A 57671-nucleotide genomic window follows, 5' to 3' on the forward strand; every position below is an offset into this window, starting at 1 on the left:
CCGACCGGATGCAGAAGAAGATCAGGAACCAGCAGAAGCAGAAGGTTCCTTTCATGATCATCGCGGGTGACGAAGACATGGCCAACGGCGCCGTCTCCTTCCGCTACCGCGACGGTTCGCAGGAGAACGGCATCCCGGTCGACGATGCCATCGCCAAGATCGCGCGGGCCGTGGAGGACCGGGTCCAGGTCTGATCCGCAGCACAGGGCAGCGGCCTCCGGAGAGCTACCCGCTCCCCGGAGGCCGCTTCTCGTCCTCCCGGGCGAAGGTCTGGAGCAGCCAGGAGGAGAAGGATCCGGTGACCGCACCCAGCAGGGCGATCCCGCATCCCATCAACCCCACCGCGATCAGCCGCCCGAGGCCGGTCACCGGCGAAACGTCCCCGTATCCGACCGTGGAAAGAGTCGCGGCGGCCCACCACACGGAGTCGCCGAAGGTGCGGATACTGGCGCCGGGCGCGGAGCGTTCGCTGCTGTAGACGGCCAGCGACCCGGCGAAACCGAGCAGCACCGCGGAGAGACTCGCATAGGCCATCACCCGGGCGTGCAGACTCAGCCGTGGCTGAGCTCGCCGGCGCTGTACGGCGGTGTACACCCGCACCATGCGCAGCGGTCGCAGCAACGGCAGGGCCAGCACCAGCGTGTCCAGCCCGTGCGACCGCGGGAAGCGCAGGCCCTGACCGCTCAGGACCAGCCGCACCGCATAGTCCGCGGCGAAGACCAGCCAGGCAGCCAGCAACCCGGCCAGGGCGGCGTTCCGCAGCAGCGGATCGGTGTCCCGGGCCAGTACGCGGACCGCGTAGCAGGCGAGGAAGAGCAGCGAGAGCGCGAACAGCGGCATCTCGGTGCGTGCCTCCCAGCGGGACAGCCGCTCACCGGCCTCCTTGGCATCCATCGGCACAGCATCCCCGCAGTGGGCCCGGGCAGCGCCCCGGCGACGCGCTCCGAATGGGGGAAGCCATATGCTGCACAGCATGACGAGTGAGCCGGAACAGCAGATCGGAGTGGGCACTCAGGACGCGTTCAAGCGTCTGTGGACGCCCCACCGGATGGCGTACATCCGTGGCGAGAACAAGCCGACCGGGCCGGGGTCGGACGACGCGTGTCCGTTCTGCTCGATTCCGTCGAAGTCCGACGAGGACGGCCTGGTCGTCGCACGGGGACTGCACGTGTACGCGGTGCTGAACCTCTACCCGTACAACGGCGGCCATCTGATGGTCGTGCCGTTCCGCCATGTCGCGGACTACACGGAACTGGACACGCCCGAGACCGCCGAACTGGCCGCCTTCACCAAACGGGCGATGACCGCGCTGCGTACGGCGTCCGGGGCGCACGGCTTCAACATCGGCATGAACCAGGGTGCGGCCGCCGGGGCGGGTATCGCCGCGCATCTGCACCAGCACGTGGTCCCGCGCTGGGGCGGCGACACCAATTTCATGCCGGTGGTCGGGCACACCCGAGTGCTTCCGCAACTCCTGGCCGACACCCGCAAGATGCTCGCCGACGCCTGGCCGGTGTGACAGCCGCTCCCCGCCGTCGACAGGCGCCGGTGTCGGGAGCGGCTGTGTCTCAGGCCTCGTAGACGTCGGCCTGGCGGGGTGTCGGGTCCTGGATCAGACCGCTCACGATCAGTGAACGCGTGGTGAAGCGCTCGGTGTCCACGCCGTGCTCGTCGAGCACCCGCATGGCCGCCGCGTGCACCGCCCGCAGCACCGGCGTGGCCGCGCGCATCGCGTCGTCGGCCATGAACCGGTGCCGCCACGGCTTGTCGGCCCAGGCGTGCCGCATACCGAAGGGCTCGGGGAGGATGATCCGGCCACCGGCCCAGTCGAGCAGGCCGGGGAACCAGGTGAGCGGCGCCCGCGCGGTCAGCCGCACCACCTCGTCGGTCTCCACCAGCGGCAGATGCCGTTCGGTGGTCTCCCAGAACTTGACAGCCTTGTTGACCTCTACGGTCTTCGGCTTCGGCTTGGTGGTGAAGAGCGCGTGCACCGGACCCAGCGCGTGCCCCGTCACTTCGATCCGCAGTGTCTCGTGCAGCACGGTGACGGTGATCAACATGGTGATCACCAGCTGGCCGTCCCAGAGTGTGAACTGAACGCCCAGATAGTGACGGTTGCCGCTGCCGAACTGCTGCTCGTTGCAGATCCGCTGTATCTCATGACCCTTGATCTGGAAGGCGTCCACGTCCTCGCCGTCGGGCCTGCTCACCTCGTCGGCGTTCTCCCCGATCGGGGAGACGATCCAGTGCTTGACGGAGGGAGTCGGGAAGCCGCCGGTGTGCAGGGGGCCGCGCTCCAGCATCCGCAGCCGGTCGTGAATCGCCCGGATGACGTCCCAGCTGCGGAAACCATGGATCTCGGTGCCCTCCTTGAGGGGGACCAGCTCCTCGGCGAGCTGCCAGCTGCCCCAGCGGGTACCCATGCCCAATATCCCCTTGGGACCCGCGTAGAAGACCGCGTTGGACTGCTGCTCGGCGGTCAGCTTGGCCAGTGACTGGCGCAGCCGCTCGGCCGCGGTCTCGGTGGGGTTGCGCGGCACCGCCTCGGGGATCTTGGCGCCGACGGCGCTGCCGGACAGCAGCTCGTCCCAGCGCGCACGCATATCTCTGGCGGTGGTCTCGCAGATCCGCTTGGCCCACACCCAACCGATGACGGGCGCGACGATCATCGCCCGCAGGTAGAGCGCCGGCAACCCGCCGAACGGCAGTTTGACCAGGAAGAGCACCGCCAGCCCGCCCATGCCGACCAGCAGGATCGTGCCGAGCACCCCCGCGCCGCGGTTCTTCGCCCCGCCGATGGTGCGGCGCAGCTGGAAAACGGCCAGCCAGAGCAGCAGCCCGGGCAGGAAGACCAGGCCGAAAACAGCCATCACGGCGGTGAGCTTGGCGTCGCGTTCCTTGCGGATGCGGGTCGCCGCCAGGCAGTGCTCCACCACCGTCTGGGGCTCGGTCCCGAAGGACTGGATGAGCGCCTTGCGGGTGCCACCGAGCAGCCGTACCTGAACGGCGCGGGAGAAGGACTCGCCCAGATTGGGCTCGAAGAGCGAGAACTTGCCCTTTTTCACCTGGGTCTTGTGCCACTCGCTGTTCGCCTTGAGTATCTCCACGACCGGGCTGTCCCGGTACGCGGCCGACGCCAGGGCATGCGTGGCAGCGGTCTGACCCGCTGATCCCTGGAGCGGGATCTGAGCCCCAGGAATGAAGTCGAAACCGTCGTTCGCCACCGCTGCCCCCATCGCCGCACCCAACCGCTGCTGCGGCTATTCCCCAACTACCGTGCTCCGCACACCTCCGCTGAGCTGGGACCACAGCGTATCCGTCGCCCGACGGCGTCAACTACAGGCCGTTCTCGGCCTGTTCCCGTACCCGGTCGGCCACCTGGGGCGGCATCGGCTCATGGCGGACGTACGAGCGGCTGAACCTCCCGGTGCCATGCGACACGGACCGGAGGTCGACGGCGTACCTGCCGATCTCGATCTCCGGGACCTCGGCCCGTACCAGGGTGCTCTCCGAGCCCACCTGTTCGGTGCCCACGACCCGACCGCGCCGCCCGGAGATGTCGCTCATCACCGGGCCCACGAAATCGTCGGGCACCAGCACCTGCAGCTCCGCCACCGGCTCCAGCAGGTGGATCGGGGTGTCCCGGGCGGCCTCCCGCAGCGCCAGCGCTCCGGCCGTCTGGAATGCCGCGTCGGAGGAGTCCACGGAATGCGCCTTGCCGTCCAGGAGGGTGACCCGGACATCGACCAGCGGGTGGCCGGAGGCGACGCCCCGGGCGGCCTGGGCGCGTATCCCCTTCTCCACGGACGGGATGAACTGCCGTGGCACCGAACCGCCCACTACCTTGTCGACGAACTCGATCCCCGCCCCCGGCGGCAGCGGCTCCACCTCGATCTCGCAGATCGCGAACTGGCCGTGGCCGCCGGACTGTTTGACGTGTCTGCCGCGCCCCACCGACCTCGCTCCGAACGTCTCGCGCAGCGGCACCCGGTACGGCACCGCGTCCACCTGGACCCCGTAACGGCTGCGCAACCGGTCCAGCGCGACATCCAGATGCGCCTCGCCCAGACACCACAGCACCAGCTGACGGGTGTCCGGATTCTGCTCGAGGCGCATGGTCGGGTCCTCGGCGACCAGCCGGGCGAGCCCCTGGGAGAGTTTGTCCTCGTCCGCCTTGCTGTGGGCCGCGATGGCGAGCGGCAGCAACGGGTCCGGCATCACCCAGGGCTCCATCAGCAGCGGGTCGTCCTTCGCCGACAGGGTGTCCCCGGTCTCGGCCCGGTTCAGCCTGGCGACACAGGCGATGTCGCCGGCCACGCACTGGTTCAGGGTGCGCTGCTGTTTGCCGAAGGGGACGGAGAGCGCACCGATGCGCTCGTCGACGTCATGGTCGGCGTGGCCGCGCTCCGTCATGCCGTGACCCGACACGTGGACGGTCTCGTCGGGGCGCAGGGTGCCGGAGAAGACCCGCACCAGACTGAGCCGGCCCACATAGGGATCGGACGCCGTCTTGATCACCTCGGCGACCAGCGGCCCGGTGGGATCACAGGTCGCCGCGGGGCGGGCGCCGCCGTCCGGGGTGGTGACCGGCGGGGCCGCCCGCTCCGGCGGCGTCGGGAACCCGCGGGTGATCAGCTCGAGGAGTTCGACCGTGCCCAGGCCCTGCGCCCCGCCGTCGGCGGCCGGCGCGGCCGCGAGCACCGGGTGGAAGACGCCCCGGGCGACGGCCCGCTCCAGGTCCCCGATGAGGGTTTTGACGTCGATCTCGTCGCCGCCCAGATAGCGGTCCATGAGGGTCTCGTCCTCGCTCTCCGCGATGATCCCCTCGATCAGCCGGTTGCGCGCCTCGGCGATCAGTTGCTGCTGGTCCTCACCGGGCGAGGTCTCCTCGCGCCGGCCCGAGGTGTAGTCGAAGAGCCGCTGGGTGAGCAATCCGGTCAGCCCGGTCACCGGGGCGTGCCCGTCGGCCCGCTGGGCGCCGTACAGCGGCAGGTACAGGGGGAGCACCGCGTCCGGGTCGTCGCCGCCGAAAATGCGGCCGCACACCTCGGTCAGCTCGTCGTAGCCGGTACGCGCCGTGTCCAGGTGGGTGACCACGATGGCCCGTGGCATCCCCACGGCGGCGCATTCCTCCCACACCGCACGCGTCGTGCCGGCGATGCCGGCGGCGTCCTGGGCGGCCGACACGACGAAAAGGGCCGCGTCCGCCGCTCGCAGACCGGCCCTGAGTTCACCGACGAAGTCGGCGTATCCAGGTGTGTCCAGCAGGTTGATCTTGATCCCGTCCCAGCTGAGGGGGACGAGCGAGAGCTGCACCGACCGCTGCTGGCGGTGCTCGATCTCGTCGTAGTCGGAGACGGTCTGGCCGTCCTCCACCCGGCCGGCCCGATTGACCGCTCCGGCGGTCAGTGCGAGGGCCTCGACCAGGGTGGTTTTGCCCGATCCACTGTGGCCGACCAGGACCACGTTCCTTACGGAATCCGGCCGGTCGGCCGTAGCCGCCCTGCCGGCGGCCCCGGTGGGTGCGTTCGCCTTGTCGCCCATGATGGTGCCTCCCGTGCACGGTGAGGTGTCGGAAGCTGTTGTCCGACTCCCGCTGGGCTCGGAACGCCCGGAGCTGATCCAGCGGGAGTCGGACGACAGCTTCTCAGGGCGCGGACAGCAGGAGGAGCCGCAGTGCGTGGCGGCACCGGTGACGCCCGCGGTGCTTCGAGCTTTCCACTCACTTCACGATGCGTCCATACGTCGCGCCCGGCGACGCGGGAGAGAGGGCCCGGCAGTGGACGCCCCGGGTCCTGGCTACGATGGGCCAGCCGGTGGCCAATGGGGCCGCGCGGCCCACCGACCCCTCGGGAAGGCCATGCTGAACAAGTACGCGCGTGCATTCTTCACGCGTGTCCTCACACCGTTCGCCTCGTTCCTGCTCCGCATCGGGGTCAGCCCCGACGCGGTGACTCTCGTCGGTACGGCCGGGGTGATGGCGGGTGCGCTGGTCTTCTTCCCCAGGGGAGAGTTCTTCTGGGGCACGATCGTCATCACGCTCTTCGTCTTCTCCGACCTCGTCGACGGGAACATGGCGCGCCAGGCCGGCGTCTCGAGCCGCTGGGGCGCCTTCCTCGACTCGACCCTGGACCGGGTCGCCGACGGCGCGATCTTCGGCGGATTCGCGCTCTGGTACGCGGGCACCGGCGACAACAACATGTTGTGCGCGGTCGCGATCTTCTGTCTCGCCAGCGGCCAGGTGGTCTCGTACACCAAGGCCCGCGGTGAATCCATCGGACTGCCGGTGGCGGTCAACGGACTCATCGAGCGGGCCGAGCGGCTCGTCATCTCGCTCGTTGCCGCCGGCCTGGCCGGGTTCCATGCCTTCGGAGTGCCCGGCATCCAGATCCTGCTGCCGATCGCGCTCTGGATCGTGGCGGTGGGCAGTCTGATCACCCTGGTGCAGCGCGTCGTGACCGTACGCCGGGAATCCGCCGAGGCCGACGCCGCGGCCGCCGCCACCCAGGACAGCGGGGCGGTATGAGGGAGCGGCTGACGGACGCGCTGTACGGGCTGGGCTGGAGCGCGGTCAAGAAGCTGCCGGAACCGGCGGCCGTGCGTCTCGGCCGCACCCTCGCGGACGCGGTGTGGAAGCGCCGCGGTAAGAGCGTGCTGCGGCTCGAGTCGAATCTGGCCCGGGTGGTGCCGGACGCCACCCCGGCCCGGCTGGCGGATCTCTCGCAGGCCGGGATGCGTTCCTACATGCGGTACTGGATGGAGTCCTTCCGGCTGCCCGCCTGGAGCCCGGAACGCGTGCGGAACGGCTTCGACGTCAAGGACGTCCACTATCTGACCGACGGCCTCGCCGCGGGCAAGGGCGTCGTCCTGGCCCTCCCGCACATGGGCAACTACGACCTGGCGGGGGCGTGGGTGACCACCGAACTGGGGGTTCCGTTCACCACGGTCGCCGAACGCCTGAAGCCGGAGACGCTGTACGACAGGTTCGTCGCCTACCGTGAGGGCCTGGGCATGGAGGTCCTTCCGCACACCGGCGGCGCGGCCTTCGGCACCTTGGCGCGACGGCTGCGGGCCGGCGGCCTGGTCTGCCTGGTCGCCGACCGGGACCTGTCCGCGTCCGGCGTCGAGGTGAAGTTCTTCGGCGAAACCACCAGGATCCCCGCCGGACCGGCCCTGCTGGCCCAGCAGACGGGCGCGCTGTTGCTGCCCGTCACCCTCTGGTACGACGATTCGCCGGTGATGCGGGGCCGGGTCCATCCGCCGGTGGAGGTGCCCGGGACAGGTAGCAGGTCCGAAAAGACGTCTGAGATGGCGCAGGCGGTGGCCGATGCCTTCGCCACCGGAATCGCCGAGCACCCGGAGGACTGGCACATGCTGCAGCGACTATGGCTTGCCGACCTGGGTCCTGCTCCGGAGCCCCGCCAGGAGCCCTCGTGAAGATCGGCATCGTGTGCCCGTACTCCTGGGACGTGCCCGGTGGGGTGCAGTTCCACATCAGGGACCTGGCCGAGCACCTGATCCGGCTCGGCCACCAGGTGTCGGTGCTCGCCCCCGCCGACGACGAGACCCCACTGCCGCCGTACGTCGTCTCGGCCGGGCGCGCCGTGCCCGTGCCGTACAACGGCTCGGTCGCCCGGCTCAACTTCGGCTTCCTCTCCGCGGCGCGGGTACGGCGCTGGCTGCACGACGGCACCTTCGACGTCATTCACATCCATGAGCCGACCTCGCCCTCGCTGGGCCTGCTCACCTGCTGGGCCGCGCAGGGCCCGATCGTGGCGACCTTCCACACCTCCAACCCGCGCTCGCGGGCGATGATCGCCGCCTACCCGATCCTGCAGCCCGCGCTGGAGAAGATCAGCGCACGGATCGCGGTGAGCGAGTACGCGCGGCGGACCCTGGTCGAGCACCTGGGCGGCGACGCGGTGGTCATCCCCAACGGCGTGGACGTCGGGTTCTTCGACCGGGCCGAGCCCCGGCCCGAGTGGCAGTCAGGAGGGGTGCGCAGCTCGGTTGAGGGTGGTGGCGGAAGACGGGCGGGAGCAACCATCGGCTTCATCGGACGGATCGACGAACCCCGCAAGGGCCTGCCGGTGCTGATGCGGGCGCTGCCGAAGATCCTCGCCGAATCTCCGGACACCCGGCTGCTGGTGGCCGGCCGCGGTGACGAGGAAGAGGCCGTGGCATCACTGCCGAAGGAGATGCGCCGGAGCGTCGAATTCCTCGGCATGGTGAGCGATGAGGACAAGGCACGGCTGCTGCGCAGTGTCGATGTGTACGTCGCGCCGAACACCGGCGGCGAGAGCTTCGGGATCATCCTCGTCGAGGCGATGTCCGCGGGGGCTCCGGTGCTCGCCAGCGACCTCGACGCCTTCGCGCAGGTGCTCGACCAGGGGGCGGCGGGTGAGCTCTTCGCCAACGAGGACGCCGACGCGCTCGCCCGGGCCGCGGTGCGGTTGCTCGGTGACGAAAACCGCCGCGCGGAGCTGCGCAAGCGGGGCAGCGCACATGTGCGCCGCTTCGACTGGTCGACGGTCGGCGCGGACATCCTGGCGGTGTACGAGACGGTCACGGACGGCGCGGCCTCGGTCGACACCGATGAACGGGTGAGCCTGCGGGCGCGGTTCGGACTGGCCCGGGACTGACGGGCCGACCCCGGCGTCACGGTCCGGCCCCGGCGCACGGTCCGACTCGGGGCCGTGCGCCGGCCCGGTAGCCTTGCCGCCCGTGACCGTAACCCTGATCATCTGGATCGCCGTCGCCCTCCTCGCGGTCGGCATGTATCTGAGCTGGACGGCCGGTCGGCTGGACCGACTGCATGCCCGGATCGACGCGGCCCGGGCCGCCCTCGATGCCCAGCTGCTGCGCCGCGCGTCGGTCGCCCAGGAGCTGGCCACCTCCGGCGTACTCGATCCGGCCGCCTCGATCGTGCTCTACCAGGCGGCGCACGCGGCCCGGCAGGCCGAGGAGGAACACCGCGAGGTGACCGAGAGCGAGCTGAGCCAGGCGCTCCGGGCCGTCTTCGGCGAGACGGCGCAGGTCGAGGCGGTACGTGCGGCACCGGGCGGTGAGGACGCCGCGGACGAACTCGCCGCAGCGGTACGGCGGGTGCCGATGGCCAGACGCTTCCACAACGACGCCGTACGGGCCGCGCGCGCCCTGCGGACCCATCGCACGGTCCGCTGGTTCCGGCTGGCCGGACACGCGCCGTTCCCGCTGGCCTTCGAGATGGACGACGAGCCGCCGGTCGCGCTGGCCGACCGCCCCGGGAGCTGAACCGGCACGGGGCCGTACCGTGGAAGCGCAAGCCGGAACGCCGAAAATGATCCACCGGCTGTCCATTGGCCCTTGCTGTGGCCTGGTCCCTGGGCGTTCCATCGGAACCGCAAGAACTCTCTTCCCCGAGCGAGGTACCCGTGTCGAGCACGCTTCCCACCCCCACCCAGTCCGCCGAGACCCCGGCCACCGGAACCGCGCGCGTCAAGCGCGGTATGGCCGAGCAGCTCAAGGGCGGCGTGATCATGGATGTGGTCAACGCCGAGCAGGCGAAGATCGCCGAGGATGCGGGCGCCGTCGCCGTCATGGCGCTGGAGCGGGTCCCCGCCGACATCCGCAAGGACGGCGGCGTGGCCCGGATGTCCGACCCGAACATGATCGAGGAGATCATCGAGGCCGTCTCGATCCCGGTCATGGCCAAGTCCCGCATCGGGCACTTCGTCGAGGCCCAGGTGCTGCAGTCGCTCGGCGTCGACTACATCGACGAGTCCGAGGTGCTGACCCCGGCCGACGAGGTCAACCACAGCGACAAGTTCGCCTTCACCACGCCGTTCGTCTGCGGCGCCACCAACCTGGGTGAGGCGCTGCGCAGGATCACCGAGGGCGCCGCCATGATCCGCTCCAAGGGCGAGGCCGGCACCGGGAACGTCGTCGAGGCCGTCCGCCACCTGCGTCAGATCAAGAACGAGATCGCCCGGCTGCGCGGCTACGACAACAACGAGCTGTACGCCGCGGCCAAGGAGCTGCGCGCCTCCTACGAGCTGGTCAAGGAGGTCGCCGAGCTCGGCAAGCTGCCGGTGGTCCTCTTCTCCGCGGGCGGTGTCGCCACCCCGGCCGATGCCGCGCTGATGCGCCAGCTCGGCGCCGAGGGCGTCTTCGTCGGCTCCGGAATCTTCAAGTCCGGCGACCCGGCCAAGCGCGCCGCCGCCATCGTGAAGGCCACCACCTTCTACGACGACCCGAAGATCATCGCGGACGCCTCCCGCGACCTGGGCGAGGCCATGGTCGGGATCAACTGCGACACCCTCCCGGAGAACGAGCGCTACGCGAACCGGGGCTGGTGATGACCACCCTTCCCCTGCCTTCGGCGGGGGAACCCCCAGTCATCGGAGTCCTGGCACTCCAGGGCGACGTGCGGGAACACCTGATCGCCCTGGCCACGGCGGACGCCCTGGCCAGGCCGATCAGGCGGCCCGAGGAGCTCGCCGAGGTCGACGGCCTCGTCCTGCCGGGCGGCGAGTCCACCACGATGTCCAAACTGGCCACCCTCTTCGGCCTGCTGGAGCCGCTGCGTGCCCGCATCGCCGCGGGCATGCCGGTGTACGGCACCTGTGCGGGCATGATCATGCTGGCGGACAAGATCCTCGACCCGAGGTCCGACCAGGAGACCTTCGGCGGCATCGACATGATCGTCCGACGCAACGCCTTCGGACGTCAGAACGAGTCCTTCGAGGCGGCCGTCGCGATCGAGGAGATCGACGGCGGACCGGTGGAGGGCGTCTTCATCCGCGCCCCCTGGGTGGAGTCGGTCGGCGCCGAGGTCCGGGTGCTCGCCCGGCACGGCGGCCACATCGTCGCGGTACGCCAGGGCAACGCCGTGGCCACCTCCTTCCACCCCGAGCTCACCGGCGACCACCGGTTGCACCGGTACTTCGCGGACATGGTGCGCGACGCCCGGTGACCGGCGCCCGGTAGGATCTCTGGCGTTCGTCCAGGAAATGGTTACGCGAAGGAGACAGGCAGATGTCCGGCCACTCTAAATGGGCTACGACGAAGCACAAGAAGGCCGTGGTCGACGCCAAGCGCGGCAAGCTCTTCGCGAAGCTGATCAAGAACATCGAGGTTGCCGCCAGGACCGGTGGCGTCGACCCCGAGGGCAACCCGACGCTCGTCGACGCCATTCAGAAGGCGAAGAAGAGTTCCGTACCGAACAAGAACATCGACTCGGCGGTCAAGCGCGGCGGTGGTCTCGAAGCGGGCGGCGTCGACTACCAGACGATCATGTATGAGGGGTACGGGCCCAACGGTGTCGCGGTGCTCATCGAGTGCCTCACCGACAACCGCAACCGTGCCGCCTCGGACGTGCGGGTCGCGATGACCCGCAACGGCGGCTCGATGGCCGACCCGGGCTCGGTGTCCTACCTGTTCAACCGCAAGGGCGTCGTGCTGGTGCCCAAGGGCGAGCTGGGCGAGGACGACGTACTCGGCGCGGTCCTGGAGGCCGGCGCCGAAGAGGTCAACGACCTGGGCGAGTCCTACGAGGTCGTCAGCGAAGCCACCGACATGGTCGCGGTCCGCACCGCGCTCCAGGAGGCCGGCATCGACTACGACTCCGCCGAGGCCAACTTCATGCCGACCATGCAGGTCGAGCTGGACGAAGAGGGCGCGCGGAAGATCTTCAAGCTGATCGACGCGCTGGAGGACAGCGACGACGTGCAGAACGTCTTCGCCAACTTCGACGTCTCGGACGACGTCATGGAGAAGATCGACGCCTGACGGGCATTCAGTACCGCGCAGATGAACGGGCCGACAGGGACACGCCCCTGTCGGCCCGTCCGCGTTGTCAGTGCCACCGGCTAACCTGCAACAACGCAGGAACACATGGTCGAAAGAACGCGAAGGCGCCACGACACGAGGGAGGGGAACCGTGCGTGTACTGGGCGTGGACCCGGGGTTGACCCGGTGCGGCGTCGGCGTGGTCGACGGGGTCGCAGGCCGCTCCCTGAAGATGCTCGGCGTCGGCGTGATCCGCACCCCTGCGGACGCCGAGCTCGGCGTCCGGCTGGTGGCTGTCGAGCGCGGAATGGAAGAGTGGCTCGACCAGTACCGGCCGGAAGTCGTCGCCGTGGAGCGGGTGTTCAGCCAGCACAACGTCAGCACGGTGATGGGCACCGCGCAGGCGAGCGCGGTCGCGATGCTCTGCGCCGCCCGGCGCGGCATCCCGGTCGCCCTGCACACCCCCAGCGAGGTCAAGGCAGCCGTCTCCGGCAGCGGCCGAGCCGACAAGGCACAGGTCGGCGCGATGGTGACCCGGCTGCTGCGACTCGACGCACCGCCTCGACCGGCCGACGCGGCCGACGCCCTCGCGCTCGCCATCTGTCACATCTGGCGGGCCCCCGCGCAGAACCGGCTCCAGCAGGCCGTCGCCGCCCACCGCACGCTGAAAGGCCGTACCGCATGATCGCCTTCGTATCGGGTCCGGTGGCCGCCCTGGCCCCGACCACCGCCGTCGTGGAGGTCGGCGGGATCGGCATGGCCGTCCAGTGCACCCCGAACACGCTCTCCACCCTGCGCATCGGCCAGCAGGCCAAACTGGCCACCTCGCTGGTCGTCCGGGAGGATTCGCTCACCCTCTACGGCTTCCTGGACGACGACGAACGCCAGGTGTTCGAGCTGCTCCAGACCGCCAGCGGGGTCGGTCCCCGCCTCGCCCAGGCGATGCTCGCCGTGCACACACCGGACGCCCTGCGGATGGCGGTCTCCACCGGCGACGAGAAAGCGCTGACCGCGGTGCCCGGCATCGGCAAGAAGGGCGCCCAGAAGCTGCTTCTGGAGCTCAAGGACCGCCTCGGCGCACCGCAGGGCACCGGCGCCCGACTGACCGCACAGCGGTCCGCCCCCGGCCCCGCCCCCTGGAGCGAGCAGCTGCACACGGCGCTCGTCGGCCTCGGATACGCCCCACGGGAGGCCGAAGACGCGGTGACCGCCGTCACCCCGCAGGCCGAGGCCGCCGCCGACCCCAACGTGGGTGCGCTGCTCAAGGCCGCCCTGCAGACCCTCAACCGCGCCCGCTGATCGAGAGACCCGCCATGCTGCCTCCTCAGAACAAGCGGGACGATCCCGCCCCCGGCACCGAAGAGCGCCTGGTGGGATCCGACGCCGACGGCGAGGACCAGGCGGTCGAGGCCGCGCTGCGCCCCAAGGACCTGGACGAGTTCGTCGGCCAGGAAAAGGTCCGGCAACAGCTGGACCTGGTCCTCAGGGCGGCCAGACAGCGCGGCGCCACCGCCGACCACGTACTGCTCTCCGGAGCACCGGGGCTCGGCAAGACCACTCTTTCGATGATCATCGCTGCCGAGATGGGCGCCCCGATCCGCATCACCTCGGGACCGGCGATCCAGCACGCCGGCGATCTCGCCGCGATCCTCTCCTCGCTGCAGGAGGGCGAGGTCCTCTTCCTCGACGAGATCCACCGGATGTCCAGGCCCGCCGAGGAAATGCTCTACATGGCCATGGAGGACTTCCGGGTCGACGTCATCGTCGGCAAGGGCCCCGGCGCCACCGCCATCCCGCTCGAGCTGCCGCCCTTCACCCTGGTCGGTGCCACCACCCGGGCCGGACTGCTGCCGCCCCCGCTGCGTGACCGCTTCGGCTTCACCGGGCACATGGAGTTCTACGAACCGGCCGAGCTGGAGCGGGTCATCCACCGCTCGGCCCGTCTGCTGGACGTGGAGATCGGCGAGGAGGGCGCCGCCGAGATCGCCGGCCGCTCCCGCGGCACCCCCCGGATCGCCAACCGGCTGCTGCGCCGGGTCCGGGACTACGCCCAGGTCGAGGCCGACGGCGTCATCACCCGGGACGTGGCAGGCACGGCGCTCGCGGTGTACGAGGTTGACGCTCGCGGACTCGATCGGCTGGACCGTTCGGTGCTCCAGGCGCTGCTGAAACTGTTCGGCGGCGGCCCCGTGGGCCTGTCCACCCTTGCGGTGGCCGTGGGGGAGGAGCGGGAAACGGTCGAGGAGGTCGCCGAGCCCTTCCTGGTACGGGAAGGCCTGCTGGCGCGTACCCCGCGCGGCCGGGTGGCCACCCCCGCCGCCTGGGCCCATCTGGGACTCGTACCCCCGCAGGGCGGCGGTGGAGGGGCTCCGGGAATAGGACAAGGAGGCCTGTTCGGGGCGTGATGGCGCGCAAGGGTGCACGCGGAGGAACCCCGGTGCCATGCTGGGCGTTGTTCCATAGAGGCGGACTCGCTTAGACTCCGCCGATGCCGCCCTTCCAAGTCGGCATGCCCCGCCCCCGAAGATCAGGCCGTGATCAGCACGGTCGTGCGAAGGAAGTTCCCTCCCGTGAGTCTCGTGACCCTCCTCCCCTTCATCGTGCTCATCGGGGCCATGTTCCTGATGACCCGCTCTGCCAAGCGCAAGCAGCAGGCGGCCGCATCGATGCGCAATGAGATGCAGCCCGGCAGCGGCGTCCGCACGATCGGGGGCATGTACGCCACCGTCAAGGAGGTCAGCGAAGACTCGGTCCTCCTGGAGATCGCGCCCGGCGTGCACGCCGTCTACGGCAAGAACGCGATCGGCGCCGTGCTCGACGACGCGGAGTACAACCGCATCGTGCACGGCGAGACCGCCGTCGTTCCCGATGACGCCTCCTCGCTGACCGAGCTCGACGAGCCGGCGGACGACGCCAAGATCGACCTGGGCAAGCACGACGTCCCGGACGACGCAGAGCCCGAGGACGCCACGGCCGCCGACGCCGACACCGAGGCGAAGACCGACGACCAGGCCGAGACCAAGGCCGACAAGACCGACAAGGCCGACGGCGAGGGCGACGCGAAGTAACACCCACGGGGACCGCCGGCGCCCGACGGCGCGCCGGTGGTCCCCGAGACCGTGCCCCGCCGTGGCGGGGCAGGTCCTCCACATCACTTCGTGGCCGCCCACAGCGCATACCCGGCGCACGGCGGTAGGACAGGGAGAATCGACAAGGTGGCAGCACCGAACAAGGGGCGAAGGCAGACGGGAGCCCAGAGCAAGCCCGGGCGTGCCCTGGCCCTGATCCTGATCGTCATGGTTGCGCTCGTCGGCGGGATGTTCTTGTCGAAGCAAGCCACGCCGCGTCTCGGCATCGACCTCGCCGGTGGTACGAGCATCACGCTCGCGGCCAAGAACCAGCCCGGCAAGCCCAATGCGATCAACAAGAAGAACATGGACACCGCGGTCAGCATCATCAACCGTCGTGTCAACGGTCTCGGTGTGAGCGAAGCCGAGGTGCAGACCCAGGGCAAAGACCACATCATCGTCAACATCCCCAAGGGGACGAACGAGAAGCAGGCCAAGGAGCAGGTCGGTACCACCGCTCAGCTGTACTTCCGGCCGGTGCTGACCGCCGCCGCAGGGAAGCCGACGACCACGCCCTCCGCCACCCCGTCGCCGAGCGCCTCGTCGACCGCCAAGGGCAAGGCGTCGTCGAAGGCCACCCCGTCGCCGAGCTCCTCCACGCAGGGCCGTGCGGTCACCGACGCCCTGAAGGCCGACCCGACCCCGTCCGCTTCGGGCAAGCCCACGTCCCCCGCCACCCCGACGCCCGCCCAGAGCGCCCAGGCGGCCAAGCTGCAGAAGGACTTCGCCGCGGCGGACTGCTCGACCGAGAAGGGGCGTTCCAAGGTCGGCGCCGTCGCTGCCGCTGCCAAGCCCACCGACCCCGTCGTTGCCTGTGACCAAAAGGGTGCCGAGAAGTACGTCCTGGACGCGGCCGCCGTCGCCGGCACCGACGTGGACAGTGCGAAGGCAGTCATCGACCAGCAGCGCGGTGAGTGGATCGTGCAGATGGACTTCACGAGCAAGGGCTCGAAGAAGTTCCAGACGGTCACCAAGAAGCTCTCGCAGCAGCAGGACCCGCAGAACCGGTTCGCGATCGCCCTGGACGGCGCGGTCGTGTCGGCCCCCAGCGTCAGCGAGACGCTCAGTGGCAGCGCCGAGATCTCCGGCAGCTTCACCCAGCAGTCCGCCGAGGACCTCGCCAACGTCCTGTCCTACGGCGCACTCCCGCTCTCCTTCCACGAGGAGACCGTGACCTCGGTGACCGCGGCCCTCGGCGGCGAACAGCTGCAGGCGGGTCTGATCGCCGGTGCGATCGGGCTCGCGCTGGTCATCATCTACCTGGTCGCGTACTACCGGGGCCTCGCGGCCATCGCGATCCTCAGCCTGACGGTCTCCGCCATCCTCACGTACGCGATCATGACGCTGCTGGGCAAGGGCATCGGTTTCGCACTGAACCTGCCCGCGGTGTGTGGTGCGATCGTTGCGATCGGTATCACCGCGGACTCGTTCATCGTGTACTTCGAACGCATCCGTGACGAGATCCGTGAGGGCCGTACCCTCCGCCCCGCCGTCGAGCGGGCCTGGCCGCGTGCCCGGCGCACCATCCTGGTCTCGGACTTCGTGTCCTTCCTCGCCGCGGCCGTGCTGTACATCGTGACCGTCGGCAAGGTGCAGGGCTTCGCCTTCACGCTCGGCCTCACCACCCTGCTCGACGTCGTGGTGGTGTTCCTGTTCACCAAGCCGGTGGTGACGCTGCTGGCCCGCAGGAAGTTCTTCGCGAGCGGTCATCCCTGGTCCGGACTCGACCCGAAGCGTCTGGGCGCCAAACCACCGCTACGGCGCACCCGCCGCCCCTCCGCCTCTACCGACCCGAAGGAGGCGTGACATGTCGCGACTCGGCACCATGGGCGCCCGGCTGTACCGAGGTGAGGTCGGTTACGACTTCGTCGCCAAGCGGAAGATCTGGTACGGCATCTCGATCCTGATCACCATCACGGCCATCGTCGGCCTGGCGGTGCGTGGTCTGAACCTGGGTATCGAGTTCCAGGGCGGTGCGGTCTTCACCACGTCCAAGGACACCCACATCTCCGTGGTCGACGCTGAGCGGACCGCACAGGAGGTCTCCGGTCACCCGGCGACCGTGCAGAAACTCGGCGGCGGCGGACTGCGGATCCAGGTGGCCGGTATCAGCACCGGTACCGCCGACGAACTGCACGACCGCATCGCCAAGGACCTGCACGTATCGCCCAACCAGGTCGCGGCCGACGTGGTCGGCCCGAGCTGGGGCCAGTCGATCGCCAACAAGGCCTGGCAAGGTCTGGCGATCTTCATGGTCCTGGTGGTGATCTATCTGGCCATCGCCTTCGAGTGGCGGATGGCCGTCGCCGCGCTGGTCGCCCTGATCCACGACCTGACCATCACGGTCGGGGTGTACGCCCTCGTCGGATTCGAAGTCACCCAGGGCACCGTGATCGGTCTGCTGACCATCCTGGGTTACTCGCTCTACGACACCGTCGTCGTGTTCGACGGTCTCAAGGAGGCTTCGAAGGACCTCAAGAAGCAGACCCGCTTCACCTACAGCGAGATCGCCAACCGCAGCCTCAACGGCACCCTGGTGCGTTCCATCAACACCACGGTCGTCGCGCTCCTCCCGGTGGCCGGGCTGCTCTTCATCGGCGGTGGCTTCCTGGGCGCGGGGATGCTGAACGACATCTCGCTCGCGCTGTTCGTCGGTCTCGCGGCCGGCGCCTACTCGTCGATCTTCATCGCCACTCCGCTGGTCGCCGACCTCAAGGAGCGCGAGCCGGCGATGAAGGCGCTCAGGAAGCGGGTGCTCGCCAAGCGGGCTTCGGCCGCGGCCCGGGGCGAGTCCGCCACGGACACCGCCGACGCGGGCGACGAGCCGCGGGACGCCGACCCCGAGGGCACCGCAGTGGCGGGCTCGGTGGCCGGCCCCCGGCCGCCCGCCCCGCGCGGCGGCAGGGGCCGTACCCAGGGCAAGCGCCGATGACCGGCACCCAGGAGTTGCTGCTCAGCCGCATCCGCGATGTGCCGGACTATCCGAAGCCGGGCGTGGTGTTCAAGGACATCACCCCGCTGCTCGCGGACCCGGAAGCCTTCACCGCGCTGACCGACGCGCTCGCGGAACTGTGCCTGCGGCACGGCGCCACGAAGATCGTCGGCCTGGAGGCGCGCGGGTTCATCCTGGCCGCGCCGGTGGCCGTCCGCGCGGGTATGGGCTTCATCCCCGTCCGCAAGGCCGGCAAGCTCCCCGGGGCCACGCTCGCGCAGACCTACGAGCTGGAGTACGGCAGCGCCGAGATCGAGGTGCACGCCGAGGACCTGGACGCGGACGACCGTGTCATGGTCATCGACGACGTACTCGCCACCGGCGGCACGGCCGAGGCCTCCCTCGAGCTGATCCGGCGGGCCGGTGCGCAGGTGGTGGGAGTGGCCGTGCTGATGGAACTCGGCTTCCTGAACGGGCGAGCCCGTCTGGAGCCCGCACTGAGGGGCGCTCCGCTCGACGCCCTGATCACGGTCTGAACGGCACGGTCCGTCCCGTACGAGGCGACGCGGAGGCGGGCATCCGGAACCATCCGGGTGCCCGCCTCCGCTTCCGCATTCCGCCCCCGGCGAACCGGCCCGGGGCGAGCGGAGCCCCCAGGATCGTTACCATGGGCTTTCCGGACCTGACCGGGGGACCCGGACCCGCACGAGGAGTGCCCTTGCCAGACGAGGCCCAGTCCGCAGCCGCCGCACAGCCCCACGAGCAGAACCAGAAGGCCGCGGCGGACTCAGCGATGCCCCAGAAGCTGCCTGCGGAGCAGCCTCCCGCGGCGCCCGCCGCCCCGGTGGTGCGCCCGGACGGCAGCGCGCCGCTCTCGACGCCCAAGCCCGCTCCGCGGGGCACCGCCGAGCCGGCCTCGCAGGGCGCCCCGGCCAGGCCGGCCGCCCCCGCCCCGGCCACCCGCTCCAGCGGCTCGTCGAACCGCGTGCGGGCCCGGCTCGCCCGGCTCGGCGTGCAGCGCTCCTCCCCGTACAACCCGGTTCTCGAACCGCTGCTGCGGGCGGTGCGCGGAAACGATCCCAAGATCGAGACCGCCACGCTGCGGCAGATCGAGCGGGCCTACCAGGTGGCCGAGCGCTGGCACCGCGGGCAGAAGCGCAAGAGCGGCGACCCGTACATCACGCACCCGCTGGCCGTCACGACGATCCTCGCCGAGCTCGGCATGGACCCGGCCACTCTGATGGCCGGTCTGCTGCATGACACCGTCGAGGACACCGAGTACGGCCTGGACACGCTGCGCCGCGACTTCGGCGACCAGGTGGCCCTCCTCGTCGACGGCGTCACCAAGCTCGACAAGGTCAAGTTCGGCGAGGCCGCGCAGGCCGAGACCGTCCGCAAGATGGTCGTCGCGATGGCCAAGGACCCGCGGGTCCTGGTCATCAAGCTCGCCGACCGGCTGCACAACATGCGCACGATGCGCTATCTCAAGCGGGAGAAGCAGGAGAAGAAGGCCCGCGAGACCCTGGAGATCTACGCTCCGCTGGCCCACCGCCTGGGCATGAACACCATCAAGTGGGAACTGGAGGATCTGGCGTTCGCGATCCTCTACCCGAAGATGTATGACGAGATCGTGCGGCTGGTCGCCGAACGCGCCCCCAAGCGGGACGAATACCTCGCGATAGTGACCGACGAGGTCCAGGCCGACCTGCGTGCCGCCCGTATCAAGGCGACGGTCACCGGCCGGCCCAAGCACTACTACAGCGTCTACCAGAAGATGATCGTGCGGGGCCGGGACTTCGCCGAGATCTACGACCTGGTGGGCATCCGCATCCTTGTCGACACCGTCCGCGACTGCTATGCGGCGCTCGGTACCGTCCACGCCCGGTGGAATCCGGTGCCCGGTCGGTTCAAGGACTACATCGCGATGCCCAAGTTCAACATGTACCAGTCGCTGCACACCACGGTGATCGGCCCCAGCGGCAAGCCCGTCGAGCTGCAGATCCGTACGTTCGACATGCACCGCAGGGCCGAGTACGGCATCGCCGCGCACTGGAAGTACAAGCAGGAGGCCGTGGCCGGCGCCTCCAAGGTGCGTACCGACGTGCCCAAGCACACCGGCAAGGGCGCGGGCCAGGACACCGTCAACGACATGGCCTGGCTGCGGCAGCTGCTCGACTGGCAGAAGGAGACCGAGGACCCCAGCGAGTTCCTGGAGTCCCTGCGCTTCGACCTCTCGCGCAACGAGGTCTTCGTCTTCACGCCCAAGGGCGACGTCATCGCGCTGCCGGCGGGTGCCACACCGGTCGACTTCGCGTACGCGGTACACACCGAGGTCGGCGACCGGACGATAGGCGCCCGGGTCAACGGGCGCCTGGTGCCCCTCGAATCGACCCTGGACAACGGCGACCTGGTGGAGGTCTTCACCTCCAAGGCCGCGGGCGCCGGGCCGTCCCGCGACTGGCTGGGCTTCGTCAAATCGCCCCGGGCCCGCAACAAGATCCGCGCCTGGTTCTCCAAGGAGCGCCGCGACGAGGCGATCGAGCAGGGCAAGGACTCCATCGCGCGCGCCATGCGCAAGCAGAACCTGCCGATCCAGCGCATCCTCACCGGCGACTCACTGGTCACCCTGGCCCACGAGATGCGCTACCCGGACATCTCCTCGCTGTACGCGGCGATCGGCGAGGGTCATGTCGCGGCGCAGGGCGTCGTGCAGAAACTGGTGCAGGCACTCGGCGGCGAGGACGCCGCCAACGAGGACATCGCCGAGAGCACCCCGCCCTCGCACGGGCGCAGCAAACGCCGGGCCAATGCCGACCCCGGCGTGGTCGTGAAGGGCGTCGAGGACGTCTGGGTGAAACTCGCCCGGTGCTGCACGCCCGTCCCCGGCGACCCCATCATCGGATTCGTCACCCGCGGCAGTGGTGTCTCGGTGCACCGGGCTGACTGCGTCAACGTGGACTCGCTCTCGCAGCAGCCGGAGCGGATCCTCGAGGTCGAATGGGCCCCCACCCAGTCCTCGGTGTTCCTGGTGGCCATCCAGGTCGAGGCGCTGGACCGGTCGCGGCTGCTCTCCGACGTCACCCGGGTGCTCTCCGACCAGCACGTCAATATCCTGTCGGCGGCCGTGCAGACCTCCCGCGACCGGGTGGCCACCTCACGGTTCACCTTCGAGATGGGCGACCCCAAGCACCTCGGCCACGTGCTGAAGGCGGTACGCGGCGTCGAGGGCGTGTACGACGTGTACCGGGTCACCTCGGCCCGGCGCCCGTAGACATCTCCGCCCACGCCGAGGGCCCCGCACCGGACGGTGCGGGGCCCTCGGCGTACAGCGCCGGTGGGTGGGTCAGCCGCCGAACTCCTGCAGGCCCTTCAGCGCCTGGTCGAGCAGTGCCTGTCGGCTCTCCAGCTCACGCGCCAGCTTGTCCGCCCGGGCGTTGTTGCCCGACGCCCGGGCCGCATCGATCTGGGTACGCAGCTTGTCAACGGCGTCCTGCAGCTGGCCCGTCAGGCCCGCGGCACGCGCACGGGCCTCCGGGTTGGTGCGGCGCCACTCGGACTCCTCGGCCTCCTGGAGCGCGCGCTCCACGGTGTGCATCCGGCCCTCGACCTTCGGGCGCGCGTCGCGCGGCACGTGCCCGATCGCCTCCCAGCGCTCGTTGAGTCCGCGGAAGGCGGCCCTGGCCGCCTTGAGGTCCCGCACCGGGAGGAGCTTCTCCGCCTCGGCCGCGAGGTCCTCCTTCAGCTTGAGATTCTCGCTCTGCTCGGTGTCCCGCTCGGCGAACACCTCGCTGCGCGCCGCGAAGAAGACGTCCTGGGCGCCGCGGAAGCGGTTCCACAGATCGTCCTCGGCCTCGCGCTGGGCCCGGCCCGCCGCCTTCCATTCGGTCATCAGATCGCGGTACCGGGCGGCGGTGGCGCCCCAGTCGGTCGAGCCGGAGAGCGACTCGGCCTCGGTGACCAGCTTCTCCTTGGCCTTGCGGGCCTCTTCGCGCTGCGCGTCGAGCGAGGCGAAGTGCGCCTTGCGGCGCTTGGAGAACGCGGACCGGGCATGCGAGAAGCGGTGCCACAGCTCGTCGTCCGACTTCCGGTCGAGCCGCGGCAGGCCTTTCCAGATGTCCACCAGGGCCCGCAGCCGCTCGCCCGCCGCCCGCCACTGGTCGCTCTGTGCCAGCTCCTCGGCCTCGACGACCAGAGCTTCCTTCGCGTGCTTCGCCTCGTCAGTCTGCTTGGCCTTCTGGACCTTGCGCTCCTCACGGCGCGCGTCGACCGTCGAGACCAGGCCGTCGAGCCGCACCCGCAGGGCGTCCAGATCGCCCACGGCGTGATGCTCGTCGACCTGTCCGCGCAGGTGATCAATGGCGGTCCGGGCATCCTTGGCCGAGAGATCGGTGGTCTTCACCCGCCGCTCCAGGAGGCCGATCTCGACGACGAGGCCCTCGTACTTGCGCTCGAAGTAGGCCAAAGCCTCTTCGGGAGAACCTGCCTGCCAAGAACCGACGACCTTCTCGCCATCGGCGGTTCGCACGTAAACGGTGCCCGTCTCATCGACACGGCCCCACGGGTCGCTGGTCACAGCGCCTCCATCCACATGATGCCTGCGGGGACTGTGCGGCCCCCGGGCATCGTCCACAGTTTCTTCGGCCGGGCTGCATACGCCCCGCACACCGCCAACATAGGCGAACGGCAGGGTGGCTGTCCGCATCCAGCCCGCCCGAATATCCCCGGCCCCGCGATCGGATTCCCGGCCGGGACTCGATGTCCCGGCTCAGGAGGTGGCGACGGTGGCCTTCGTGACGGTGACGGCCTTCTTGGGAGCGCCGTCCTGTCCTCCACCGGACACTCCGGCCTTGGCCACGTCCTTGACCACCTTCAGGCCCGCGGCGTCGATCGTCCCGAACGGGGTGTACGACGGGGGCAGCTTGCTGTCCTTGTAGACCAGGAAGAACTGGCTCCCGCCGGTGTGCGGCTGACCGGTGTTGGCCATCGCCACCGTGCCGGCCGGGTAGGTCACCGAGCCGTCGGCCCCCGCCTTGCCGAGCGCGGTCAGGTTCTCGTCGGGGATGGTGTAGCCGGGGCCGCCGGAGCCGTCCCCCTTCGGGTCGCCGCACTGCAGCACATAGATCCCGCCGGTCGTCAGGCGGTGGCACTTGGTGCCGTCGAAGAAGCCCTTGTCCGCGAGGTACTTGAAGGAGTTGACGGTGTGCGGTGTCTTCGCGGCGTCCATCGCCAGCGCGATCGTGCCCCGGTTCGTCTTGAGCGTGAAGGTGTACTTCGCGTTCTTGTCGATCTTCATCGCGGGCTCCGGCGGAGCGGTGCTGCTGGCCGACGGCGAGGCGGCAGCGTCCTTGCCGGTCGAGCTGTCGCTCTTGAAGGCTCCGGCTCCATAAGCGACGGCGCCGGCAACGACCACCACGGCGACAGCCGAGGCGATCACGGCATTGCGACGGCGTCCCTTGCGCCGGGCGGTGACACGGCGCTGCTGCTGCCGCTCGAATTTTTCCCTGGCGAGCTGCCGCCGCCGCTGATCGCTGCTGACCACCGGGTGTTCTCCCTCGAATGTGTGTCCTGAACCGGTCCGGGCTAGGCCGTACCGTATATGGGTTCGCTGTGCGATGAGGAGCGCCGGTAGGCTCTGATCTGCTGCAAACTCCCGCTGGACCGACATTTAAGGACGATCGTGCTCATTGCCGGGTTCCCCGCCGGGGCCTGGGGCACCAACTGTTATCTGGTGGCCCCCGCCGCAGGCGAGGAGTGCGTGATCATCGACCCGGGCCACCAGGCGGCCCAGGGAGTCGAGGACGCGCTCAGGAAACATCGGCTCAAGCCCGTGGCGGTCGTCCTCACGCATGGCCACATCGACCATGTGGCATCGGTCGTTCCGGTGTGCGGAGCGCACGACGTACCGGCGTGGATCCACCCCGCCGACCGCTTCATGATGAGCGACCCGGAGAAGGGCATCGGCCGGACCATCGGTATGCCGCTGATGGGGGAGCTGACCGTGGGGGAGCCGGACGACGTGAAGGAGCTGGCCGACGGGACCGAGCTGGAACTCGCCGGTCTGGAGTTCGCCGTCTCGCACGCGCCCGGCCATACCAAGGGGTCTGTGACGTTCAGGCTGCCCGAGGCGGAAGACATTCCGCAGATCCTCTTCTCGGGCGACCTGCTCTTCGCCGGCTCTATCGGACGCACCGACTTCCCCGGCGGCGACCACGCCGAGATGCTCGAATCGCTGGCCCGCGTGTGCCTGCCGCTCGACGACTCGACCGTGGTGCTGCCGGGCCACAACGAGCAGACGACCATCGGCCGTGAGCGCGCCACCAACCCCTTCCTGCAGGGTCTGGCCGCTCCCCGACGAGGAATGTGACGAACTTTCCGTGAGTACTTTCCAGGCCCCCAAAGGCACCTACGACCTGCTTCCGCCCTCCTCCGCGAAGTTCCTCGCGGTGCGGGAGGCGATCGCCGCACCCCTGAGGAACTCGGGCTACGGCTACGTCGAGACCCCGGGCTTCGAGAACGTCGAGCTCTTCGCCCGCGGCGTCGGTGAGTCCACCGACATCGTCTCCAAGGAGATGTACGCCTTCGAGACCAAGGGCGGCGACAAGCTCGCACTCCGCCCGGAAGGCACCGCTTCGGTACTCCGCGCGGCGCTGGAGGCCAATCTGCACAAGGCCGGGAATCTGCCGGTCAAGCTCTGGTACTCCGGCTCGTACTACCGGTACGAGCGCCCGCAGAAGGGCCGTTACCGGCACTTCTCGCAGGTCGGCGCCGAGGCCATCGGCGCCGAGGACCCCGTACTGGACGCCGAACTGATCATCCTGGCCGACCAGGCCTACCGCTCGCTCGGCCTGCGGAACTTCCGCATTCTGCTCAACTCGCTCGGCGACAGGGAGTGCCGCCCCGTCTACCGCGAGGCGCTGCAGAGCTTCCTGCGCGGGCTCGACCTGGACGAGGACACCCGGCGGCGGGCCGAGATCAACCCGCTGCGGGTGCTCGACGACAAGCGGGCCGACGTGCAGCGGCAGCTGGCCGGTGCGCCGGTGCTGCGGGACTACCTCTGCGACGCCTGCAAGGCGTACCACGAGTCGGTGCGTGAGCTCATCACCGCGGCGGGCGTCGACTTCGAGGACGACGTGAAGCTGGTGCGCGGCCTCGACTACTACACCCGTACCACCTTCGAGTTCGTGCACGACGGGCTCGGCTCGCAGTCCGCGGTCGGCGGCGGCGGGCGCTACGACGGGCTGTCCGAGATGATCGGCGGACCCGAACTGCCGTCCGTCGGCTGGGCGCTCGGCGTCGACCGTACGGTGCTGGCGCTGGAGGCGGAGGGCGTGGAGCTGGAACTGCCCGCGACCACCAGCGTGTTCGCGGTGCCGCTCGGCGAGGACGCCCGCCGGGTGCTGTTCGCAGTCGTCACCGAGCTGCGCAGGGCAGGGATCGCGACGGACTTCGCGTTCGGCGGCCGAGGCCTCAAGGGTGCGATGAAGAGCGCCAACCGCTCGGGCGCCCGGTTCACGATCGTGGCCGGCGAACGCGACCTCGCCGACGGCGCAGTCCAGCTCAAGGACATGGAGTCCGGCGAACAGAGCGCGGTACCGCTGGACGGCATCGTCGAGGCGGTCAGGTCGAAGCTCGGCTGATGGGCCACGGTTTCCCGGACCGTCAACTCGGCCGGTGCCGATTCATCCTGCCAGACGATTCCGACACGTGAGCGCCAAGTACGGCTCCCGGAAGCCGGAGCGGCGCCCAGAACGGGCACCTCGCCCGCATCCCGGGAGCGGTGTCCCTGCAGGATTTACACCGTGGTGCTCTTGCCCGCTCCGTTCGGGCCGAGGATGCCGAAGACCTCTCCCGGGCGTATGCCCAGGTCCAGGCCGTCGACGGCGGTCACTTCGCCGTACTGCTTGCGGCGTCCGCGTACTTCCACCGCGAGTGCTGTCGTGCCGAGGAGTCTTCCGCCGTACTGAACGGGTGGGAACAGTCAGGCGTACATCCTTATGCCCATCGAACGGTGGACACCCCGCGCGGTACGGCACAATGAGCCCTGCCCAGCAGGCCACAGAAGCGACGGATCGGCATGATGACGACGACATTGGTGGAAGACGTGTCCGCGCAGCAGGATCGGAAGACCGGCAGTGGCCGCGCCCTTGCCTGGGTGCTGGCCGTCACAGGCGCCGCCGGACTGCTCGCCGCGTGGGTCATCACGCTCGATGAGTTCAAGCTGCTGAAGGACCCGAACTTCACGCCCGGTTGCAGCATCAACCCGGTGCTGTCCTGCGGCAACATCATGAAGAGCGCCCAGGCGTCGGTGTTCGGGTTCCCCAACCCGATGCTGGGTCTCGCCACCTACTCGGTGGTGATCTGCGTCGGGATGAGCCTGCTGGCCGGCGGCCGCTTCAGCCGCTGGTACTGGCTCACCTTCAATGCGGGCTGCCTCTTCGGTGTCGGTTTCGTCACCTGGCTTCAGTACGAGTCGCTGTACTCCATCAACGCGCTCTGCCTCTGGTGCTGCCTGGCCTGGGTCGGCACCATCACGCTCTTCTGGTACGTCACCGCGCACAACATCCGCACCCGGCAGCTGCCCGCGCCGGCCTGGCTGCGGAGCTTCCTCGGCGAATTCACCTGGGTGCTCCCGGTGCTGCACATCGGCATCATCGGCATGCTGATCCTGACCCGCTGGTGGAGTTTCTGGACCAGCTGACGGCGGGGGCTCTGTCAGTCGGGTGACATAGGGTTTTCAGGGTGGAACCCGATCTGTTCACCGCCGCCGCCGAAGAACGCAGCCGCCAGGACCCGTCCAGCAGCCCGCTTGCCGTACGGATGCGTCCGCGCACCCTCGACGAGGTCGTCGGCCAGCAGCACCTGCTGAAGCAGGGCTCACCGCTGCGCCGGCTGGTCGGCGAGGCCGGCGGCGGCCCCGCAGGACCGTCATCGGTGCTGCTCTGGGGCCCGCCGGGGATCGGCAAGACGACGCTCGCCTACGTCGTCAGCCAGGCGACGCAGAAGCGTTTCGTCGAGCTCTCGGCGATCACCGCGGGGGTCAAGGAGGTGCGGGCGGTCATCGACGGCGCGCGCCGCGCCTCCGGGGGGTACGGCAAGGAGACCGTCCTCTTCCTCGACGAGATCCACCGCTTCAGCAAGGCCCAGCAGGACTCGCTGCTGCCCGCGGTGGAGAACCGCTGGGTCACTCTGATCGCCGCGACCACCGAGAACCCGTACTTCTCGGTCATCTCCCCGCTGCTCTCCCGTTCCCTGCTGCTCACCCTCGAATCGCTCACCGACGATGATCTGCGCGCCCTGCTGCACCGTGCGCTGACCGAGGAGCGGGGGCTCGGCGGGTCGGTGGCCCTGCAGCAGGACGCCGAAGCGCACCTACTGCGGATCTCGGGCGGTGACGCGCGCCGCGCGCTCACCGCGCTGGAAGCGGCGGCCGGCGCCGCGATGGCCAAATCGGAGCCGGAGATCAGCCTCGAGACGGTGGAGGAGACGGTCGACCGTGCCGCGGTGAAGTACGACCGGGACGGCGATCAGCACTACGACGTGGCGAGTGCCCTGATCAAGTCGATCCGCGGCTCGGACGTGGACGCCGCACTGCACTATCTGGCCCGCATGATCGAGGCGGGGGAGGACCCGCGGTTCATCGCCCGCCGGCTGATGATCTCGGCCAGCGAGGACATCGGTCTCGCCGACCCGACCGCGCTGCCCACCGCGGTCGCCGCCGCCCAGGCCGTCGCGCTGATCGGCTTCCCCGAGGCCGCGCTCACCCTCAGTCATGCCACCATCGCGCTGGCTCTGGCACCCAAGTCGAACGCCGCCACCATGGCGATCTCGGCTGCGCGGGCAGACGTGCGGAACGGCCTGGTGGGCCCGGTCCCCGCGCATCTGCGCGACGGCCACTACAAGGGCGCCGCCAAGCTCGGCCATGCCCAGGGCTACGTCTATCCGCACGATGTGCCGGGCGCGATCGCCGCTCAGCAGTACGCACCGGACGCCGTCCAGGGCAAGCGCTACTACGAGCCCACCCGGTACGGCGCCGAGGCGCGCTACGCGGATGTGGTGGAAAAGGTGCGCGAGCGGCTGTCGGCGGACGAACACCACTGACCCGCGCTGCCACTGCGCTGCTACTGACCTGCGCCTCCCGGCCCTGGTAACGAGCACGGCCGCCGAGCGGGTACTCTGTAGGCGAGTTCGTGTGCGCTCGGCTGCTGACGGCATCCGGGCGGTTTCAAGTCCGCTGGGACGCGGCTGACCACGATCTGATCGGACCTCCGTCGTGTCGATGCCCTGAGCGTCGGCCTTCTTCGTGCTGTCCGTGAGGTGACGGGTTGTTCCCCGGGCATGACACGCGATCTCCTTGAGCAAGGTGAATGCAACCAACCATGGAGGTCTGGAGAACGTGCCTAACCAGTCGCGTCCCAAGGTCAAGAAGTCACGCGCGCTCGGTATCGCGCTGACGCCGAAGGCTGTCAAGTACTTCGAGGCCCGCCCGTACCCGCCGGGCGAGCACGGCCGTGGCCGCAAGCAGAACTCGGACTACAAGGTCCGTCTGCTCGAGAAGCAGCGGCTGCGCGCCCAGTACGACATCAGCGAGCGCCAGATGGCGCGCGCCTACGACCGTGCCAAGAAGGCCGAAGGCAAGACGGGCGAGGCGCTGGTCGTCGAGCTCGAGCGTCGCCTCGACGCCCTGGTCCTGCGTTCGGGCATCGCCCGCACCATCTACCAGGCCCGCCAGATGGTCGTCCACGGCCACATCCAGGTCAACGGCGGCAAGGTCGACAAGCCGTCGTTCCGCGTCCGTCCCGACGACGTCGTGATGGTCCGCGAGCGCAGCCGCGAGAAGGTCCCCTTCCAGGTCGCCCGTGAGGGTGGCTACGACACCGAGGGTGAGACCCCGCGCTACCTCCAGGTGAACCTGAAGGCTCTGGCCTTCCGCCTGGACCGCGACCCGAACCGCAAGGAAATCCCGGTCATCTGCGACGAGCAGCTGGTCGTCGAGTACTACGCCCGCTGATCCGGACGTACCGCGCGCTTCAGCGTTCCGGCCCGTCGTCCCGCCGTTCCCTTCGGAGCGGTGGGCGGCGGGTCTTCGCGTGCCGGGCCGCGCGGCCCCGGGCGACCGCTGCGTCCGCCGTCAGCCCGCACCGTACGCAGCGGTAATCGGGTACAGGGGGTGAGCCCCGGCGCGATAGGCTCGGACAACCACAATCCGACGTGACGTCCGACGTGACGTCCGACGATCGACGTGACTTCCGACGACCAGAGAGCGGTGCGACGTGTCCGGTGGAGAGGTGGCCGGCCTTCTGGTGGCAGTCTTCTGGGCGATCCTGGTCTCCTTCCTCGCTGTGGCACTGGTGAGGCTGGCCCAGACGCTCAGGGCGACCACCAAGCTGGTGGCGGAGGTGACGGATCAGGCCGTCCCGCTGCTCGCCGATGCTTCGGCGGCCGTGCGTTCGGCGCAGACCCAGCTCGACCGGGTCGACGCCATCGCGACCGACGTGCAGGAGGTCACCTCCAACGCCTCGGCGCTCTCGACCACCGTCGCCTCGACATTCGGCGGCCCCCTGGTGAAGGTCGCGGCCTTCGGCTATGGCGTGCGCCGGGCCCTCGGACGCAAGGCCGACACCGAGCCCGCGCGTTCCGGTCGGCCGGTCATCGTCGGCCGCACGGTGCCGGCCGCACGGCGCAGGAAGCGGAAGGGCTGACGCTGCAATGTTCCGCCGTACTTTCTGGTTCGCCACCGGCGCAGCAGCCGGTGTGTGGGCCACCACCAAGGTCAACCGCAAGATCAAGGCGCTGAGCCCGGAGAGCCTCGCGGCGCAGGCGGCGAACAAGGCCGTCGACGCGGGCCACCGGCTCAGGGAGTTCGCGACCGACGTGCGGGCCGGGATGGTCCAGCGCGAGGCCGAGCTCGGCGAGGCGCTCGGCATCGAGGCGGCACCCGGCCCCGGACTTCCCGCGCCACGACGCTTCGCCGCCATCGAGAACACCAGTACGGAACGCGCGGGCGTTCCGTACACCAGGCATTCGCACACCAGGCATTCGGACAACCGGAATGAGGACCACTGATGGAGTCGGCTGAAATCCGCCGCCGCTGGCTGAGCTTCTTCGAGGAGCGCGGGCACACCGTTGTCCCTTCGGCGTCGCTCATCGCGGACGACCCGACTCTGCTGCTGGTCCCCGCGGGCATGGTGCCCTTCAAGCCGTACTTCCTCGGCGAGGTCAAGCCGCCCGCCCCGCGCGCCACCAGTGTGCAGAAGTGCGTGCGTACACCGGACATCGAAGAGGTCGGCAAGACCACCCGGCACGGCACGTTCTTCCAGATGTGCGGCAACTTCTCCTTCGGCGACTACTTCAAGGAAGGCGCCATCAGCTACGCCTGGGAGCTGCTCACCAGCTCGGTGGCCGTTGGTGGTTACGGACTCGACCCCGAGCGACTGTGGATCACGGTCTACCTCGACGACGACGAGGCCGAGCAGATCTGGCGCGACACGATCGGTGTGCCGGCCGAGCGCATCCAGCGCCTGGGCAAGAAGGACAACTTCTGGTCCATGGGCGTCCCCGGCCCCTGCGGCCCGTGCTCGGAGATCAACTACGACCGCGGCCCGGAATTCGGCATCGAGGGCGGCCCGGCCGTCAACGACGAGCGCTATGTGGAGATCTGGAATCTGGTCTTCATGCAGTACGAGCGGGGTGCCGGAGACGGAAAGGAAGACTTCCCGATCCTCGGTGACCTGCCGTCGCAGAACATCGACACGGGTCTCGGTCTCGAACGCCTCGCCATGATCCTCCAGGACGTGCCGAACCTGTACGAGATCGACACCTCGCAGGTCGTCATCGAGAAGGCCACCGAGCTGACCGGAGTGCGGTACGGCGACGACGAGAAGTCGGACGTCTCCCTGCGGGTCGTCACCGACCACATGCGCACGTCAGTGATGCTCATCGGTGACGGGGTCACGCCGGGCAACGAGGGCCGCGGTTATGTGCTGCGCCGCATCATGCGCCGCGCCATCCGCAACATGCGTCTGCTCGGCGCCACCGGACCCGTCGTCTCGGAGCTGCTCGACGTGGTGATCAACGCCATGGGCCAGCAGTACCCGGAGCTGATCACCGACCGCAAGCGCATCGAGACCGTCGCCCTCGCCGAGGAGGCCGCCTTCGTCAAGACGCTGAAGGCCGGCACCAACATCCTCGACACGGCCGTGAGCGACACCAAGGCCTCGGGCGGCCAGGTGCTGCCCGGCGACAAGGCCTTCCTGCTCCACGACACCTGGGGCTTCCCGATCGACCTCACCCTGGAGATGGCCGCCGAACAGGGGCTGTCCGTGGACGAGGACGGTTTCCGCAGGCTGATGAAGGAACAGCGGGAGCGGGCCAAGGCCGATGCCAGGGCCAAGAAGACCGGCCACGCCGATCTCTCCGCCTACCGCCAGGTCGCCGACGTCTCCGGAACCACCGAATTCACCGGTTACACCTCGACCGAGGGCGAGTCGACCGTCGTCGGCCTGCTCGTCGACGGTGTGCCGTCGCCCGCCGCCACCGAGGGTGACGAGGTCGAGATCGTCCTGGACCGGACCCCGTTCTACGCCGAGGGCGGCGGCCAGCTCGCCGACACCGGCCGGATCAAACTGACCTCGGGCGCGATCGTCGAGGTGCGTGACGTCCAGCAGCCGGTCCCCGGGGTCTCCGTGCACAAGGGCTCCGTCCAGGTCGGGGAGGTGACGGTCGGCGCCGCCGCCTACGCCGTCATCGACCTGCGCCGCCGCCGGGCCATCGCCCGGGCCCACAGCGCCACTCACCTCACCCACCAGGCGCTGCGCGACGCTCTCGGCCCGACCGCCGCCCAGGCCGGTTCGGAGAACTCGCCCGGTCGTTTCCGCTTCGACTTCGGCTCGCCCAACGCCGTGCCGGGCACGGTGCTCACCGACGTCGAGCACAAGATCAACAACGTACTGAGCCGCGAACTCGACGTCATGGCCGAGGTCATGTCCATCGACGAGGCCAAGAAGCAGGGCGCCATCGCCGAGTTCGGTGAGAAGTACGGCGAGCGGGTGCGGGTCGTCACCATCGGCGACTTCTCGAAGGAGCTCTGCGGCGGCACGCATGTCGCCAACACCGCCCAGCTGGGCCTGGTCAAGCTGCTCGGTGAGTCGTCGATCGGCTCCGGTGTGCGCCGTATCGAGGCCCTGGTCGGGGTGGACGCCTACAACTTTCTGGCCAGGGAGCACACGGTCGTCGCCCAGCTCCAGGAGCTGGTCAAGGGCCGCTCCGAGGAGCTTCCGGAGAAGATCTCGGGCATGCTCGCCAAGCTGAAGGACGCCGAGAAGGAGATCGAGAAGTTCCGCGCGGAGAAGGTCCTGCAGGCCGCCGCCGGGCTCGCCGCCGGCGCCCAGGACGTACGCGGCGTCGCCGTGGTGACCGGCCAGGTGCCGGACGGCACCGGCGCCGACGACCTGCGCCGGCTGGTCCTCGACGTCCGCGGCCGGATCCCGGGCGACCGGCCGGCCGTGGTGGCCCTCTTCACCACCGCCAACGGCCGACCGCTGACGGTCATCGCCACCAACGAGGCGGCCCGCGAGCGCGGCCTCAAGGCCGGTGAGCTGGTCCGTGCCGCTGCCAAGACACTCGGCGGTGGCGGCGGCGGCAAGCCGGACGTCGCCCAGGGCGGCGGGCAGAACCCGGACGCCATCGGTGACGCCGTGGCCGCCGTCGAGCGCCTCGTCGGCGAAACGGCCTGACCGCCGTGCGCAGAGGCCGCCGACTGGCGATCGACGTCGGAGACGCCCGGATCGGGGTCGCCTCCTGCGACCCTGACGGGGTGCTCGCCACCCCCGTGGAGACCGTGCCGGGACGTGACGTCCCGGCCGCACTCCGGCGGCTGAAGCAGCTGGTGGACGAGTACGAACCCATCGAGGTCGTGATCGGCCTCCCTCGCTCCCTCAACGGGGGCGAGGGCCCGGCGGCCGCCAAGGTCCGCGGCTTCGCCCAGGAGTTCGCCGGCCGGATCGCACCCGTTCCGGTACGACTGGTGGACGAGAGGATGACCACAGTGACAGCCGCTCAGGGGCTGCGCGCATCCGGCGTAAAGTCCAAGAAGGGTCGCTCTGTCATCGATCAGGCGGCGGCGGTGGTGATCCTGCAGAATGCACTCGAATCCGAGCGAAGCTCGGGGAGCGCTGCGGGCGAAGCCGTCGAAGTGGTTGTCTGATCGCAATACGGTAACGTTCCGCGCCATGCGACAGTGTTCGAACAGCTGTCGCACAGCAAAAGAGGCGGACCGTCCGGAGGCCTCGCGGCTCTAGGGGACCGATGACTGAGTATGGCCGGGGCGCAGGCTCCGAACCGTGGCATCCCGAGGACCCGTTGTACGGGGACCAGGGATGGGGAAGTCAGCAGGACACCGCCGACCAGGCCCCGTACGACGGTCGGACGCAGCACGACGCTCAGGCCCAGTACGACGCTCAGGCCCAGTACGGCGCGCAGACGCAGTACGACGGCCGGCAGCAGTACTCGCAGGGACAGCAGTACTCGCAGGGACAGCAGTACGACCCGTACGGCAACCCGGTGTACCCGCAGCCTCAGGACCCCTACCAGCAGCAGGCCTACCCGCAGCAGTATCCCCAGGGCCAGGCATACCCACAGGACCCGGCGTACCAGCAGCAGACGTATCAGCAGGGCTACCCGGACCCGTACCCGCCGCAGGATCCGTACGGGCAGCAGCAGCCGCCGGGCCCGCAGGGCCAGTACCAGGACGGCGGCTGGGGCAACGGCCGGCAGCAGGGAACGCCGTACGGGGCGCAGGCGCCCGATCCGTACGCCGCTCAGCAGGGGAACCACGGAGGCGAGAACCCCGACCACTACCGCACGCCCGACGCCTATCCGCCTCCACAGTCCGCGGACCAGCGGGAGGAATGGCAGCAGCAGGCCCCCGCCGAACCGGAGCCCGAGCCCGAGACGCATCCCTTCTTCACCGGTGTCGACCGTCCGGATGGCACCGACGACAAGGACCGCGACAGCGACTACGACGACGACCCCGGCGAGACCCGCACGGGCACCCGTGACCGCCGCGGCAACACCAAGACCAAGAAGCGCCGCGGCGGCTGCTGCCTGGCGGTCGCCGTGGTCCTGGTCGGCGGCGTCGGCGGGGGCGGTTACTTCGCCTACGACTACTGGCAGAGCCGCAACGCCCCGCCGCCCGACTTCACGGGTGTGGGCAGCGCGCCGGTTCAGGTCGAGGTGCCTGACGGCACCAGTATCGGCGGGATCGGGCGACTGCTGAAGAAGAAGGGGGTCGTCAAGAGTGTCGACGCATTCGTCGCGGCAGCGCAGAAGAACCCGAAGGGCAAGTCCCTCCAGGCCGGGGTCTACTCGCTGAACCAGCACATGTCCGCGGCGAACGCCGTCACCGCGATGGTCGATCCGAAGAGTCTCAATGTGCTCATCGTGCCGCCCGGTACCCGGGACAAGCAGGTCTACGCGGCCATTGACGACAAGCTCAAACTGAAGAAGGGAACCACCCAGGGGATCGCCAAGGCGAAGGCCGATCAGCTGGGCCTGCCGAACTGGGCGAAGGGGCACAAGGAGCTCAAGGACCCGCTCGAAGGGTTTCTCTATCCGGCGAGTTATCCCGTCAGCGACGAGATGAAGCCGGAGGACATCCTGAAGAAGATGGTCGGCCAGGCCGACGAGGCGTACGGCAAGCAGGACCTCGCCGGCGCGGCGCGGAAGCTGGGGTTGCAGGATGAGTTCCAGGTCATCACCGTCGCCAGCCTCGTCCAGGCCGAGGGCAAGTACAAACACGACTTCGACAAGGTGGCGCGCGTCGTCTACAACCGGTTGAAGCCGAACAACACGGAGACGGTCGGGCGGCTCGAATTCGACTCCACGGTCAACTACGTGCGCAAGCAGAGCACGCTCGACGTGGGCAGCGTGGACGCTCTGAGGAAGATCGACGATCCGTACAACACCTACAACATAAAGGGCCTGCCACCCGGCCCCATCGGCAACCCGGGCCCCGACGCCCTTCACTCGGCGATGAACCCCGCCCCCGGCCCCTGGTACTACTTCGTGTCGGTGACCGAGGACAAGACGGTGTTCGCGGTGACCAACGCCGAGCAGAACCGCAACCGCGAGAAGTATCAGAAGCAGCAGGAGCAGGCAGCCCAGTGATCCCACGGAAGCGGGCAGCCGTCCTCGGCTCGCCCATCGCACACTCTCTCTCCCCGGTCCTGCACCGCGCCGCCTACCGCGAACTCGGGCTCGAAAACTGGTCGTACGACCGTTTCGAGGTCGACGAGACGGGCCTTCCCGGGTTCATCGAAGAGCTCGACGACGCTTGGGCGGGTCTGTCGCTGACCATGCCGCTCAAGCGGGCGGTCATTCCGCTGCTCGACGGGATCAGCGACACGGCGGCCTGCGTCGAAGCGGTCAACACGGTGGTCTTCACGGAGGACGGCCGACGGCTGGGGGACAACACCGACATCCCCGGAATGATCGCGGCGCTGGGCGAACGGGGCGTGGAGAAGGTGGACTCCGCCGCCGTTCTCGGTGCGGGAGCCACCGCGTCGTCGGCGCTGGCCGCGCTCTCCCGGATCTGTACCGGCCAGGTCACCGCCTATGTACGCGGCCCGGCCCGCGCCGCGGAGATGCGCGGCTGGGGCGAGCGGCTCGGTGTCGACGTCCGGACGGCCGACTGGGCCGACGCGGCAGCGGCGCTGCACGCCCAGCTCGTTGTCTCGACCACCCCGGCCGGCGTGACCGACGCGCTCGCCGGGGCGGTCCCCGCCGCACCGGGCACGCTCTTCGATGTGCTCTACGACCCGTGGCCGACCGCCGTCGCCGGCGCCTGGGCGGCGCGCGGCGGCGCTGTCGTCGGGGGACTCGACCTGCTCGTCCATCAGGCGGTCCTGCAGGTCGAGCAGATGACGGGCCGGGCGCCCGCCCCGCTGTCCGCGATGCGCGAAGCAGGGGAACGGGCGCTCGGCACACGCTGAGCGCGACGGGCCGGCGCCGGAGACCGCGGGCGCGGTCAGCCGCGGCGCCGGAGACCGATGGCCGTGTCCGCGGCGTACTCCTGGGTCCAGCTGCGGCCGGAGCCCGAGGCCCAGGTCACCTGGGTGGTGTCCCCCGCGTGCCGTACCCGGTCCACCGTCATCGAGCGGTCGCCGGCCCGTACGTCGCCGCGGCGCAGTTCTCGCGCCTCGACGGTGACCGGCTCGGCGGGCTCGGCGCGCTCCGCGTCGGCGGCGGCCCGCAGCAGAGCCGTGGCCAGCTCCCGTGCCTGGCCGGGCGTGCACCGGAGCACCGGTTCACCGACCCCCGACGGCGTGGGCCGCGCGGTGAGAACCACACCGGCGCCGTCCGTTCCGACCGTCACGGCTGCGCCGTCACCGAGCTCCACCTTCATGTTCGCTCCTCCACCTCAGTGCAGCCTGAGGCTCTCCGGCGGTCCCAGGTAGCTGGGCTTGAGACCACCGGTGTCGACCACCAGATTCTGCAGGACCACCGTGGGGTCCACCATCCAGAATTTGAGCACATGCACCCCGGAACGGCGGATGCGGTGCGCGGTGCTGGTGACATTGACGTTGTCCGAGGTGTTCCGCGCCCACTGCGCGTTCATGGTGCCGTCGTCGGCCCCGGTCACCTCGGTGATGTTGACCGTCTGCGGTGCGTCGTCGTCGAAGGAGACCGCGTACTTGAGACCGTCCGACGCCAGGGCGTCATTGCGCGGCGACAGATGCGCCCACACGGCGACCGGGCCGGTGCTGAACAGGGTGAGCCGGTACTCCAGTCGCGGGGACGACCCGCCGGGGCTCTGCCGGGAAGCGGTGACCGGGAAGGGCTCCATGCCCGATCCGGTGCGGCCGATATGCGGGATCCGCCGCCAGGAGATCCCGGCGCCGCCGACGGACCGCGCGTAGTGGTCCGCCTCGATGGAGACATAGCCGTTCGCCTCGACGAAACCCGAGAGCTGGGAGCGGCGCACCGAGGGGTTGTCGACCACCGCCCGCACCTCCACCTCGTGTCCGTCCGGCCCGGACACCGTGACCGGCACCCGGGTGGTGCCCTTCGGCGCTCGCGACCAGTCGACCCGGAAGGTGACGCGTTCCTGCTGGGTGACCCGGCCGCGAGTGCGGTCGGCGGTCAGCCAGGAGACTCCCGTACGAACGCGGTAGTCGAATGCCGAGCTGCCCCGGTTGAAGAGCTCGATGTACTGGGCCGGCTGGCTCTGGTAGGGGCTGAAGACCGGCAGGACCGCCGGGCCCTGCTCCGCGGGCCACCAGGCGTCCGAGCCGTCGATGGCGACGCCCATCTCGGCGCGGGCCGGAAGATCGATTCTTTTGACGGCGGGGAAGAGCACGTCCTTGAGGGCGACGTTGTCGATCTCCGGCTGCTGCCAGGGGGCGTTGGGCCCGTAGCGCTCCACATCGCCGTAGTCGATGTGCGGCTGGGTCTGGAAACCGGCCCACTTGCCGCCCGCGATGCGGGTGTTGAAGCGGTCGGCCATCGCCAGGTCGTCGGCGAGCCGGGCCTCCGCGGTGGCCGCCAGGTCATTGGTGAGCGCCCTGCCCTGGGCCGCGTAGTGCAGGTTGGTGAACTCTGCCTCGCGCAGCGCATACAGGTTGGCGGTCGCCTGCACCTCGTATCCGACGAGTTCGTACCAGGCGTCCTGGGCGGAGTGCGGAAGCCTTCTGCCGATCAGTTCGGCCGTCGCGCCCAGCCGTTGCCATTCCGCGGTCACCCGCTCGAGTTCCCGGTAGTCGGTGAGGCTGAAGGGGGTGGCCCGGTCGTCGTTGACGATCGCCGATGCATCCTTGGCGGGGTCCTTGGCCGGGTCGAGGGTGATTCTGCGGTTGAGCAGTTCGGGCTTGCGGCGGGACTGCAACTGGGCGTAGGCGCTGAGCAGCGAAGCCACCGCGGTGGCCTGCTTTTCACCGAAGTTCTGCCGGGCGTACTGCTCCTCCCACTCCGGGATCCGGTCAGCGGTCCAGCGGTCGGGGTCCCAGGCGTAGTCCAGGAAGAACTGGGTGGCCAGCTCGTTTCCCTTGAGATCACCGACGTTGGTGACCCACAGTCCGTGATTGCCGTAGGCGATCGACTGGTGGAGCTGGTCCCACATATTGGGCAGCGACGTGGTGTCCACCCACTTGTAGTTCCGGCCCGCGCCGACATAGTCGAAGTGGTAGTAGAGGCCGTAACCGCCGCTGCGCGGATCGTTCTTCAGGTCGGGCAGTTTGCGCAGGTTGGCCCAGTTGTCGTCGGTGAGGACCACGGTGACGTCGTCGGGGACCCGCAGCCCGCGGTCCCAGTACCTCTGCACCTCTTTGTACAGCGTCCACACTTGCGGAATCGTGGTGACGTCCTTGCCGCTGACCTCGGCGAGTATCGTGCGCTGGGTCGCGATGATCTCGGTCATCAGATCGATGCCGTCACCGTCCGGCAGCCCGGTGTCGCCGTTGCCGCGCATGCCGAGCGTGACCACCCCCTCGAAGTCCTGGTCGGTCATCCGGCGGATGCCGTCGGCCCAGTAGGCCTTGAGCGCTTCGGAGTTGTGGCGGTAGGACCATTCGCCGGTGCCGCCGTAGGGATCGTGTCCCGGGGTGGTGACGCGGCCCGCACTGTCGCGCACGGCCGGCACGGCGTGCCGGTTCCACTCCTCGATGCCGCGCATCATCGGCGCTTCGTGCGAGGTGCCCATCACGATGCCGTACGCCTTCGCGGTGGCGTGGTTCTCCGGATCGTCCTCGGCGAAGGCGCGGCCCCAGACGGCGGGCCACAGATAGTTCGCCTTGAGCCGGAGCATCACCTCGAAGACCTTGGCGTAGAAACCGGCGTTGAAGCCGCCCTCGTAACCCGCTGCCTTGCCGGGGCCGAAGTAGGCGGGGGCCCAGGTGCCGAGGGCCGGGTTCTCGTCGTTGATGAAGAAGCCGCGGTATTTCACGGCGGGGGTCCCCTGGCTGTGCCGTCCAGGGAGTACGTGCAGTTCCGCCCGGTGCAGCGGCACCACGTCGTCCCACCAGTGCCAGGGCGAGACACCGATGCCCCGGGAAACGTCGTACGCCCCGAATATGGTGCCCCGCTGGTCGCTGCCCGCGATCACGAAGGCCCGGTCGACTCCGGGCAGAGGCTTCTCCACCACGGTCAGCAGGGAGGTCTCCCACTTGCCTCGGACACCGCTGACGTCGAGCTTGCCCGCTGCCACCAGCCCGTCGATGAGGGGGCTGCGCCCGATGGTGCCCACCAGGGTGATCTCGCGGGCTCCGGGCAGGTCGTCGTGGGAAACCACGGGACGGACACCGGTGACACGCTCGATGTCGGCCGCGAGGTCACCGACCACCCGGACGACGCCCGGGTAGTCGCTGTCGCTGACCGCGATCGGCACCGCCCTCCCCGCTCTGACCAGCGGGAAGCTTCCCGGTTCCGGCGTGAAGGAGATGTACGCCCCGGAATCCGTCGAGCCCGCCGTGCGGCCGGTTCCGGCCGCAGCGGACGCGCCGGTCAGGCCCAGCAGGGAGCCGAGCGGGGTTGCCGTCAGCGCGGTGACGCCCAGGCCCAGCCCGAGAACCGTTCGGCGACTGGTGTGCGGTGTGAACTGCGGTGGGAAGTGCCTGTCCATAGCTGCTCTCCCGAAATGGTTACGTGCGGGGACGTGGACGGTGGATGGGGACGGGTGGATGTGGGCGGGCGCGGGCTCAGTCGGTGGCGGCGGACGCCGCGGGCTGCTTGTCCGGCGTGATCACGCGCTCGCCGCCCTCGTCGGGGCCCGGGGACACCGCGCTGACGATGGCGTCGGCGGTTCCGTTGCCCTCCGGACTCAGCAGGCCGACGCCGATGTAGACCACCAGTGAGGTGACCAGCGGGGTGACGATCAGCAGGGTCTGGTCAGTGCTGTCGAGGAGGAACTTCACCAGGACATAGCCCAGCAGCCCGAGCGCCCAGGAGGAGAGCGCGGCCCGGGGACCGCACCGCCGGAAGGCCGGGAGCAGGCCCAGCAGCATCGGAATGGATATCGGCCCCATCACGGCCGCGACGAGACCGACGATGATGCCCAGGACACCGCCGAAGTGATCGGCCTCGATGGCGACGATCATGCTGACGCCGATGAAGGTGACCGTACAGATCCGGGCCGCCGGCAGCCCCGCTTCGGGTGTGAGGGACCTGGTCCGCCGGGTGATCACCGGGATGATGTCCCGGACCACGACGGCCGAGACCGCGTTTGCGTCGGACGAGGCCATGGCCATGGTGTGCGAGAACATTCCCGCCAGGGTCAGGCCCACCAGGCCGGCGGGCAGATACGACTGGGCCATCAGCGCGTAGACCTGCTGCGGGTCGGCCACATGCGGCAGCAGAACCGCGGCGGCGACCGGCGGAAAAAGCAGGACGGCGGGCCACACCACGTACAGACCGGCGGACAGCGCGGCCGAACGGCGGGCCGCATCGGGGGAATCGGTGGCCATGTACCGCTGGGCCAGATTCCACATACCGCCGTTGTACTCGAAGATCTTGATGATGACATAGGCGCCGAGGAAGGCGGCGGTGTAGGGGCCGACCAGCGGGTGACTGTGTCCTTGCGGCAGCCGGTGCCAGAGCGTGCCGAGCCCGGCGACGCCGTCACCCAGCCGGTCGAGTACCACCCACCCCATCGCGAGCGCCGCGACCCCCTGGATGACGAACTGGCCGAGGTCGGTGAGTGCGTCGGCCCACAGCCCGCCCACCGTGCAGTAGAGCAGGGTCACCACGCCGGTGATGAGAATGCCGGCCGTCATGGACATACCCGTGAACACCTGGAGCAGTACGGCCACCGAGGCCCATTTGGCGGCCACATCGAAGACCTTCAGCAGCGCACCGCTCCAGGCGAGCGCCTGCTGGGTGGGGATGTTGTACCGCTTGGCGAGGTACTCCAGCGGGGAGGTGACCGCGAACCGCCGCCGCAGCCGGTTCCAGCGCGGTGCGAACAGCCAGGCGCCCAGGCCGGTGCCCAGGGCCAGCGGCAGAAACGCCCAGACGTAGACGGTGATGCCGTAGCTGTACGCGATGGCCGCGTACGCCACGAACACCGCGGCGCTGTACCCGGACATGTGGTGGGATATGCCGGACAGCCACCTGGGCATCCGGCCGCCACCGGTGAAGTAGTCGCTCACGTCACCGACCCGTCGGTGCGACCAGAGGCCGATGAGCAGCATCACCAGGAAGTAGCCGCCGAGGGCGGTCCAGTCGAGCCAAGCCATGGGTGGGGAACTCCTCGATCAGGGATGGAGCGGGGGGCCGGAGGTCAGTGCCGGCCGGCGCTGAGCGTCAGGTCCTGGCTCAGTGCGGTGTAGGCGGGCTTGGCCCGGAAGTCTTCGTCGAAGATGTTGGCCGCCCCCTCACCGGTGAAGGTGCCGGGCACCCAGGAGTACTTGTCGGTGAAGCCCCACACGGTGAAGTCGGTGCAGTGCCGGGTCAGCAGGCAGCCCTGGAGCAGCACGCTGTAGGCCTCTGCCTGTGCCTCCGACTCGGTGCTGTCGACCGGCAGTGTGATCCGGACGTCCGCCTCGGTGATGGCGGTCTCCAGCCCCAGGGCGTCGAAACGACGCATGTTGTCGGCGATGTCGTGCGGCGCGTCGTACTGGACGTCCAGATGGCCCTGGATGCCGACGCCGTCGATCGGTACGTGCTGCTTCCGCAGCTGCGCGACCAGCTGGTAGAGGGCGGTGCTCTTCGCGTTGACGCCCTCGATGTTGTAGTCGTTGATGAACAACTTCGCCCGGGGGTCCGCCTGATGGGCCCAGCGGAAGGCGTCGGCGATATAACCGGGGCCGAGCTTCTGGAGCCAGATGCTGTCCCGCAGGGTGCCGTCGTCGTTGAAGGCCTCGTTGACGACGTCCCACTGCCAGACCTTGCCCTTGAAGTGAGTCATCTCGTCGGTGATGTGCCGGTGCAGGATGTCGCGCAGTTCGTCGGCGCTGAAGTCCCCGGCGGTGAGCCAGGAGGGCAGCTGGCTGTGCCAGACCAGCGTGTGTCCGCGGACCAGTTGTCCGTGGGCCCGCGCGAAGCTCACCAGATCGTCGGCGGCGCTCCAGTCGTAGGTCCCGCGAGTGGGTTCCACGACTTCCCACTTCATGACGTTCTCCGGCGAGACGGAGGAGAACTCGCCGGAGACCTTCGCCCGGTACGGCACGTCGTCGGCCAGGGCCGAGGTGTCGACGGCCGTACCGATCCGCAGTCCGGCCCGCAGCCCGAGAGCGCCGAGCGAGTGCGCGGAGGGGCGGTGCTGCTGCGACTTGCCGTGCTGGTCGGTGGCCGAGGATGCCGGGAGGGTGAAGGCGGAGACGAGCAGTGCGGTGCCGGCCGCTGCGGCGGCCACGGCGGCAGATCTGGTCCTGAGCATGGGAGGTCCCTTTCGATGCACGGAAGCTGGGTGATCCCTGCGAGGGAGCGGAAGGGAACGATCGAAAGTTTCGAGATCGTTTCCGCAAGTTTCTGGGAAACCTAGAGCCTGCGAATTCGGCGGTCAATCCCCGTGCACGAGAATTCGCGAAGAGGTCGATGGGGCCGCGGCAGGCAGCGAACGGCCCCGGACGGCCGGGGCCGGCCGGAGCCGTGGGGCGGGGGAGACGGCTCGATCGGAGCCGGTAGGGCGTCCCGCCGGGTGTCAGACCCCGTCCGGGACAGGGCTGAGGGACGTGTCGCAGACCAGACGGCGCCGGTGGTCCACGGTGCGCTCGGGACCGGTGAGACGCAGCCGCACGGTGTGCCGGACATCGGCCGCCGCACTGGAGGCCGCGAAGCGCAGTTCCAGATCGCCGGGCTCGACGACCCGTCGCCCGTCCACGCCGGTGAAGGAGGTCAGATCGGCGTCGAAACGGAACCGGACGCGCCGTGCCTGCCCTGCGGCCAGCGGCACTCTGGCGTAGCCGATGAGCCGTGCGTCGGGGCGGGTGGTCTGAGCGACCGGGTCGTGCAGATAGAGCTGCACCACCTCGGCGCCGTCGCGCGTCCCGGTGTTACGGACGACCAGTTCGATGTCCGCGGATCCGTCGGTGGGCAGTTCGGCGGGGATCGGACCGACCGGGTCCCAGGCGAAGGCAGTGTACGAGAGCCCGTGTCCGAAGGCGTACAACGGCGTCGGGTCGAGGTTGCTCACGCCACCCGCGAGCCCCAGCGGTGGCTGCAGATACGTCCACGGCTGGCCGCCCGGTCCGTGCGGCACCCCGACGGGCAGCCGGCCCGATGGATTGACTCGCCCGGAGAGCACTCCGGACAGGGCAGGGCCGCCCTCCTCGCCCGGGAAGAAGGCCTGGACGACGGCGGCCGGCCCGCTGTCCCAGCGGCCCAGCGCATACGGACGGCCCGTCAGCAGCACCAGCACCACCGGGGTTCCGGTGGCCAGCAACGCGTCGAGCAGTTCGCCCTGGACGCCCGGCAGGGAGAGGTCGGCGGCATCACAGCCTTCGCCGGAGGTGCCGCGTCCGAAGAGCCCGGCGCGGTCGCCGAGTACCGCCACGCATATCTCCGCCTCGCGGGCCAGTTCGGCCGCGGCCGGGATGCCGGAGGTGTCGTCGCCGTCCACGTCGCAACCGGGGGCGAAAGTCAGCCGGGCGTCGGGAAGTTCCGCGCCGAGCGACTCCAGCAGGGTCGGAATGGCGATGCCCAGCGGCATCTCCGGGTGGGAGACGCCGACATGACTGGGGAATGAGTAACAGCCGAGCATCGCCAACGGGTCGTCCGCGCGGGGGCCGACCACGGCGATCCGGGCGTCGGCGCGCAGCGGCAGCGCGCCCGACGGGTTGGCGAGCAGGACGCAGGACCGCTCGGCCAGCAGCCTGGCCAGCGCCCGGTTCTCGGCGGGGTCGAGGTCGATGGTGCCGCGCGCCTGCTCGGGGTCGCCACCGCCGGCAAGGGTGACGGGCAGCGGAGACCAGTCGGGGTCGAGCAGGCCGAGCACGCACTTCTGCAGCAGCACCCGGGTCAGCGCCCGGTCGACCATTCCCTCCGCCACCGCGCCCGCACGGACGGCGGCGACCAGAGCGTCACCGTAGGAGCGGACGGTGGGCAATTCCACGTCGACACCGGCGGCCAGGGCCATGCGGCCGGCGTCCGCGCGGCCGGCGGCCACCTTGTGCAGGGTTTCCAGGAAGCCGATGCCGAAGTAGTCGGCGACGACGGTGCCGTCGAAGCCCCAGGTGTCCCGGAGCAGGTCGGTGAGCAGGGCGGGATCGGCTGCGGTGGGCACACCGTCGATCTCGGAGTAGGAGCTCATCACCGAGCGGGCGCCGCCCTCCCGCACGGCCATCTCGAACGGTGGCAGGATCACGTCGGCCAGCTCGCGCGCACCGGCCCGCACCGGGGCGAGGTTGCGTGCGCCGGCCGACGCGGAGTACCCGGCGAAGTGCTTGAGGGTGGCGACGATACCGGCGGCCTCCAGCCCGCGGACGTAGGCGGTGGCCACGGTGGCGACCAGGTAGGGGTCCTCGCCGATGGTCTCCTCGACACGCCCCCAGCGCAGATCGCGGACCACGTCCAGAACGGGCGCCAGACCCTGGTGGATTCCGACGGACCGCATGTCGCTGCCGATCCGGTGGGCCATCTCGGCGACCAGCGCCGGATCCCAGGCGGCGCCCCAGGCCAGCGGCACCGGGTAGGCGGTCGCGCCGAAGGCGGTGAAGCCGGCCAGGCATTCCTCATGGGCCACCGCGGGAATCCCGAACCGCCCCGCACCGGCGATACGTTGCTGGGCGCGGGCCAGCGAGACGGCGCCCACACCGGCGTCCACCGGGGCGGTGCCGAAGGGCCGGGTGAGCTGCCCGAGGCCGCGAGTGATCAGTTCCTCCCAGTCGACCGGATCCACCATGTCGTTCTGATGCGGTGCGACCCCGTCGCCGTCGGAGTCGGCGCCCACCCAGACCCCGTAGAGCTGTGCGGTCTTCTCCTCGAGGGTCATCCGGGCCATGAGATCGGCCACTCGCTCATCGGGCGCGCGGGACGGGTCGCGCCAGGGTGCCGCGGCGGCCGGGTCCCCGGCTGCCGGGCCTCCGACGGCGGGGCTCTCCACGGCCGGGATGTCCACGGCGGGGCTTTCGGCGACGGTGACGGGGGCGGCAGCGGCGCGCGGGGCTTGCGGAACGGGGCGGGATGCCATCGTGCAGGGGTTCCTCTCCGGAGTGGCGGTGATGCGGTACTGCTGTGCTCGGCCCTACTTGCCGCCCACCCCCATCAGGCCGTTCACCAGGGCGCGCCGGGCCACCAGATAGACCGCGAAGATCGGCACCACGGAGAGCGTGATCGCGGCCAGCGTGGCCGGGATGTTCACTCCGAACTGGGACATGAAGTTGAAGAGACCGAGCGTCAGGACCCGGTTGCCCTCCGACTGGGTGAGGATCAGCGGGAAGAGGAAGCCGTTCCAGGCCTGCAGCGCCGAGTAGATGGCCACCGTGCTGATGCCCGCCCGGGACAACGGCACCGCGAGCTGGATCAGCATCCGCAGGGGGGACGCACCGTCGAGGGCCATCGCCTCGTACAGCTCTTCGGAGACATCGCGCATCGTGCCGCTCAGTACCAGGACGGACACCGGCATCGCGAACGCCGCGGTGGGCAGGATGATCGCAGGCAGGGTGTCGTAGAGCCCCATCTTCCCGATCAGCAGATACAGCGGAACGATCACTGCCTGCGCCGGGATCGCCACCCCGAGCAGGAAGGTCCGGAAGGCGAGCGACGACCAGCGGTTACGGGTGCGTACCGCGACATAGGCCACCGGCACCGAGAGCACCAGCACGATGAGCACGGTGGAAACGGCGACGATCGCGGTGTTGGCGAGCAGCGTGAAGAAGCCGCTGTGCAGCACGGTGTTGTAGTTGTCCAGCGTGGGATGGGTGGGGAAGGCCAGCGGGTCGCCGTCGAGTGCTTCGTCCTGGTGCATCAGGGACGAGGAGATCAGCGTGTAGAGCGGGACCAGCACGATGACCAGCCAGACCAGCGAGCCGAGACCGGCCAGTGGGTTCGCTCGGCGCAGCAACCGGCGGCGCCGTGGTGCACCGGCGGCCGGACCCGGCGGCAGGGGCGTTACGGCCGGCGCCGCGGTGCGGGTGTCGGACGACATCGCGTTACATACCTTCCCGGGTGGAGCGCATGGTCCCGAAGCCGCTGAAGCGGACCAGGATCAGCGAAATGCTGGTGGCCACCACGACCAGGGCGGTGGCGATGGCGGCGGCGTAGCCGAGGTCGTACGTCTGGAAGCCGGTGCGGTACATCAGGTAGGGCAGGATCGTCGTGTCGGTGCCCGGACCGCCCTTGGTCATGATCAGCACGGTGTCGAAGTAGGTCAGCGAACCCACGATCATCAGCACCGACGAAGTGGTCACGGTGTGCCGCAGCTGCGGCAGCGTGATGTGGAAGAACTGCCGCAGCATCCCCGCGCCGTCGATGGAGGCGGCCTGGTAGAGGACTTCGGGAATCTGCCGCGCGCCCCCCTGGTAGATCAGGGTGTGGAACGGCATGAACTGCCAGCCGCCGACGAACGCCACCACCAGCAGGGCGCCGGTGGAGGTCCCCATCACGTTCGGGTCGACCCCGATCCAGGGACCGATCTCCTTGATCACACCGAAGTTGGGGTCCAGCAGCGCATGGAAGAGGATCGCGATGGCGGTGGTGGACAGCAGCAGCGGGACGAAGAAGATCGCGGAGAGCACGGCGCGGCTGCGCTGGCGCCCGGCTGCCCAGACCCCCAGCAGCAGGGCGACCGGCGTCTGGAAGGCCCAGCTGATCACGGTGAGCAGCAGACTCAGCCAGGCGGCCTGGCCGAAGTCGTGGTCCTTGAAGAGCCGCGTCCAGTTGTCGAGACCGGCCGCGGTGGGCGAGTTGAGGCCGTCCCACTTGCAGAAGGACAGATAGACGGCGAGCCCCAGCGGGACGATCGCGAAGACGGCGAAGAAGAGCAGACCGGGGAGCGCCCAGCCGACGTGCGGGCGGCCGACATTGCTGCCGGCCGCCCGGCCGCCTCCGCGCTTGACCGGCCGGGCCGCTTTCGTGGCCTGGGCGGGCTTCGTGACGAGCGGAGTGGTGGACATCGTTACTTGACGGCCTTCATAGCGGAGACGAACTGCTCGGGGGTGGACTTCCCAGCGAACAGCTTGCTGACCTCGGTGAGCAGCGGAGTGGCGACCTGGGACTCCAGTGCCTGGTCCCACGAGAGAGTGAAACTCGGGGCCTTCTGCACCATGTCGTACTGGAACTTGGAGAACGCCGGGTTGGGTGACGAGCCGAACAGCGAAGCGGCGTTGGACGTGGTGGGGACGTCGCCGTTGGCGATCAGGGCCTTGGCATACGACTCCGCTGCCATGGCCTTCAGGAACTTGATGGCCACGTCCTTGTGCTTCGTCCTGGCGTTGATCGACCAGTAGTTGGTGGGATTGCCCACCACGTCCTGCACGTCGCCGACACCGCCCGCCACGGTCGGGAACGCGGTCCAGGCCAGGTCCTTCTTGGCGAACTTCGGGGCCTTGCCGAGCTGGGTCGAGTACTCCCACGAGCCCATCAGATGCATGGCGGCCTTGCCCTTGCTGAACAGGGTGGGCGCGCCGGCGTTGGTGTAGTCGACCGAGTTGTAGTTGGAACCGAAGGCGCCCTCGTCGACCAGCTGCTTAACGGTCTGCGCGGTCTTGAGCACAGCCGGATCGCCCCACGCCGACGAATCACCGCTCTGGATCTTCTTGAAGACGTCCGGACCTCCGATCCGGTCCAGCAGGTACTCCATCCACATCAGCTCGGGCCACTTGTCGGCGCCGCCGAGGGCGAAGGGGGTGATGTTCTTGGACTTGAAGGTGGTGATGTCGTTCTGCAGGTCGTTCCAGGTCTGGGGGGCCTGGAGGTGGTTCTCCGCGAAGAGCGTCTTGTTGTAGAAGAGCGCCACCGGCTGCATCCCGCGCATCGGAACGCCGTAGATCTTTCCGTCGAGGCCGCCCGCGGTCATGATCGACGGCAGGAAGCCGTCCTTGAGTGTGGCGTCGCTCTTGACGGTCGAGGTGAGATCGACCAGCTGGCCGGCGTCGACGTACGGTTTGATGGAGCCGCCGCCCCAGTTGTAGAAGACATCCGGAGCGTTGGGCGATCCCATCGCACTGCGCAGCTTGTTGACGTAGTCGGAGCCGGGTATGGACACCAGCTTCACCTTGACGTCGGACGTCTTGTTGAACTTCGCGACGGCCGCCTTCTGGACCTTCACCGCGTCGTCGCCGTAGACGTAGGCGGTGATGGAACTGCCACCGCCACTACCGCTGCTCGAACCGCAGCCGGCCAGGACCCCGGCCATCACCATCGCGGCCCCTGCCGCGGTCCATCTGGCCGTACGTGTACCGCTGCTGAGAATGCCCGACCCCATGACCGCACCTCTGTCGAATGTTTCGAATTGACCTGCGAATGTTGCCGGAACCGTACGGGTGGGTTCGGGGCCCGTCAAGAGGGTGCGCAGGAGTTTCCCTGATCAGCGCACCGGGGCTGGTGTGAGCTGGATCGGGAGCTACGATCCGGGTATGCGCCCTGCGAACGCCCCGTCCCCACAGCGAAAGACGACTGCCGGAGATCAGCCGGAAGTCGCCGCCACTCTGGCTGAGATCGCCCGTGCCGCCGGAGTTTCGGCTCCGACAGTTTCGAAAGTTCTGAACGGGCGTGCCGACGTCGCTGCCGGCACCCGCACCCGGGTCGAGGAGCTGCTGCTCCAGCACGGCTATCGGCGCAGGCGCGGCGCCTCCCAGCAGTCCCAGCTGATCGACCTGGTCTTCCACGAACTGGAGAGCGCCTGGGCGATGGAGGTCATCAGGGGGGTCGAGAACGTCGCCAGGGAGGACGGGCTGAGCCTCGTGCTCTCCGAGAGCGCAGGTCGGCTGACTCCCGGTCAGACCTGGGTGGACGGAGTGCTGGCCCGCCGCCCCGTCGGGGTGATCCTGGTGCTCTCGGACCTCAACGCGGCCCAGCGCGCCCAGTTGACCAGCCGCGACATTCCCTTTGTCGTCGTCGACCCGGCCGGCGATCCGGGTGACGAGGTTGCGTCGGTGGGCACCACCAACTGGCAGGGCGGTCTCGCCGCCACCCGCCACCTGGTGGAGCTGGGGCACCGGCGGATCGGCGTCATCGGGGGCCCAGCCAGCATGATGTGCAGCCGCGCCCGGATCGACGGCTACCGGGCCGCCCTGGAGACCGCCGGCCTCCCGGTGGACCCACAGCTCGTGCGGGAGGGCGACTTCCACCATGAGGCCGGCTACACCGCGGGTCTCGACCTGCTGCGGCTGCCGGACCCGCCCACCGCCATCTTCACCGGCAACGACCTGCAGGCGCTCGGGGTCTTCGAAGCCGCCCGCGAGACGGGTCTGCGCATCCCGGAGGACCTGAGCGTCGTGGGATTCGACGATCTGCCGATCACCCGGTGGGTCGGGCCGCCGCTCACCACGGTGCGCCAGCCGCTGCTGGAGATGGCCGAGACCGCGGCCCGGCTGGTCATCGACCTCAGCCGGGGCAAACAGCCCGCCACCGCCAGGGTCGATCTCGCCACCAGCCTGGTGGTCCGCAGCAGCACCGCCCCGCCCCGTCGCTGAGCTGACCGCCGTGTTCCGCCGTGCTCCGCTGTGCCCCCGCCGTGGCCGCCGGCGGCGCGGGGGTGCACCGCGGTGGGACGTCCGCCTATTGGACCCATGACCGGACAGCGGCCCGGTCATGGGAGGATCGGACAAGGCGGGCCGAGGCCGCGCACCTGGTCGCGCCGTCGCAGAACGAGGCGCGAGCATGAGGAGCACCGTTGAGCAGGTTGCGTTGGCTGACCGCGGGGGAGTCGCACGGCCCCGCACTGGTGGCGACGCTGGAGGGCCTTCCCGCCGGTGTCACGATCACCACGGACATGGTGGCGGACGCGCTCGCCCGGCGACGGCTCGGCTACGGCCGCGGCGCCCGGATGAAGTTCGAGAAGGACGAGGTCACCTTTCTCGGCGGCGTACGGCACGGTTTGACCATGGGCGGCCCGGTGGCCGTCATGGTGGGCAACACCGAATGGCCCAAGTGGGAGCAGGTCATGTCGGCCGACCCGGTCGACCCCGAGGAGCTGGCGAAGCTGGCCCGTAACGCCCCGCTCACCCGCCCCCGGCCCGGCCACGCCGACCTGGCCGGGATGCAGAAGTACGCGCTCGACGAGGCCCGTCCGATCCTGGAGCGCGCCAGCGCCCGCGAGACGGCGGCCCGGGTCGCCCTGGGCACCGTGGCGCGGTCGTACCTCAGGGCGACGACCGGGATCGAGATCGTCTCCCATGTCGTGGAACTGGCGGGGGCGAAGGCTCCGTACGGCGTCGTTCCGGTGCCCGCCGACGAGGCCAGGCTCGACGAGGACCCGGTGCGCTGTCTGGACGCCGGCGCCTCGAAGGCGATGGTCGCCGAGATCGACCAGGCGCACAAGGACGGCGACACCCTGGGCGGTGTGGTCGAGGTGCTCGCCTACGACGTGCCGGTGGGCCTCGGCTCGCACGTGCACTGGGACCGCAGGCTCGACGCGCGGCTGGCCGCCGCCCTGATGGGCATCCAGGCCATCAAGGGCGTCGAGGTAGGCGACGGATTCGACCTCGCTCGGGTGCCGGGCTCGCAGGCCCACGACGAGATCGTGCCGACCGCGGACGGCATCCGCCGTACCTCGGGCCGCTCCGGCGGAACCGAGGGCGGCATGTCCACCGGAGAGCTGCTGCGGGTGCGGGCCGCGATGAAACCGATCGCCACGGTGCCGCGCGCCCTGGCCACCGTCGACGTGGCCACCGGAGAGGTCGCCGCCGCGCACCACCAGCGCTCGGACGTGTGCGCGGTCCCGGCCGCGGGCATCGTGGCCGAGGCCATGGTGGCGCTGGTCCTCGCGGACGCGGTCGCGGAGAAGTTCGGCGGCGACAGCGTCGGCGAGACCCGCCGCAACGTTCGGTCGTACCTCGACAACCTGCAGATCCGATGAGCGGGCCGCTGGTCGTTCTGGTCGGCCCGATGGGCGTCGGCAAGTCCACGGTGGGCGAACTCCTCGCCGAACGGCTCGGTACCGGCTACCGGGACACCGACGCCGACATCGTGGCGGTCGAGGGCCGGACCATCGCGGAGATCTTCGTCGACGAGGGGGAGGCGCGGTTCCGCTCCCTGGAGAGCACGGCGGTGGCCGCCGCACTCGCCGAACACACCGGGGTGCTCTCGCTCGGCGGCGGCGCCGTGCTCGACGCGGCCACCCGCGCCCTGCTCGCCGGACACCGCGTCGTCTACCTCTCGATGGACGTGGAGGCCGCGGTCAAGCGGGTCGGGCTGAACACCGCGCGCCCGCTGCTTGCCGTCAACCCGCGCCGGCAGTGGCGTGAACTGATGGAAGCCCGCCGCTCCCTCTACACCGAAGTCGCCGACGTCGTCGTCGCCACCGACGACCGCACACCGGAAGAGGTCACCCAGGCGGTCATCGACGCTCTGGAGCTCCCGCAGCTCCCGGGGACCACACCACCACCCGCGGTCGCCACCGCGGACCCCGGCACCACCGGCCAGGAGACCCGCATGACGCAGGACGCCCCCATCCGTATCCAGGTCGGCGGCACGGAAGGACACGCCCCTTACGAAGTGCTGGTCGGCCGCAGCCTGCTGGGCGAACTGCCCGCGCTGATCGGTGACCGGGCCAAGCGGGTGGCCGTGCTGCACCCGGAGGCACTCGCCGAGACCGGCGAGACGGTGCGGCAGGACCTCGCGGGCCAGGGATACGAGGCCATCGCGATCCAGCTGCCCAACGCCGAGGAGGCCAAGACCGTCGAGGTCGCGGCCTACTGCTGGAAGGCGCTCGGCCAGACCGGCTTCACCCGCACCGACGTCATCGTCGGCGTGGGCGGTGGGGCGACCACCGATGTCGCCGGGTTCGTCGCGGCGAGCTGGCTGCGCGGGGTGCGCTGGATCGCCGTACCGACCACGGTGCTCGGCATGGTCGACGCCGCGGTCGGCGGAAAGACCGGCATCAACACCGCCGAGGGCAAGAACCTGGTGGGCGCCTTCCACCCGCCGGCCGGGGTGCTGTGCGACCTGGCAGCGCTGGACTCGCTGCCGGTCAACGACTACGTCTCCGGCATGGCCGAGATCATCAAGGCCGGTTTCATCGCCGACCCGGCCATCCTCGACCTCGTCGAGTCGGACCCCGAAGGCGCCCGCACGCCCGCGGGCCCGCATACCGCCGAGCTCATCGAGCGCTCCATCCGGGTCAAGGCCGAGGTCGTGTCCAGCGACCTCAAGGAGTCGGGGCTGCGCGAGATCCTCAACTACGGGCACACCCTCGCCCATGCCATCGAGAAGAACGAGCGCTACAAGTGGCGGCACGGCGCCGCCGTCTCCGTCGGCATGGTCTTCGCCGCCGAACTCGGCCGTCTCGCAGGCCGCCTCGACGACGCGACCGCCGACCGGCACCGGGCCGTACTGGCCTCCGTCGGCCTGCCGCTGACCTACCGGGGTGACCAGTGGCCCAAGCTGCTGGAGACCATGAAGGTCGACAAGAAGTCCCGCGGCAACGTGCTGCGCTTCATCGTCCTCGACGGCCTCGCCAAGCCGACCGTCCTGGAAGGACCCGACCCGGCGGTCCTGCTCGCCGCGTACGGGGAGGTCTCCGCGTGACCAGGGTGCTCGTCCTCAACGGCCCGAACCTGGGCCGGCTGGGCTCCCGCGAGCCCGATGTTTACGGGGCGACCTCCTACGCCGGACTCGTCGACGCCTGCACCGGACTCGGCAAGGAACTCGGCTTCGACGTCGAGGTCCGCGAGACCAACGACGAGGGGGAGCTGATCCGTTGGCTCCACGAAGCGGCCGACGGTTCGATCCCCGTGGTGATCAACCCGGGCGCCTTCACCCATTACTCGTACGGCATGCGGGATGCGGCGGCCCAGCGGACCGCGCCGCTCATCGAGGTGCACATCTCGAATCCGTACGCCCGCGAGGAGTTCCGTCACAACTCGGTAATCGCCGCCGTCGCCAGCGGCACGGTCGCGGGCTTCGGAATCGGCTCCTACCGCCTTGCCCTGCGTGCGCTGGCCGGGGAACTGGCGTCCTGACGCGGTAGTTCGACCCTTCCCCGGCCGTTCACATGACGACGGCCGGGGAAGGTACCGTTCGGTAGCGAGGATCAGTCGGCTGAACGAGACGGAGTGGCACCGGATGCAGCACGCTGGAGGAGCCCCGCTGCCGCCACCCCACGCGGGAGCCGCCGGATGGATGCAGGGCGCCCTGCCCCCCGCCCAGCACCCCGCTCAACCCCCCGCCCAGCACCCCGGTCCGGCGCCCGGCCGACCGCCCGCCGCCCCGCCGCTGACCCCCGCCCCGGAATCCACCGGCCATGTTCAGCTGCCGCCGGGCGGCCCGGTGCCGCTGCCCTCCCCGCCACCCGCCAGCGTCCGGGCCGACACCGGCAACACCACGCTCGCCGTGCTGCTCATAGGACCGGCCGGCGCCGGCAAGACCACCGTGGCCCGGCACTGGGCGCAGAGCCGCCGGGTGCCCACCGCGCACATCAGCCTGGACGACGTACGGGAATGGGTCTGCTCCGGGTTCGCCGACCCGCAGACCGGGTGGAACGACCACTCCGAGGCCCAGTACCGCCTCGCCCGGCGCACCTGCGGCTTCGCCGCCCGCAACTTCCTGGCCAACGGCATCTCCTGCGTCCTCGACGACGCGGTCTTCCCGGACCGGCCGGTCGTCGGTCTCGGCGGCTGGAAGCGGCATGTCGGCCCCGGTCTGCTCCCGGTGGTCCTGCTGCCGGGCCTGGAGATCGTCCTGGAGCGCAACGCCGCCCGCAGCGGCAACCGCCGGCTGAGCGATGAGGAAGTCGCCAGGATCCACGGCCGGATGGCCGGCTGGTACGGCTCGGGTCTGCCGATCATCGACAATTCGGCCTTCGACGTGGAGACCACCGCCCAGGTGCTCGACGACGTACTGGCGCGCTCCATCGCCAGCCCCCCGACCTGGTGAAGCTCCCCGGTCGGACGCGCTGAACCGGCTGACAACCGCTCCTGCTCCTACGCTCGGGGGCATGTCAGAGGTGTTTGCGGTCCGCCGGGAGAGGCTGCGCGACCGATGCAGGGCAGCCGGCAGTGCTGCCGCCCTGGTCTCCCGCGCCGCCAATGTCCGCTACCTCGCGGGTGCGGCTCCAGCCGGGTCCGTACTGCTGCTGGGACCGGCCGGCGACGAACTGGTCTGCCCCCGCGAGCCTGCCGACGAGGCCGGCGACGGCCGTCCCGACGAGCATCTGCGGCTGCGTATGCTGCCCACAGCAGGCGGCGATCCGGTGGTCGCCGCGGCCGGTCTGCTGCATCCGGCGGACGCTCCGTCGCTCGCCGTCGAGGAGCACCACCTGACCGTCGCCAGGCACCGAGCGATCGGCTCCGTCGCGCCCGGCATCCAGCTCACCGATCTCGCGGGCGCCGTCGAACAGCAGCGGATCATCAAGGACGAGGAAGAGATCGCCAGCCTGCGGATCGCCGCCGAGATCGCCGACCAGGCGCTGGGCGAACTGCTCGAATCGATTCTCGTCGGGCGTACCGAACGCCATCTCGCTCTCGAGCTGGAGCGCCGACTGGTCGACCACGGCGCCGAGGGGCCCGCTTTCCCCACTTCGGTGGCCACCGGACCCAATGCCGGCCTGAGAAGACACCGCCCGTCGGACCGCCGGGTCGAGGAAGGGCATTTCCTCTCCGTCTGCCTGGGCGCCCGCTATCACGGATACCGCTGCGAGATCGGGCGTACGTTCGTCATCGGCACGTCCCCGGCGGACTGGCAGATCGAGCTGTACGAGCTGGTCTTCGCCGCACAACGGGCAGGTCGGGAGGCGCTTGTGCCCGGCGCCGCCTGCCGCGACGTGGACCGTGCGGCCCGCCAGGTGCTGGGCGCAGCGGGCCATGGCGAGGGTCTGCCGACGGCCACCGGGCACGGCGTCGGACTCGAAATCGACGAGGACCCGCAGCTGACACCTGCGGCCATGGGTAAACTGGACGCTCGCGTGCCGGTCACCGTCGAACCGGGGGTCCACCTCCCGGGCCGGGGCGGAGTCCGGATCGATGACACGCTCGTCGTGCGCCCTGAGGCGGACGGCGGACCCGAGCTACTCACCATTACGACCAAGGAACTGCTCGCCCTCTAGCGAGTACCCGCGGTCCCACACACGCTGCAGTCCAGGAGAACCTCAACCGTGGCTTCCACGAACGACCTCAAGAACGGCCTGGTGCTCAAGCTCGACGGGGGCCAGCTCTGGTCCGTCGTCGAGTTCCAGCACGTCAAGCCCGGCAAGGGCCCCGCCTTCGTGCGCACCAAGCTCAAGAACGTGCTCTCCGGCAAGGTCGTCGACAAGACCTTCAACGCCGGGGTGAAGGTCGAGACGGCCACCATTGACCGGCGTGACATGCAGTTCTCGTACATGGACGGCGAGTACTTCGTCTTCATGGACATGGACACGTACGACCAGCTGATGGTCGACCGCAAGGCTGTCGGTGACGCCGCCAACTTCCTGATCGAGGGCTTCACCGCCTCAGTCGCGCAGTACGAGGGCGAGGTGCTCTACGTCGAGCTGCCGGCCGCCGTCGAGCTGACGATCCAGCACACCGACCCGGGCGTCCAGGGCGACCGCTCCACCGGCGGCACCAAGCCGGCCACCCTGGAGACCGGTTACGAGATCGGCGTCCCGCTGTTCATCACGACCGGCGAGAAGATCAAGGTCGACACCCGTTCCGGTGATTATCTCGGCCGGGTGAACAGCTAACCGTGGCTGCCCGGAACACGGCGCGCAAGCGCGCCTTCCAGATCCTCTTCGAGTCCGACCAGCGCGGGGTGCCCGTGCGGACGGTCCTCGCGGACTGGATCCGTCACGCCCGGACCGACGACCGGCAGCCGCCGGTCAGCGAGTACACGATGGAGCTCGTCGAGGGGTACACGGAGTACGCCGACCGCATCGACGACCTCATCGCCACCTACGCCGTGGGCTGGACGCTGGACCGGATGCCGGTCGTCGACCGCAACATCATCCGGCTGGGCGCCTATGAGCTGGTGTGGGTCGAGGGCACGCCGGACGCGGTGGTCATCGACGAGGCGGTGCAGCTCGCCAAGGAGTTCTCCACCGACGAGTCGCCGTCCTTCATCAACGGCCTGCTGAGCCGTTTCAAGGACCTCAAGCCGAGTCTGCTCCGCGACCAGGCCTGAGCGGGCCGGTTCGACGCCGGCGGCGCGCTCCACAGGGACGTTCCGGGCCCGGGGCGGGAAGACGAACCGTCTTCCCGCCCCGGGCCCGGTGCCGTTCGAGCAACGGCGAAGGGCGGACCCGACCGATACGGGTCCGCCCTTCGGACGAGACGTTTCTGCTGTCGTCGACGAGAGTGGGCTGCTGGATCAGCCTTCGTCGTGCGCGACCGCCCGGCGGGCGTCCGCGTCCAGCACGCCCCAGCTGATCAGCTGCTCGGTGAGGACCGAGGGCGACTGGTCGTAGATGACGGCGAGGGTGCGCAGGTCGTCCTGGCGGATCGACAGCACCTTGCCGTTGTAGTCGCCGCGCTGGCTCTGGATGGTCGCCGCATAGCGCTGCAGCGGCCCTGCCTTCTCCGGCGGGACGTGGGCGAGGCGCTCCAGGTCCAGAACGAGCTTCGGCGGCGGCTCGGCGGCTCCGCCCGGCGTGGTGCCGGGCAGCAGCTCCTGCACGGGAACCCCGTAGAAGTCCGCCAGTTCGGCGAGGCGCTGCACGGTCACGGCGCGGTCGCCCCGTTCGTACGAGCCCACTACCACGGCCTTCCAGCGGCCCTGGGACTTCTCTTCGACACCGTGGAGGGAAAGGCCCTGCTGGGTGCGGATGGCGCGGAGCTTGGCCCCGAGCTGTTTTGCGTATTCGCTGGACATATGGCTCCCCGGACGCTGTGGCGACGTGCGGCTCCGCCGCGCGGCTGGTAACTCACTGTGAGGTTACGCAGCGTTACTTGGCTGCGTCAAGCCGAATGGTCCGGACCCACCCCCTGCCCGGTGGCTCCCGCGGCCCTGGTACCGTGGTCCTGTAATTTCGACGTCCTTTAAGGTCCGTCCCGTGAGGCGGAGAAGGAGGTCCGTTTCATATGGACGCAAGCACCACCGATGCGCGCCCCGTACTCGAGGGCCCGGACATCGCGCGGGTACTGACCCGCATCGCGCACGAGATCGTCGAGCGCGCCAAGGGCGCCGATGATGTCGTGCTTCTCGGTATCCCGACCCGTGGTGTGTTTCTGGCCCGTCGGCTCGCCGTCAAGCTCGAAGAGATCACCGGCCGCGCCATTCCGGTCGGCTCGCTCGACATCACCATGTACCGCGACGACCTGCGGCTGCGCCCCGCCCGCGCCCTCGCCCGTACGGACATCCCGGCCGACGGCGTCGACGGACGTCTGGTCGTGCTGGTCGACGATGTGCTCTTCTCCGGCCGGACCATCCGGGCCGCGCTGGACGCACTGGGTGATATGGGCCGCCCCCGCGCCGTACAGCTCGCTGTGCTGGTCGACCGCGGCCACCGCGAACTTCCGATCCGCGCCGACTACGTCGGCAAGAACCTCCCCACGTCGCTGCGGGAGACGGTCAAGGTCCAGCTCGCCGAGGAGGACGGCCGCGACGCGGTCCTGCTCGGTGCCGAGCGGACCGCCCCGACCGGCGCGCAGTAGCTCCTGAGCCCCGGCCCGCGACCCGGGCCGCCGCGCTGTGCCTGCCCGCCGTGCCGGAAACTCCCGCACACCCAGAATCCTCCGCACACATGGAGCACACCCGGATGAAGCGCCACCTCATCTCGGCCGCCGACCTCACCCGCGACGACGCCGTCCTCATCCTCGACACCGCCGAGGAGATGGCCAGGGTCG

General features: G+C 69.7%; 52 protein-coding genes and 1 pseudogene (2 of these 53 only partly in view). 38 read left to right on the forward strand and 15 right to left on the reverse strand.

Going from position 1 to position 57671, the window contains the following annotated elements; all coding sequences use genetic code 11:
* Positions 1-194, forward strand: the final stretch of a protein-coding gene (thrS, locus tag AB0436_RS25200) for a threonine--tRNA ligase (RefSeq protein WP_366470198.1). Its footprint begins 1783 nt before the window's first position; the window shows 194 of its 1977 coding nt (coding positions 1784-1977); its start codon lies beyond the left edge, outside the window; the stop codon is at positions 192-194.
* Positions 195-225: 31 nt separating this feature from the next.
* On the opposite strand, the gene AB0436_RS25205 is transcribed toward thrS, so the two are convergent.
* Positions 226-894 (reverse strand): potassium channel family protein, encoded by a 669-nt coding sequence (locus AB0436_RS25205; RefSeq protein WP_366470199.1) that lies wholly within the window; start codon positions 892-894, stop codon positions 226-228.
* 67 nt (positions 895-961) lie between these two features.
* Between AB0436_RS25205 and AB0436_RS25210 the strand changes: the two genes are divergently transcribed.
* The gene (locus AB0436_RS25210) at positions 962-1519 is read left to right on the forward strand and encodes an HIT domain-containing protein (RefSeq protein WP_366470200.1); all 558 of its coding nucleotides are present in this window, start codon (positions 962-964) and stop codon (positions 1517-1519) included.
* A 49-nt stretch (positions 1520-1568) separates the two neighbouring features.
* On the opposite strand, the gene AB0436_RS25215 is transcribed toward AB0436_RS25210, so the two are convergent.
* The gene (locus tag AB0436_RS25215; RefSeq protein ID WP_366470201.1) at positions 1569-3236 is read right to left on the reverse strand and encodes a hypothetical protein; all 1668 of its coding nucleotides are present in this window, start codon (positions 3234-3236) and stop codon (positions 1569-1571) included.
* Positions 3237-3336: 100 nt separating this feature from the next.
* Positions 3337-5544: an elongation factor G-like protein EF-G2 gene (locus AB0436_RS25220; RefSeq protein WP_366470202.1), complete on the reverse strand. Its 2208-nt coding sequence runs from the start codon at positions 5542-5544 to the stop codon at positions 3337-3339.
* A gap of 316 nt (positions 5545-5860) precedes the next feature.
* On the opposite strand from AB0436_RS25220, the gene pgsA reads away from it, so the two are divergent.
* The 15 genes from pgsA (at position 5861) to AB0436_RS25295 (ending at position 21100) form a co-directional block, all read left to right on the forward strand.
* Positions 5861-6526 (forward strand): phosphatidylinositol phosphate synthase, encoded by a 666-nt coding sequence (pgsA, locus tag AB0436_RS25225; RefSeq protein ID WP_366470203.1) that lies wholly within the window; start codon positions 5861-5863, stop codon positions 6524-6526.
* Positions 6523-7437, forward strand: a complete 915-nt coding sequence (locus AB0436_RS25230; RefSeq protein WP_366470204.1) for a phosphatidylinositol mannoside acyltransferase — start codon at positions 6523-6525, stop codon at positions 7435-7437. Before pgsA ends, AB0436_RS25230 begins: the two co-directional genes overlap by 4 nt.
* Entirely contained in the window at positions 7434-8642 is a 1209-nt protein-coding gene (locus tag AB0436_RS25235; protein ID WP_366470205.1) for a glycosyltransferase family 4 protein, read from the forward strand. The genes AB0436_RS25230 and AB0436_RS25235 overlap by 4 nt, the downstream gene beginning before the upstream one ends.
* 82 nt (positions 8643-8724) lie before the next feature.
* Positions 8725-9273, forward strand: a complete 549-nt coding sequence (locus tag AB0436_RS25240) for a hypothetical protein (RefSeq protein WP_366470206.1) — start codon at positions 8725-8727, stop codon at positions 9271-9273.
* Between the two features lie 140 nt (positions 9274-9413).
* The gene (gene pdxS, locus AB0436_RS25245; protein WP_365854591.1) at positions 9414-10337 is read left to right on the forward strand and encodes a pyridoxal 5'-phosphate synthase lyase subunit PdxS; all 924 of its coding nucleotides are present in this window, start codon (positions 9414-9416) and stop codon (positions 10335-10337) included.
* Positions 10337-10954 (forward strand): pyridoxal 5'-phosphate synthase glutaminase subunit PdxT, encoded by a 618-nt coding sequence (gene pdxT, locus AB0436_RS25250; RefSeq protein WP_366470207.1) that lies wholly within the window; start codon positions 10337-10339, stop codon positions 10952-10954. The genes pdxS and pdxT overlap by 1 nt, the downstream gene beginning before the upstream one ends.
* A gap of 62 nt (positions 10955-11016) precedes the next feature.
* Positions 11017-11769, forward strand: a complete 753-nt coding sequence (locus AB0436_RS25255) for a YebC/PmpR family DNA-binding transcriptional regulator (RefSeq protein WP_366470208.1) — start codon at positions 11017-11019, stop codon at positions 11767-11769.
* Positions 11770-11920: 151 nt separating this feature from the next.
* A complete protein-coding gene (ruvC, locus tag AB0436_RS25260; RefSeq protein WP_366470209.1) occupies positions 11921-12454 on the forward strand; it encodes a crossover junction endodeoxyribonuclease RuvC in 534 nt (177 codons plus the stop codon).
* Entirely contained in the window at positions 12451-13068 is a 618-nt protein-coding gene (ruvA, locus tag AB0436_RS25265; RefSeq protein ID WP_366470210.1) for a Holliday junction branch migration protein RuvA, read from the forward strand. The genes ruvC and ruvA overlap by 4 nt, the downstream gene beginning before the upstream one ends.
* A 14-nt stretch (positions 13069-13082) precedes the next feature.
* The gene (gene ruvB, locus AB0436_RS25270; RefSeq protein ID WP_366470211.1) at positions 13083-14174 is read left to right on the forward strand and encodes a Holliday junction branch migration DNA helicase RuvB; all 1092 of its coding nucleotides are present in this window, start codon (positions 13083-13085) and stop codon (positions 14172-14174) included.
* Positions 14175-14339: 165 nt separating this feature from the next.
* Positions 14340-14837, forward strand: coding sequence for a preprotein translocase subunit YajC (yajC, locus tag AB0436_RS25275; protein ID WP_366470212.1), 498 nt, complete (start codon positions 14340-14342; stop codon positions 14835-14837).
* A gap of 147 nt (positions 14838-14984) precedes the next feature.
* Positions 14985-16703 carry a protein translocase subunit SecD gene (gene secD / locus AB0436_RS25280; protein WP_366470213.1) on the forward strand — a complete coding sequence of 573 codons (1719 nt, stop codon included), beginning with the start codon at positions 14985-14987 and terminating at the stop codon, positions 16701-16703.
* Between the two features lies 1 nt (position 16704).
* Positions 16705-17829 carry a protein translocase subunit SecF gene (gene secF, locus AB0436_RS25285; RefSeq protein ID WP_366470214.1) on the forward strand — a complete coding sequence of 375 codons (1125 nt, stop codon included), beginning with the start codon at positions 16705-16707 and terminating at the stop codon, positions 17827-17829.
* Complete coding sequence (locus tag AB0436_RS25290; RefSeq protein ID WP_366470215.1) at positions 17826-18365, forward strand: adenine phosphoribosyltransferase; 540 nt, start codon at positions 17826-17828, stop codon at positions 18363-18365. The genes secF and AB0436_RS25290 overlap by 4 nt, the downstream gene beginning before the upstream one ends.
* Positions 18366-18547: 182 nt before the next feature.
* Entirely contained in the window at positions 18548-21100 is a 2553-nt protein-coding gene (locus AB0436_RS25295) for a bifunctional (p)ppGpp synthetase/guanosine-3',5'-bis(diphosphate) 3'-pyrophosphohydrolase (protein ID WP_366470216.1), read from the forward strand.
* Between the two features lie 72 nt (positions 21101-21172).
* Here AB0436_RS25295 and AB0436_RS25300 read toward each other — a convergent pair whose 3' ends face one another.
* A complete protein-coding gene (locus AB0436_RS25300) occupies positions 21173-22402 on the reverse strand; it encodes a DUF349 domain-containing protein (RefSeq protein ID WP_366470217.1) in 1230 nt (409 codons plus the stop codon).
* A gap of 192 nt (positions 22403-22594) precedes the next feature.
* Positions 22595-23368 (reverse strand): peptidylprolyl isomerase, encoded by a 774-nt coding sequence (locus AB0436_RS25305; RefSeq protein ID WP_366470218.1) that lies wholly within the window; start codon positions 23366-23368, stop codon positions 22595-22597.
* Between the two features lie 138 nt (positions 23369-23506).
* Between AB0436_RS25305 and AB0436_RS25310 the strand changes: the two genes are divergently transcribed.
* The gene (locus AB0436_RS25310; protein ID WP_365854617.1) at positions 23507-24193 is read left to right on the forward strand and encodes an MBL fold metallo-hydrolase; all 687 of its coding nucleotides are present in this window, start codon (positions 23507-23509) and stop codon (positions 24191-24193) included.
* 10 nt (positions 24194-24203) lie between these two features.
* Positions 24204-25466, forward strand: coding sequence for a histidine--tRNA ligase (hisS, locus tag AB0436_RS25315; protein WP_366470219.1), 1263 nt, complete (start codon positions 24204-24206; stop codon positions 25464-25466).
* Positions 25467-25471: 5 nt separating this feature from the next.
* Here hisS and AB0436_RS25320 read toward each other — a convergent pair.
* Positions 25472-25753, reverse strand: a pseudogene (locus tag AB0436_RS25320) (ATP-binding cassette domain-containing protein); the annotation flags it as partial.
* A 153-nt stretch (positions 25754-25906) separates the two neighbouring features.
* Here AB0436_RS25320 and AB0436_RS25325 point away from each other — a divergent pair.
* From AB0436_RS25325 to AB0436_RS25365, 9 genes are all read left to right on the forward strand, one after another.
* Positions 25907-26527: a vitamin K epoxide reductase family protein gene (locus AB0436_RS25325; protein WP_366470220.1), complete on the forward strand. Its 621-nt coding sequence runs from the start codon at positions 25907-25909 to the stop codon at positions 26525-26527.
* Between the two features lie 41 nt (positions 26528-26568).
* Positions 26569-27927, forward strand: coding sequence for a replication-associated recombination protein A (locus tag AB0436_RS25330; RefSeq protein WP_366470221.1), 1359 nt, complete (start codon positions 26569-26571; stop codon positions 27925-27927).
* A 295-nt stretch (positions 27928-28222) separates the two neighbouring features.
* A complete protein-coding gene (rpsD, locus tag AB0436_RS25335; RefSeq protein WP_164265384.1) occupies positions 28223-28837 on the forward strand; it encodes a 30S ribosomal protein S4 in 615 nt (204 codons plus the stop codon).
* Positions 28838-29099: 262 nt separating this feature from the next.
* A complete protein-coding gene (locus tag AB0436_RS25340) occupies positions 29100-29528 on the forward strand; it encodes a DUF948 domain-containing protein (protein ID WP_366470222.1) in 429 nt (142 codons plus the stop codon).
* Between the two features lie 7 nt (positions 29529-29535).
* On the forward strand, positions 29536-29892 hold the full coding sequence (locus tag AB0436_RS25345; RefSeq protein WP_366470223.1) for a DUF6167 family protein: 357 nt from the start codon (positions 29536-29538) through the stop codon (positions 29890-29892).
* Positions 29892-32561: an alanine--tRNA ligase gene (gene alaS, locus AB0436_RS25350; RefSeq protein ID WP_366470224.1), complete on the forward strand. Its 2670-nt coding sequence runs from the start codon at positions 29892-29894 to the stop codon at positions 32559-32561. The genes AB0436_RS25345 and alaS overlap by 1 nt, the downstream gene beginning before the upstream one ends.
* A 5-nt stretch (positions 32562-32566) precedes the next feature.
* On the forward strand, positions 32567-33031 hold the full coding sequence (gene ruvX / locus AB0436_RS25355) for a Holliday junction resolvase RuvX (RefSeq protein ID WP_366470225.1): 465 nt from the start codon (positions 32567-32569) through the stop codon (positions 33029-33031).
* A 101-nt stretch (positions 33032-33132) separates the two neighbouring features.
* Positions 33133-34992, forward strand: coding sequence for an endolytic transglycosylase MltG (mltG, locus tag AB0436_RS25360; RefSeq protein WP_366470226.1), 1860 nt, complete (start codon positions 33133-33135; stop codon positions 34990-34992).
* Positions 34989-35816: a shikimate dehydrogenase gene (locus AB0436_RS25365; RefSeq protein WP_366470227.1), complete on the forward strand. Its 828-nt coding sequence runs from the start codon at positions 34989-34991 to the stop codon at positions 35814-35816. The genes mltG and AB0436_RS25365 overlap by 4 nt, the downstream gene beginning before the upstream one ends.
* 35 nt (positions 35817-35851) lie before the next feature.
* Here AB0436_RS25365 and AB0436_RS25370 read toward each other — a convergent pair whose 3' ends face one another.
* The 8 genes from AB0436_RS25370 to AB0436_RS25405 all read right to left on the reverse strand — a co-directional run bounded on the left by AB0436_RS25370 (position 35852) and on the right by AB0436_RS25405 (position 48115).
* The gene (locus AB0436_RS25370) at positions 35852-36229 is read right to left on the reverse strand and encodes a hypothetical protein (RefSeq protein WP_366470228.1); all 378 of its coding nucleotides are present in this window, start codon (positions 36227-36229) and stop codon (positions 35852-35854) included.
* 15 nt (positions 36230-36244) lie between these two features.
* Positions 36245-39439 (reverse strand): glycosyl hydrolase 115 family protein, encoded by a 3195-nt coding sequence (locus AB0436_RS25375; protein WP_366470229.1) that lies wholly within the window; start codon positions 39437-39439, stop codon positions 36245-36247.
* A 76-nt stretch (positions 39440-39515) separates the two neighbouring features.
* Complete coding sequence (locus AB0436_RS25380) at positions 39516-41051, reverse strand: sodium:solute symporter family protein (RefSeq protein WP_366470230.1); 1536 nt, start codon at positions 41049-41051, stop codon at positions 39516-39518.
* A 44-nt stretch (positions 41052-41095) separates the two neighbouring features.
* The gene (locus AB0436_RS25385) at positions 41096-42193 is read right to left on the reverse strand and encodes an endo-1,4-beta-xylanase (RefSeq protein WP_366470231.1); all 1098 of its coding nucleotides are present in this window, start codon (positions 42191-42193) and stop codon (positions 41096-41098) included.
* Positions 42194-42457: 264 nt separating this feature from the next.
* The gene (locus AB0436_RS25390) at positions 42458-44755 is read right to left on the reverse strand and encodes a glycoside hydrolase family 3 N-terminal domain-containing protein (protein WP_366470310.1); all 2298 of its coding nucleotides are present in this window, start codon (positions 44753-44755) and stop codon (positions 42458-42460) included.
* A 243-nt stretch (positions 44756-44998) separates the two neighbouring features.
* A complete protein-coding gene (locus AB0436_RS25395) occupies positions 44999-45901 on the reverse strand; it encodes a carbohydrate ABC transporter permease (protein ID WP_366470232.1) in 903 nt (300 codons plus the stop codon).
* 4 nt (positions 45902-45905) lie between these two features.
* The gene (locus AB0436_RS25400) at positions 45906-46868 is read right to left on the reverse strand and encodes a sugar ABC transporter permease (RefSeq protein WP_366470233.1); all 963 of its coding nucleotides are present in this window, start codon (positions 46866-46868) and stop codon (positions 45906-45908) included.
* A gap of 2 nt (positions 46869-46870) precedes the next feature.
* Positions 46871-48115, reverse strand: a complete 1245-nt coding sequence (locus AB0436_RS25405; protein ID WP_366470311.1) for an extracellular solute-binding protein — start codon at positions 48113-48115, stop codon at positions 46871-46873.
* A gap of 214 nt (positions 48116-48329) precedes the next feature.
* Here AB0436_RS25405 and AB0436_RS25410 point away from each other — a divergent pair, with 214 nt between their 5' ends.
* The 8 genes from AB0436_RS25410 to nusB all read left to right on the forward strand — a co-directional run bounded on the left by AB0436_RS25410 (position 48330) and on the right by nusB (position 56010).
* Positions 48330-49388, forward strand: coding sequence for a LacI family DNA-binding transcriptional regulator (locus AB0436_RS25410; RefSeq protein ID WP_366470234.1), 1059 nt, complete (start codon positions 48330-48332; stop codon positions 49386-49388).
* 200 nt (positions 49389-49588) lie between these two features.
* Positions 49589-50773, forward strand: a complete 1185-nt coding sequence (aroC, locus tag AB0436_RS25415; RefSeq protein WP_366470235.1) for a chorismate synthase — start codon at positions 49589-49591, stop codon at positions 50771-50773.
* Positions 50770-52443: a 3-dehydroquinate synthase gene (gene aroB, locus AB0436_RS25420; RefSeq protein WP_366470236.1), complete on the forward strand. Its 1674-nt coding sequence runs from the start codon at positions 50770-50772 to the stop codon at positions 52441-52443. Before aroC ends, aroB begins: the two co-directional genes overlap by 4 nt.
* Positions 52440-52877: a type II 3-dehydroquinate dehydratase gene (gene aroQ, locus AB0436_RS25425; protein ID WP_365854660.1), complete on the forward strand. Its 438-nt coding sequence runs from the start codon at positions 52440-52442 to the stop codon at positions 52875-52877. The genes aroB and aroQ overlap by 4 nt, the downstream gene beginning before the upstream one ends.
* A 103-nt stretch (positions 52878-52980) precedes the next feature.
* Positions 52981-53790 (forward strand): AAA family ATPase, encoded by an 810-nt coding sequence (locus AB0436_RS25430; RefSeq protein ID WP_366470237.1) that lies wholly within the window; start codon positions 52981-52983, stop codon positions 53788-53790.
* Between the two features lie 61 nt (positions 53791-53851).
* Positions 53852-54958 carry an aminopeptidase P family protein gene (locus AB0436_RS25435; protein WP_366470238.1) on the forward strand — a complete coding sequence of 369 codons (1107 nt, stop codon included), beginning with the start codon at positions 53852-53854 and terminating at the stop codon, positions 54956-54958.
* Between the two features lie 48 nt (positions 54959-55006).
* Entirely contained in the window at positions 55007-55573 is a 567-nt protein-coding gene (efp, locus tag AB0436_RS25440; RefSeq protein ID WP_366470239.1) for an elongation factor P, read from the forward strand.
* Positions 55574-55575: 2 nt separating this feature from the next.
* Positions 55576-56010 (forward strand): transcription antitermination factor NusB, encoded by a 435-nt coding sequence (nusB, locus tag AB0436_RS25445; RefSeq protein ID WP_366470240.1) that lies wholly within the window; start codon positions 55576-55578, stop codon positions 56008-56010.
* 186 nt (positions 56011-56196) lie between these two features.
* On the opposite strand, the gene bldD is transcribed toward nusB, so the two are convergent.
* Positions 56197-56697: a transcriptional regulator BldD gene (gene bldD / locus AB0436_RS25450; protein WP_014157378.1), complete on the reverse strand. Its 501-nt coding sequence runs from the start codon at positions 56695-56697 to the stop codon at positions 56197-56199.
* A 209-nt stretch (positions 56698-56906) separates the two neighbouring features.
* On the opposite strand from bldD, the gene pyrR reads away from it, so the two are divergent.
* Both pyrR and AB0436_RS25460 read left to right on the forward strand, forming a co-directional pair.
* On the forward strand, positions 56907-57479 hold the full coding sequence (gene pyrR, locus AB0436_RS25455) for a bifunctional pyr operon transcriptional regulator/uracil phosphoribosyltransferase PyrR (protein WP_366470241.1): 573 nt from the start codon (positions 56907-56909) through the stop codon (positions 57477-57479).
* A 104-nt stretch (positions 57480-57583) separates the two neighbouring features.
* Positions 57584-57671 carry the 5' portion of an aspartate carbamoyltransferase catalytic subunit gene (locus tag AB0436_RS25460; protein WP_366470312.1) on the forward strand. Its footprint extends 890 nt past the window's final position, so only the first 88 of its 978 coding nucleotides appear in the window; its start codon is at positions 57584-57586; its stop codon lies beyond the right edge, outside the window.

The sequence above is a fragment of the Streptomyces sp. NPDC051322 genome (assembly GCF_040689485.1).
Taxonomy (GTDB): Bacteria; Actinomycetota; Actinomycetes; order Streptomycetales; family Streptomycetaceae; genus Streptomyces.

Excerpts from the sequence above, each read along its gene's own strand:
- alaS (WP_366470224.1), top strand. The coding sequence starts at position 29,892 with ATGGAGTCGGCTGAAATCCGCCGCCGCTGGCTGAGCTTCTTCGAGGAG.
- AB0436_RS25435 (WP_366470238.1), top strand. The coding sequence starts at position 53,852 with ATGTCAGAGGTGTTTGCGGTCCGCCGGGAGAGGCTGCGCGACCGATGC.
- AB0436_RS25380 (WP_366470230.1), bottom strand. The coding sequence starts at position 41,051 with ATGGCTTGGCTCGACTGGACCGCCCTCGGCGGCTACTTCCTGGTGATG.
- secF (WP_366470214.1), top strand. The coding sequence starts at position 16,705 with ATGTCGCGACTCGGCACCATGGGCGCCCGGCTGTACCGAGGTGAGGTC.
- AB0436_RS25230 (WP_366470204.1), top strand. The coding sequence starts at position 6,523 with ATGAGGGAGCGGCTGACGGACGCGCTGTACGGGCTGGGCTGGAGCGCG.
- AB0436_RS25215 (WP_366470201.1), bottom strand. The coding sequence starts at position 3,236 with ATGGGGGCAGCGGTGGCGAACGACGGTTTCGACTTCATTCCTGGGGCT.
- pyrR (WP_366470241.1), top strand. The coding sequence starts at position 56,907 with ATGGACGCAAGCACCACCGATGCGCGCCCCGTACTCGAGGGCCCGGAC.
- aroB (WP_366470236.1), top strand. The coding sequence starts at position 50,770 with ATGAGCGGGCCGCTGGTCGTTCTGGTCGGCCCGATGGGCGTCGGCAAG.
- AB0436_RS25375 (WP_366470229.1), bottom strand. The coding sequence starts at position 39,439 with ATGGACAGGCACTTCCCACCGCAGTTCACACCGCACACCAGTCGCCGA.
- AB0436_RS25385 (WP_366470231.1), bottom strand. The coding sequence starts at position 42,193 with ATGCTCAGGACCAGATCTGCCGCCGTGGCCGCCGCAGCGGCCGGCACC.
- pdxT (WP_366470207.1), top strand. The coding sequence starts at position 10,337 with ATGACCACCCTTCCCCTGCCTTCGGCGGGGGAACCCCCAGTCATCGGA.
- AB0436_RS25395 (WP_366470232.1), bottom strand. The coding sequence starts at position 45,901 with ATGTCGTCCGACACCCGCACCGCGGCGCCGGCCGTAACGCCCCTGCCG.
- AB0436_RS25210 (WP_366470200.1), top strand. The coding sequence starts at position 962 with ATGCTGCACAGCATGACGAGTGAGCCGGAACAGCAGATCGGAGTGGGC.
- mltG (WP_366470226.1), top strand. The coding sequence starts at position 33,133 with ATGACTGAGTATGGCCGGGGCGCAGGCTCCGAACCGTGGCATCCCGAG.
- AB0436_RS25400 (WP_366470233.1), bottom strand. The coding sequence starts at position 46,868 with ATGTCCACCACTCCGCTCGTCACGAAGCCCGCCCAGGCCACGAAAGCG.
- pgsA (WP_366470203.1), top strand. The coding sequence starts at position 5,861 with ATGCTGAACAAGTACGCGCGTGCATTCTTCACGCGTGTCCTCACACCG.
- AB0436_RS25390 (WP_366470310.1), bottom strand. The coding sequence starts at position 44,755 with ATGGCCCGGATGACCCTCGAGGAGAAGACCGCACAGCTCTACGGGGTC.
- AB0436_RS25325 (WP_366470220.1), top strand. The coding sequence starts at position 25,907 with ATGACGACGACATTGGTGGAAGACGTGTCCGCGCAGCAGGATCGGAAG.
- AB0436_RS25290 (WP_366470215.1), top strand. The coding sequence starts at position 17,826 with ATGACCGGCACCCAGGAGTTGCTGCTCAGCCGCATCCGCGATGTGCCG.
- AB0436_RS25370 (WP_366470228.1), bottom strand. The coding sequence starts at position 36,229 with ATGAAGGTGGAGCTCGGTGACGGCGCAGCCGTGACGGTCGGAACGGAC.
- AB0436_RS25255 (WP_366470208.1), top strand. The coding sequence starts at position 11,017 with ATGTCCGGCCACTCTAAATGGGCTACGACGAAGCACAAGAAGGCCGTG.
- AB0436_RS25345 (WP_366470223.1), top strand. The coding sequence starts at position 29,536 with ATGTTCCGCCGTACTTTCTGGTTCGCCACCGGCGCAGCAGCCGGTGTG.
- AB0436_RS25405 (WP_366470311.1), bottom strand. The coding sequence starts at position 48,115 with ATGGTGATGGCCGGGGTCCTGGCCGGCTGCGGTTCGAGCAGCGGTAGT.
- bldD (WP_014157378.1), bottom strand. The coding sequence starts at position 56,697 with ATGTCCAGCGAATACGCAAAACAGCTCGGGGCCAAGCTCCGCGCCATC.
- AB0436_RS25430 (WP_366470237.1), top strand. The coding sequence starts at position 52,981 with ATGCAGCACGCTGGAGGAGCCCCGCTGCCGCCACCCCACGCGGGAGCC.
- AB0436_RS25410 (WP_366470234.1), top strand. The coding sequence starts at position 48,330 with ATGCGCCCTGCGAACGCCCCGTCCCCACAGCGAAAGACGACTGCCGGA.
- AB0436_RS25205 (WP_366470199.1), bottom strand. The coding sequence starts at position 894 with ATGGATGCCAAGGAGGCCGGTGAGCGGCTGTCCCGCTGGGAGGCACGC.
- ruvA (WP_366470210.1), top strand. The coding sequence starts at position 12,451 with ATGATCGCCTTCGTATCGGGTCCGGTGGCCGCCCTGGCCCCGACCACC.
- AB0436_RS25220 (WP_366470202.1), bottom strand. The coding sequence starts at position 5,544 with ATGGGCGACAAGGCGAACGCACCCACCGGGGCCGCCGGCAGGGCGGCT.
- ruvB (WP_366470211.1), top strand. The coding sequence starts at position 13,083 with ATGCTGCCTCCTCAGAACAAGCGGGACGATCCCGCCCCCGGCACCGAA.